This window comes from Cribrihabitans pelagius (assembly GCF_048820915.1).
In the GTDB taxonomy this organism is placed as follows: domain Bacteria; phylum Pseudomonadota; class Alphaproteobacteria; order Rhodobacterales; family Rhodobacteraceae; genus Cribrihabitans_A; species Cribrihabitans_A pelagius.
This window is the reverse complement of sequence record NZ_JBMERR010000003.1, coordinates 221,263-275,989: the sequence shown is the minus strand read 5'-3', so window position 1 is coordinate 275,989 and position 54,727 is coordinate 221,263. Positions and strand designations below refer to the sequence as shown.

Genomic DNA, 54,727 nt, shown 5'->3' with positions numbered 1-54,727 from the left:
GATGTGGATCACCCGATCAAAGGCGTCGAGCACCGATTCATGCATCATCTCGCTCAAAGTCGGATGCGGGAAGACGGTGTTCATCAGGTCTTCCTCGGTGGTTTCCAGCTGGCGGCCCACCACATAGCCCTGGATCAGCTCGGTCACCTCGGCGCCGACCATATGGGCGCCCAGGAGCTCGCCGGTCTTGGCGTCAAACACGGTCTTCACCATGCCCTCGGCCTCGCCCAGGGCGATCGCCTTGCCGTTGCCGATGAAGGGGAAGCGGCCGACCTTGACGTCATAGCCCAGCTCCTTCGCCTTCGCCTCGGTATAACCGACGGAGGCGACCTGCGGCTGGCAGTAGGTGCAGCCCGCGATGCTTTCGGGCTTCACCGGATGCGCGTGCTTGCCCGCGATCAGCTCGGCCACCATCACGCCCTCGTGGCTGGCCTTGTGGGCGAGCCAGGGCGCGCCGGCGATGTCGCCGATGGCATAGATCCCGTCGGCGCCGGTGCGGCAGAATTCGTCGGTGATCACATGGGTGCGGTCAATCTTGACGCCCAGATCCTCCAGCCCCAGCCCTTCGGTATTGCCGACGATGCCGACGGCGGAGATCACGGTGTCGAATTCCAGCTTCTCGGTCTTGCCGCCGGATTCGACATGGGCGGTCACCTTGCCCTTGGCCCGGTCGAGCTTCTTGACCGTGGATTTCTCCATGATCTTCATGCCCTGTTTGACAAAGGACTTCTTGGCAAAAGCCGAGATTTCCGCGTCTTCCACCGGCAGCAACCGGTCCATCACCTCGACCACCGTGGTGTCCGCGCCCAGCGTGTTGTAGAAGCTGGCAAATTCGATGCCGATGGCGCCGGAGCCGATCACCAGCAGCTTCTTGGGCATCCGCGGCGGCTTTAGAGCGTGCTTGTAGGTCCAGACCAGATCGCCGTCCGCCTCCAGCCCCGGCAGCTCGCGGGCACGGGCGCCGGTGGCGACGATGATGTTCTTCGCGCTGAGCTCCTCGCTGCCCTTGTCGGTCTTGACCGAGACCTTGCCCTTCGCCGGGATCGAAGCCTCGCCCATCTTCACGGTGATCTTGTTCTTCTTCATCAGGTGGCTCACGCCTGAAGACAGCTGCTTGGCAATCCCGCGCGAGCGCTTGACCACGGCGTCGAGGTCATAGCCGACGTTCTCCGCCTTCAGGCCGAAATCCTTGGCCCGCTCCATCAGGTGGAACACTTCCGAGGACCGCAGCATCGCCTTGGTCGGGATGCAGCCCCAGTTAAGACAGATGCCGCCCATGTGTTCGCGCTCCACGATGGCCGTTTTCAGCCCCAGCTGGGCGGCCCGGATGGCGGCGACATAGCCGCCCGGGCCGGCGCCGATTACGATCACGTCATAGGATTCTGCGGCCATGATGTTCCCTCGCCTCGAACAAGATCAATAAAACTAGTTTACCGTTAAACTAATCTGTGCTGCGCTGCAATCACCCTCTGCTGCGGCAAAGCGGCTGCGGCATTTTGCTGCCAGCGGCCGCCCCAAAGGGCTGCGGCCCGGCCAGCTTGGCAGATGTGCCCGGGCTGTGAAAGGGGGGATGCAGCGACGCCGCCTGCGCTCCCGGAGCCGCCAAAAAAGACGCCGCGCCCTTCAAGGGGGCGCGGCGCTGGGTCTCCGGTCCGTCTGGCGGGCTCAGCCGGCCGTTTGCAGCATCCGCACGGTTTCTCCGTAGCCGCCAGCCATCACGTAGTCGAGCTCGGGGCCGGTGCTGGCGCGATGCAGCGCCTCGTTGCGGTAGGGAAAGCGGCCGAACTGGCGGATCACCTCGCGGTGCGCGCGCGCGTGCAAGAGGTTGCTGGTGCCGCGCACCGGCATCCGTTCCATCATCAGCCGGATGCAGCGTTCCTGATCGCAGAGATTCTCGGAATGCATCATCGGCAGGTAGAAGAACTGCCGGGCCGGCTCGTCGATGCGCAGATCCCATTTCTTGTTGATCGCCACCTTGGCCGCGGCCAGCGCCGCCGGGTCGGAGGCGAAGGCCTGGGCCGTGCCGCGGAACATGTTGCGCGGGAACTGGTCCATCAGGATGATGTAGGCCAGCGTGCCGCTCGGGTAGGTCAGCCAGAAGGAAAACTTGCCCTCGCAAGCGGCCTCCCAGGTTTTCTCGAAACGGGTGCGGATGGTGTCATCCAGCGCATCATCCTGCAGATACCACCCTTTCTCCCCGACCTCGTCGAGCCAGAATTCCAGTATCTCTTCGGGACCAGCCATCGGTCTTACTCCACGTGTTTTCCTGCGTCCATCTTCAGACGTTTTTACATTGCCTTTACAAGTGACGATGGGTCACATTTTGCGACAGACAAGAGGTTTGCTGAAATATTCCTCACAATTCCGGCTGGTTAGCGCAATCACTTCGCATCCTGAGCGGCTTCTTGCTCTTCAAGCTCGGTGTCGATGGCATATTCCTGGGCAAATTCGACCGCAACAGGGGTGGAGCTGGGATAGACCGGCGCATAGCTCGCGGTGTCGCCGACCGGCACCGAGGCCCGCTGAGTCGCGCGGTAAGCCGCATAAAGCGCCATCAGGAACATCAGCGCTGCGATGAAGGCGAAGAAGCCGCGCGGGCCCATCACCGAATCCGCCATCAGCCAGCCGGTGATCATCGGCCCGGCAATCGCGCCCAGCCCGTTGATGAACACCAGCCCGCCCGAAGCGGCCGCCATGTCGTCATGCTCCAGGTAGTCGTTGGTATAGGCGATGAGCAGCGAATAGAGCGGGTTCGACAGGCCGCCGATGACAAAGGCCGCAACCAGCAGCATTTGGAAGCTGGCGCCATAGAAGAAGCCCAGCACGCCGCCGCAGCCGCCTGCCGCCGCCACGATCAGGATCAGCACCCGGCGGTCCATCCGGTCCGAGATCCAGCCCAGCGGGTATTGCAGGAACAGCGCGCCCACATAGAAGGCGGCGACAAACAGCGACAGGCTGGTAAGGCTCAGCCCCGCAGCGGAGCCATAGACGGCGCTCATGCCGAACTGGGCGGAGAACACGCCGCCGAGGATGAACATGCCGACACAGCCCAGCGGCGAGATGCGCATGATCTCGCGCAGCGTCATCGGCTTGGCGGTGTCAAAGGCGGGGGTCGGCGAGATCGACAGCAGAATCGGCGCAAAGGAGACCGAGACCAGGATCGAGGCGATGATGAAGGCCTCATAGCCCGCCGGATCGCCGATCTGGATCAGCCCCTGCGCGGTGATGATGCCGATCATCATCACGATCATGTAGAGCGACAGCGCCTTGCCGCGGTTGCTGTTGTCAGCGGCGTTGTTGAGCCAGCTTTCCGCAGTCACATACACGCCCGAGAAACAGAAGCCGATCACCATCCGCCCCAGCCCCCAGGCAACGGTGTTGGGCAGCAGCGGATATAGGATCATCACCGCCGAAATGAAGGAGGCCAGCGCCGCAAACACCCGCACGTGGCCGACCCGGCGGATCATCTCCGGCGCCAGCCGCGAGCCGCCCAGGAAGCCCACGAAGTAGGCCGCCATCACGATCGACATCTCGAAGGTCGAAAACCCCTCCAGCTCGCCGCGCACGCCCAGCATCGTGCCCTGAAGGCCGTTGCCGACCATCAGCAGCATCATTCCCAACAGCAGCGCCCATGCGCTCGACAGCACCTGCAGCATGACCAGGCCTCCTTTGACGGCAAAACAGCCCTGCCGCGCGGCGGGCTGCCCTTGCGTTTTTTGCGTTTTGTCCGGGCAAAGCCTGCGCGGACCGCCAGTTTCGGTGATTCAGTTTGCGGTTTCGTGACTCTGATGCCGCATCAGAGCCGATCGTCGCGGCGCTTGTCCACGGATTCGCGCCGCATTACTGCGGCGGATCCGCCTTGCCGGGGATCAAAAGCGACGCATCCCCATAGGAAAAGAACCGGTATTTTTCTTGCACCGCATGGGCATAGATGCGGCGGACCTGCTCCTGCCCCATCAGCGCGGAGACCAGCATCAGGAGCGTCGACTTCGGCAAGTGGAAGTTGGTCATCAGCGCGTCGGTGACCTGAAATTCGAAGCCCGGGTAGATGAAGATGTCGGTATCGCCTTCCCAGGGCCGGATCTGCCCTTCCCGGGCCGCGCTTTCAATCAGCCGCAGCGCGGTGGTGCCCACCGGGATCACCCGGCCGCCCGCCGCCTTGGTGGCGGCGATCTCCGCCGCGGCGCCGGCGCTGACCCGGCCCCATTCGGCGTGCATCCGGTGGGTGGTCACATCCTCGACCTTGACCGGCAGGAAAGTGCCCGCGCCCACGTGCAGAGTGACATAGGAGATCTCCACGCCGTATTCCTTCAACGCCGCCAGCAGCGGCTCGTCGAAATGCAAGGAGGCGGTGGGCGCCGCCACGGCGCCGGAATTGCGCGCCCAGACGGTCTGATAGTCGGTCTTGTCCCGCTCGTCCGCGGGCCGCTTGGCGGCGATGTAAGGCGGCAGCGGCATCGCGCCGGCCTCGGCCAGGGCGGCATCGAAATCAGTGCCTTCGAGGTTGAAGCGCAAGTGGCCCTGGCCCTCGGCGATCTCCTCCAGCTCGGCGCTCAGCGCGCCGGAGAAGACGATGACCTCACCGGCTTTGACCTTCTTCAACGGTTTCAGCAGCGCCGCCCAGGTGCCATCGGAGCGCGGCTCCAGCAGCGTCGCCTCGATCCGGGCGCTGACCGGGCCTTGCGCGCTGTCGCGGTGGCGCTGCCCGCTGAGCCGCGCCGGGATTACCTTGGTGTCGTTCAGCACCAGACGGTCCCCCGGGCGCAGCCAGTCCGCCAGGCCGCGCACGCGGGCGTCATGCAGGCTGCCGCCCTCGGCGACCAGAAGCCGCGCCGAAGAGCGCGGGCTGGCGGGCCGCGTGGCAATCAGATCGTCGGGCAGGTCGAAGTCGAAATCGCTGAGTTTCATGACTGGCGCTATATGATGAGATTTGACCAGAAGCTATGGCATTTTTTCTGTTTTGCTAGCGTTCCTTGCCGTGCAGCCTCTCCTTTCTGCGCTTTGCCGCCTCCGCCTCCGCCGCGCTCTGCTCTTCGGCACTCTGGCCGTCCGGGAGCACGGGCTTGGGGCCGCGGAACAATTCCCGGAACATCCCCGGGGCCAGACCGGACAGCGGGTTGACGCTAACCTTCGGGTCATCGGCGGTGCCGCGCACCCGGAAGGCAATGCCGATCAGCCCCTCGCCCTTGCGCGTCAGCACACTGCCAATCGCGTTCAGAAGGTAAAGCGGCGAGATCACGCCGCGCATATTCAGCCGCTTGCTGGAAAGGTCATAATTGCCATCCAGAGACAGCCCCATCGAAGGCCCCACCGCGCTGCTTTCATGCAGGATCAGGTAGCCGGGCGCGAGGCGGAAGCGCGCCTCCATGCTGGTGAAGAGGATGCCTTGGCCGGTCATCTCGTCGATCAGGCCGACCAGGCTGATCGCGTTCAGGAGCGCCGCCATCGCGGGCGCATTCTGGATTCGCGCGTTGCGCACCTCGATGCGGCCCTCGTATTCGCCCGGCTTGCCCGCGGGCAGAAGGGTCATCTCGAAACTGCCGCCGCGGCCATGGCGCAATACGCCAGCAGCCCGGAACACGCCGCCTGCGTCGCTGGCGCGGATGCGGGCCGCGGTGCCGCCGTCCTGCGGCACCACGATGCCGCTGACCGGGGTCTGGCCGTTGAGCCGCCCGGTAAACTCACCGTTCATGCCGCCGCGGGTGGAGAACCGCCCCTGGAAGCCGGTGAGCGCGATCTCGTCGGTGACCTGCAATTCCTGCAGGCGCAGGGTGATCGGGCCGGAGGCGCCGCCGCTTCCGCCGCCGCTGCCCGCGGCGCCCTCCCCTGCCGAGAAAGGCGAGCGGTTGAGGGCCAGGCGCCCCGCCGTCACCGCTATGGCCGGTGCTGCGCCCGCACCGCGGCCCTGCAGCTCCACCGCGCCGTCGAACCAGTTGCCCACCCGGGCCTGGCTGAACACTGCCCGCTCCAGCCCGCCGCCCGCGCGGGTGGTGAGGCTGCCGCGCGCGCTCAGCCCCGGGGCGTCCAGTTCCAGCTCCGGCACCCGGGCCGCTTCGCCCAGCTCCGCCGTCAGCGCCAGCCGGCCCGCCGCTTCCGCGCCCTTGCGCCAGCCCAGCTGCGGAATGCTGAGGCCGAGCCCCGCCAAGTTCGAGCTCAGCTCCAGCCGCGGACGCTCACCAGGTCGCAAGTCAACCACATAGCGCCCCTGCCCCTGCCCCGAGACCGAGCCCCGCGGCAGTCCGAGGCTGAAGGCCTCGATGGCCTCGGGCGACAGTTCCACCGTGCCAGTCACCTGGCTGGCCTTGTCCAAGTCCTTGCCAATGCGCTGCGACCATGCGGCGCTGAGCGGCACACCGGACAGCGTGCCGCGCCCGCTAAGGCGCACCTCGCCCTGATCGCCCTCCAGCTGCAGCACCGGTGCCGCCACGCGGCGGCCCGGCACCAGCCGGCTGCTCGCCACATCGCGCACCTCGCCGCGGTAGTGGTAGGTGATCTCCTCCGGCTGCACGCCCTTCTTAAGCGGCAGCGCCAGCGTGCCCGTGACCCGCACGCCGCCCTCGGCCAGGTCCACCGGCAGGCTGGCCTTGTCCATGACCGACAGCGGCTCCCGGTTCAGCAGCGACAGCGCCGCCGTCACTGCGCCTTGCGCCTTGATGCGGGCAATACCGGGAGTGCCGTCGCGCACCGTGGTGTCGGGGATGATGAAGGAGGTTCCCGCCACATCCACCTCTCCGCCCTGATCCGCCGTCACCGTTCCCTTGGAGGCGGTGGTGACAAAGCGGGTGCCGTAGAGGCTCAGCTGCCCGGCCGCGTCGCGCAGCGGCGGCAGGTGCTTCTGAAACCGCAGCGCCGCGTCCGAGAAGGCAAGGTTCAGGCTCACGAAAGGCTTGCCGCTGCCGCGGCCGCGCAGGTGCAGCCCGGCATCGCGGATCTCGGCCTGATAGAGGTTTTCCATCACCCAGGCGCGCGGTTTCGGTGCCAGCGCCGCGGGCCAGAGTTCCTTGACACGGGCGGCGCTGACCTGGTCGGCACGGCCGTTGAGGTCATAGTCCCAGCCCGATGGCCCCGCACTGAAGCTGCCGTCGAACAGCAGGCGGCTCTCGCCGTCCTGGACCAGCATCTCGCCCAGGCGGAAGCGGAACGGCGCCAGCGACAGCTCGAAATCCGCCGCCACGCCGGAAACGCTCACCGGCTGCGCGAAAAGCTGCGCCGGGTTCAGCCTCAGATCGGTGAAGCTCAGCTGCCCGGCCAGACCGGCAAGGCGGCCATTTTCCGTCCCGCTCAACTGCGCCTTGCCCTGCATCACCCCCGAGCCCCAGCCGCTGTCGATCCTGAGTTCGGAGAAGTCGAGGCTCTGCGCCGCCGGATCATAGGTGAAATAACTGCGCGCGCCGGTGATCGGCACCGGTCTGGTCTGCGCCTCAGGCTGGATCACGCCCTCGCCGATCTGCAGGCTGGCCGACAGCGGCTTGAAGGCACCGTCCCGGGTGATGCCGCCGCGCAAGGCCCCCGAGATCGGCGCCCGCAGCACCCCGAGCCAGCCAAGTGCCGGGGTCTGCACGGCGATATCCTCGCTGGCGATCTGGCTCACCACGACGCCGAAATCCGCCGCCGGGCTGCCGATGCCGGAGGCATAGCTCGCTTCCACCGTGCCGACGTCCTCGCGCCCGCTCAGCAGCGAGAAGCTGGCCGCAAGCGATACCGCCTGCTCCTTGCGGTGCAGCAGAATACGGCCGCCATCCAGCGTCCACTCCCGCCCCAGCCGCTCGTCGCGGTAACGCAGGGTCAGCGCGCTGGTCTCCACCGAGGTGAGCGCCGCCATCACCGGCTTCTCCAGCTGGCTGTCCCACTGCTCGATCAGCTCGGCCAGTGTCTCCGCCTCGCGGGCAGCAAGCTTCTCTCCCGAGAAGCTGAGCGCAAAGGCCCCGTCGGGCCCGCGGCGCAGGGTGGCAAACAGCCCGCTTAGCGCGATCTTCTTGGGCTGCAGACGGCCGCGCAGCAGCGGCCGCATGGCGAGGCTCGCGCGGGCATCGGCCAGCTGCGCGAAAGGCGTGCCGTCGGGGTGGCGCAGCACCACGTCGCGCAGGCTCACACGCGGGCGGAAGCCCTGGTTGACCACAAGATGGATCTCGCCGAACTCGATCTGCAGCCCGTTCAGGTGGCGCTCGATCCGCTCTTCGACCCGCGCGCGCAGCCACTGCGGCGCATCGAGCCGGGTGCCGATCCCGAAATAGACCGCGCCCGCGCCCAGGAAGCTGAGGCAAGCGAGCAGCCAGACCATCGCGCGCAAGAGCCGCCAGCGCCTGCGGCGGCGCGACCGCGGCTCAGGCTCCCGCCCTGAGCCTGAGCCTGGCACTGGCCCCGGCACTGGCACCGCTTCCGGCCGGCCGCCCTTGATGTCGCCCCCAGGTCTGATCTCGGCTTTTCCTTTGCTGCGTATTGGTTATGGTGCCGCGCAGGATGCGCATAGATACCGGAGACAGGACCATGCTGACCCCTTCCGACCCCGCCCCTGGCTTCCGTCTGCCACAGAGCGGCGGCGGCGAAATCGACCTCTCCGCCCTTCAGGGATCAGCCGTGGTGCTGTTTTTCTACCCCCGCGATGATACCCCGGGCTGCACCAAAGAATCCATCGGCTTTTCCGAGCATTTGCAAGCCTTTGCCGACGCGGGCGCGCAGGTTTTCGGGATCTCCAGGGACAGCCTCGCGAAACATGAAAAATTTGCCGCCAAACATGGGCTGGCGGTGCCGCTCCTGTCGGATGCCGAAGGCCCAGTCTGCGAGGACTACGGCGTCTGGAAGGAAAAGAAGATGTACGGCAAAACCTTCTGGGGCATCGAGCGCAGCACCTTCCTGATCGGAGCGGACGGCCGCATCGCGCGCATCTGGCGCAAGGTCAAAGTGGACGGCCACGCCGAAGAGGTGCTGCAGGCGGTCAAGGCGCTCTGATCCGGCAGGCGGGCAGCTCCCGCCCGCTCGACGCCCCGCCTTTCAGGCCCGGCGCTCCCGGTTGGGCCCGGCGCCGCCCTCACGGGCGGCGCACGCCGCGCCCCTGGCGCGGCGCCCGGCCCAAGGCTGCCAGGGCGATCAGCCCGCTGATCGCCCGCAGGCGCGGGAGCACTCCGGCTGTTGCCCAGGCTGCAGCGGACCGCGCTCGACCCGGTTTCCGTCTCTGGACATTTGCCGCAAATCGGGTGAACCCGGCCCCGCAAACCACTGCCCCGCAATTCCAAAGGACATCTGCCATGGCCGATCAGCAGCTTTCCCTTGCCGCACGCGCCGCCGAGGTGCTGACCACCGCGGACGGGCGCGCAAAAACGGCGCTGTCGCGCCGCCATGCCGCGGCGTGGTTTGCCGCCCGCCGCGGTGAGGCGTCCGCGATCCCGATCGGCACCGCCCGCCCGCCGCTGCATCCCGCGCGGCCTGAGCGTCCCGCGCTGCTCGATCCGCGCGAGGTGCCCAAGCGCAAGCCCGGCTCCGAAGCGGGGCGCCGGGCGCTTCTGCATGCAGTGGCGCATATCGAGCTCAACGCCGTCGACTTGCACTGGGATATCATTGCACGCTTCTCCCATGTGCCGATGCCGATGGGCTTCTTTGACGACTGGGTCAAGGCAGCGGATGAGGAAGCCAAGCATTTCAACCTGATGTGCGACTGCCTTGAAGCGCTCGGCAGCGCTTATGGCGAGCTGCCCGCCCATGCCGGGATGTGGCGCGCGGCCGAAGATACGGCGGAGGACCTGATGGGCCGCCTGGCCGTGGTGCCGATGGTGCTGGAGGCGCGCGGGCTCGACGTGACGCCGGGCATGATCGGGATCTTCCGCAAGGCAGGCATCATGCAGGCGGTGGAGGCGCTGGAGGTGATCTATGCCGAGGAGGTCGGCCATGTCGCTTATGGCTCGAAGTGGTTCCACTTCCTCTGCGGGCGGGAGAACCTCGACCCGAAGGACGTGTTCCACGGGCTGGTGCGCAAATATTTCCACGGCCTGCTGAAGCCGCCCTTCAACGAGGAGAAGCGCGCCGAGGCCGGGCTGCCGCCGGATTTCTACTGGCCGCTGACCGAGGCGGAGCCGGGCTTGCCCGGCGGCTGAGTCCGCCGCCATTCCCTTGGCCCCGGTCAACGGCCTGGACTTTACCCAAGGCAAATCCCGGCGTAAGCTTTTAAGCCTGTGACACTGGTGGCCTGTTGTTATGTTTGAAGACGACTACCCGCTCCTGAGCATGCCCAGCCTCGTTGCCCTGATCCTGCACCGCGCGGCGGAGGGTCCGGTCACGCTGAAGGGCTGCGAGACCGCGCTGGCGGCGCTGTTCCGGCAGGCCCAGGAAACACCTGCCTTGCCGCCGGAGGAGCTGCGGGAACGGCTCGCCTCTCACCTCGACGCGCTGGAAACCGCGCGGCTTCTGCGCAGGGACGGAGACTCCGGCTGGCAACTCACGGAACGCGGCCGCCAGACGCTCGAGCGCCATCCAGAGGGGCTGGACCAGACTGACCTGATGAAATTCCCGGAATACGCAGACCACCTGCGCCAAACCGCGCATCACCCCTGCGGCATGGATCCGCGCGGCAACACCTTTGAGGCCGGCTACCAGGCGCAGCGCGACGGCCGCTCCTTCACCACCAACCCGCATGCCTTCGACAGCGCCGACCACCTCGCCTGGGGCAACGGCTGGATGCAGGCGCAGGAGGACGCGCGCAGCCATTAACCCGCCCTGGCCGGCTGGTGGTGTTCTACGCCTCCGGCGGCCGCCCGCTACAGCCCAAGACGGCATTTTCGGCAGTTTTCCGCCCATCTGGCGGTCCTCCGCTCCGGTTCCGGGCGTGACGGGTCAACAGGCTTGCCCAATGGCCCCGGCCTGTCTATTCACTTCGCCCATGCAGTTTGCCCCTGCCTCCGCCAGGACCGGCGCGGGCTTTTGCCCGCCGCCTGCTGCGCGGCGGCACAGGCAGCAAACGGGCAGCACAGAGGGACGGGACAGGAATACGGCAATTGCGCACACCGCTCGCAATCAGAATTCACGCATTTTTGGAACGCTGCTTGCCCGAGCGGCGGGTGTTCCTGAAATCGGACAGTGACACCCGGTTCATCCGGCTGCGCTCGGAAACCCAGCTGATCGCGCTCACCGGCATCGTGCTGTTTGCCGCCTGGGCCTGGGTCGCCACCGCGATCCTCTTGATGGACAGCATCGGCGCCGGCAACTTCCGCGAAGCCGCCAAGCGCGACCAGGAAACCTACCGCGCGCGGCTGAATGCGATCTCGGCCGAGCGCGATGCCCGCGCCGAGGAAGCCCTCGCGGCGCAGGAGCGTTTCAATGCGGCCTTGGTGCAGATCTCGCGGATGCAGTCGGAGCTGCTTGCCTCCGAGACCCGCCGCCGCGAGCTGGAAACCGGCATCGAGGTGATCCAGTCCAACCTGCGCGACACGCTGACCCAGCGGGACGAGGCGCGCAAGGCGCTGGCGCAGCTCGAAGCCGATACCGAGGCCGACGGCGCCGTGCAGACCACGCTGGCCAGCGCCTCGGCGCAGACGGACATGCTGGCGGGCGCGCTGTCCGAAACCGCCGAGCAGCGCGACCGGATCGAGGCCGATGCCCGCACCGCCCTCCTGGAACGCGACGAGCTGGAGCTGGAACTGAAGCTGATGGACGAGCGCAACGACCAGATCTTCCGGCAGCTGGAGGAAGCGGTAGAGGTCTCGGTGGCGCCGCTCGACAAGATGTTCCGCAGCGCGGGCATGCCCACCGACCGCATCCTGGAGCAGGTGCGGCGCGGCTACAGCGGCCAGGGCGGTCCGCTTGGCCCTTTAGCGCTGTCGACCCGCGGTGAGGAAGCCACCGCGGAGGAGCTGCGGGCGGCCCGGATCCTGGACAGCCTGGACGAACTGAACCTCTACCGGCTGGCGGCGCAGCGGGCGCCCTTTGCCAGCCCGGTGAACCTCAGCCTGGTGCGGCGCAGCTCGGGCTTCGGCTACCGGCGCGACCCCAAGACCGGCGGCCGCCGCATGCACAAGGGTTCGGACTTTGCCGGCCGGACCGGTACCGACATCTTTGCCACCGCCGACGGCGTGGTGACCTTCGCGGGCTGGCAATCGGGCTATGGCAAGCTGGTCTCCATCCGCCATGCCTTTGGCATTGAAACGAAATATGCCCATAACTCCAAGATCCGCGTGAAGGTGGGCCAAAGGGTCTCGCGCGGGGATCACATTGCTGATATGGGTAACACTGGACGGTCCACCGGGACCCACCTCCATTACGAGGTCAAGGTCAACGGCCAACCCGTAAACCCCATGATCTACATCAAGGCTGCGAGAAATGTTTTCTAAGAGCAAAATCAACGAGCCCGGGCCGAAGCAGGCCGACACGCCCCAGGCCGCTCCGGCGGCCGCCGCCCCGGCATCCCCCGCTTCGGACTACACCGCCAGCGCCCCCAAGGCGAAGCCGGCCGCGTCGCTGCTGAGCTCGGATCTGCATATCAGCGGCAACGTCAAGACCTCCGGCGACATCCAGGTGGAAGGCACCGTCGAAGGCGACATCCGCGCGCATCTGCTGACGGTGGGTGAGACCGCCACCATCAAGGGCGAAGTCACTGCCGACGACGTGGTCGTCAACGGCCGTATCGTGGGCCGCGTGCGCGGCCTGAAAGTGCGCCTTACCTCCACCGCGCGGGTCGAGGGTGACATCATCCACAAGACCATCGCGATCGAGAGCGGCGCCCATTTCGAAGGCTCCGTGCAGCGCCAGGACGACCCGCTGAACCCCGGCGGCAAGAAGTCCGCCCCGGCCTCCGCACCGGCTCCCTCGGCCGCAGTGAATGCCGCCACCGCCGCACAGAAAGCGGGCAGCTAAGCCGCAGGCATAGTCCGGCCCGCTCAGGAAAACGGAAACGCCGCAGCCATCTGGTTGCGGCGTTTTTGCATGCGTGGCGTTACGCTTTCTAAAGCAACAACTCTCTCTCTTTACCGGGCAAAGAAATCGTCTCATACCTGACGTGAAACAACCGCAAGGCCACAAGCCCAATCAGAGGAAGAATAATGGCAAACGTCATTGTCACCGACGCCGCGAATTACGTCCCGTCTTATAATCTCAATAACTTTAATCCAGCTTCCGCAGATGTCCTGTTTGCAAACAGTTCCGCAATTACCGTGAGCTTCGGCAGTTTCACGATTTCATTTCGCGGCTCTTTCCAATATGACGCTTACGGAAACCTCGCATCGTCAAGCACCGCCACCGGCTTCAGCTTGAATTACGGTTCTTCTCCCGTTGTGTCGGTTACCGGCATCCAGCTCGATTTCAGCGACTACCTTCAATGGGATTTCTCTGAGCTTCGGCGCACCGAGCTGGCTGGGGACGACACGTATACCTCCGCTTGGAAAGGCGGAGAGTATATCCGGACCTTTGGGGGAGACGACCGCATTGAGGCCGGGACCGGGAATGACACCGTTGACGGTGGTGCGGGCAACGACACATTCCTCTTTGAGCCGGGAAATGCAGGCTGGGGAATCTCCTTCAAGGCTGATGGCGCTGTTGTAGTTAAAGCAGTCTGGGATGGTGACCATCGCTATGAAACTGCTGACCGGCTCTATAACATCGAGACTATCGTGTTCCAGGACGCGTATCAGGAATTTCAGGTTGCGGTCCAGCAGGGCGATGACGGCGACGACGTGATCTCCGGCCGTCACGAGGTTCCCGAAAGCGGCTTCGACTTCATCCATGGACGGGGCGGCAACGACACGATCACGGGCAGCGTTTCCGACGATTACGTTCTCGGCGGCAGCGGCGACGACCTCCTGTATGGTGGTGAGGGCTCGGACTACCTCGGCGGCGAAAGCGGGAAGGACAAACTGTGGGGCAGTAGCGGCGACGACAGCATTGACGGGGGCGGCGGCCGGGATCTGCTGTCCGGCGGCAGCGGCGACGACAGTCTGGACGGCAGCAACGGCAAGGACCGTTTGGCTGGCGGCGCGGGCAATGACGAACTGCGCGGCGGTAACGGCGACGACCGGCTGATCGGCGGCGGCGGGTCCGACACGCTTGTTGGCGGCGGCCAGGCAGATGTGCTCCTGGGCGGCAAGGACCGCGATGTGCTGCTGGGCCACGCGGGCGACGACCGGCTGGCGGGCGGCGCGCATCAGGATGTCTTCAAGTTCCACCGCGGCCACGGCAATGACACGATCACCGATTTCCAGACCGGCACCGACCTGATCGAGATCGGCCGCGGCGCCTCGCGCCTGCGCCAGCTGGAGTTCGAACAACAAGGCGAGGACGTGCTGCTCTCCTTTGCGGACGTCACCGTGCTGGTCGAGGACATTAGCGTGGCGCAGCTGCAGGACGCGGACAATTTCCTGTTCTGAGCGGCCAGCCCGAGTGCAGGACTTCTAGGCGCGCCCAGCCCGGCGCGCCTTTTTCATTTCAGCATCCACTTGCCCTCGGGCCAGAAGGCGTGGAAGGCGAAGGCGAACATCACGTCGTGCGGCAGATCGCGGCCCTCCCTGCCGCGCACCCGCACGCTGCCGATATCGCGGCCCGCAGCCAGGGTGCTGCTGTCCAGAGCCGAGGCCTGCCCCGCCCGCCAGCTCAGCACCACTCCCGCTTCGCGGATCTCGCCTTCGCGCGCCAGGCGGCTCAGCGGCCAGGCCCGGTTCCCCACGCGCACCACCCGCTCCAGCGGCCCCAGCCCATGCGGTGGCGGCGCACCGTCATAAAGGAACGGCCAGTTGGCGCTGTCGTAGCCGCGGTAGGGATTGCGCCCGTAGGCGCGGTTGTAGCCGGGCTGGGCCATCACCAGCCCATCGGGGTTACGGCTCTGGAACTCCTGCCAGCTCTCGACCCAGCTCGGCAGCGCCTTCAGCTTCTGACCGCTCATCCGCCCGACGATGGCGGCGCCAAGCGCCTGCTGCCACCAGCTCTGGGTTTCGCGGTCGTACATCACCAGGTCGGAATGGCGCAGCTTGCCGGTGACCCCGAAGCTCAAGGTTCCTGCCGGGGTGCGCCGGTCGAAACTCATCGCCGAGTTGCACAAGGGGCAATAGGTCACCGCCACCGGCACGCCGCCGACAACATCGTTGACGATCTCGTGCCAGGTCAGGTAGCGCAGCGGATAGGCGCGCGGGGCGGCGCCCGGAAGCTCCAGCGTGATCACCGGCTCGCGCGGGTCGAGCTGCCGGACCTTCGCGGCCTTGTGGAACTTCGGCGCATCCAGCGCCGGAATGCCATCTTTCGGCACCCCGCCCGAGCGGATCTCCTTCCAGTCCCGCACTTCCGTGCGGCTGAAATCGGTCTTGGGCCACTCGCGCACCCAGATTTTCGGCTCGGCCAGCGCCGCCAAGGGCCAGAGCAGCGCAAGTGCGATCAACAGAAGTTTTTGCATGAGACATCTCCCCCTGCCTCCTGTCTAGAAAGGCACGGGAAGCCTGAACAGGGGGCCGCACGGCGTTGTGACCCGCCGCGAGAGGAGCGGCCCGCAAGGAAAAACCCGCGCCCCCAAAGCGGGGACGCGGGCTGAAATGCCGCAAAGCCCGAGACGGCTCACTCGGTGACGGTCACCTTTGCCATCGCATCGGGCTCGCCAACCACCGCGCCGTTGGGACCGGCGCCGCGCTTGATCTGGTCGACCACCTCCATGCCCTCGGTCACTTCGCCCACCACGGTGTACTGGCCGTTCAGGAAATGCCCCGGCTCGAACATGATGAAGAACTGCGAATTGGCGCTGTCGGGGCTCTGCGCCCGGGCCATGCCGACCACGCCGCGGTCGAAGGGCTTGTCCGAGAACTCGGCCGCCAGGTCCGCCCGTTCCGAGCCGCCCTGCCCCGCGCGCCGCATGTCGCCGCCCTTGACGCCGAATTCAACATCGCCGGTCTGCGCCATGAAGCCGTCGATCACCCGGTGGAACACCACCCCGTCATACTTGCCTTCCTCGGCCAGTGCGGTGATCTGCTCCACATGCTGGGGCGCGACATCCTCGAACAGGTCGATCCTGACGGTGCCATTGGCCTCGCCAGCGACCTCGATCTCCAGCCCGGTGGCCAGCGCAGGGCCGGCCATCAGGGCAAAGACTGCTGCCAGCTTATACATCGGCCGCCACCTTGACCGAGATCATCCGGTCCGGGTTCGCGGGCGGCTCGCCGCGGGTGATGGCATCGACATGCTCCATGCCTTCGATGACGCGGCCATAGACGGTGTATTGATTGTTCAGGAAGTGGTTGTCCTTGAAGTTGATGAAGAACTGCGAGTTTGCCGAATCCGGGCTGGCCGAACGCGCCGCCCCGATGGTGCCGCGGTCGTGTGGAAGCTTGGAAAACTCGGCCGGCAGGTTCGGCTTGCTGGAGCCGCCGGTGCCCGCCATGCGGATGTTGAAGCCGTCTTCCATGTCGCCATTGGCAACGTCGCCGGTCTGCGCCATGAAGCCGTCGATCACCCGGTGGAAGGCCACGTTGTCATATTCGCCGCCGCGGGCCAGTTCCTTCATCCGCTCGCAATGCTTGGGCGCCACGTCCGGCAGCAGCTCGATCACCACCTTGCCGTCCTTCAGTTCCATGATGATGGTGTTTTCGGGATCCTTGATCTCGGCCATGCGGCCCTCCTGTCAGCGTTATTTGCCCCGATAATTAAGCCGCGCGCCCGCAAATGCCAAGGGAGCATTGACTGATGCGCAAAAACCCCCGAAACAGCCGGGGGTTTGACCGGAATTTCGCTGAAGGGAGCTGGCACATGGGCTGGAAAACGCTCGACGACATGGATCTGAACGGCAAGCGCGTGCTGGTGCGCGTCGACATCAACGTGCCGGTGGAAGACGGCCGTGTGACCGATGACACCCGCATCCGGCGTGTCGCGCCGACGGTGAAAGACATCCTGACAGGCGGCGGCAAGCCGGTGCTGCTGGCGCATTTCGGCCGCCCCAAGGGCAAGGTCGCGCCGGAGATGTCGCTGCGCCCGCTGGTGCCCGCGCTGGAAGCTGCCTTCGGCGCGCCGGTGGTGTTCTGCGCCGACAGCCGCGGCCCGGCCGCGGGCGCCGCGGCAGAAGCGCTGAAGGCGGGCGAGGTGCTGCTGCTGGAGAACACCCGCTTCCATCCGGGCGAAGAGAAGAACGACGCCGAACTCGCCGCGGAAATGGCTGCGCTTGGCGAAATCTACTGCAACGACGCCTTCTCCGCCGCGCATCGCGCCCATGCCTCGACCGAGGCTCTGGCCCGGCTGCTGCCCGCCTGCGCGGGCCGGCTGATGCAGGCTGAACTGGAAGCGCTGGAAAGCGCGCTTGGCACCCCAGAGCGCCCGGTGACGGCGGTTGTCGGCGGCGCCAAGGTCTCCAGCAAGCTGGAGCTGCTGGGCAACCTGGTGGAGAAAGTCGACACGCTGGTGATCGGCGGCGGCATGGCAAACACCTTCCTCGCGGCCAAGGGTGTCGACGTGGGCAAGTCGCTTTGCGAGCACGACATGGCCGGCACCGCCCGCGAGATCCTCGCCAAGGCCGATGCCCAGGGCTGCTCCATCCTGCTGCCCGAGGACGTGGTGGTCGCGCGCGAGTTCAAGGCGGGGGCGGAGAACGAGACCGTCGCCGCCGACGCCTGCCCGCCGGATGCGATGATCCTGGATGCAGGGCCTGCGACGGTGGCTGCGGTGGCAAAGACGCTCGAGGCTTCCAAGACGCTGATCTGGAACGGCCCGATGGGTGCCTTCGAGATCGCGCCTTTTGATGCGGCCACCAATGCCGCCGCACAAAAGGCGGCAGAGCTGACCAAGGCCGGCCAGCTGATCAGCGTGGCCGGCGGCGGCGACACCGTGGCGGCGCTGAATCAGGCGGGGGCTGCTGAGGCCTTCACCTATATCTCCACCGCCGGCGGTGCGTTTCTGGAGTGGATGGAAGGCAAGACCCTGCCCGGCGTCGCGGCGCTGGAGGGGTAAGACCCAATCGCTGTAATTCGAACGCCCCCGTTTATCACGGGGGCGTTTTTTTTGGCGATTTGCTCATTGGCAGGCGAATGAGATCACCAAGCGCGGGACAAGGCCGAAGGCCGCCGCGCATCGCCGGCGCGCCCCCACGCGGCGGCGATTTGGTTGAGGCTGGGCTTGACCTTGAGAAGTTTTCCGGGTTTTGCCAGCATAAACTGCCAGTCATTGCCGTAGGGATCGCCCCCGCGCGCGCCGGAGATGCCCGGCTTTCCCCGTAAGCGCGGGCCGGATCGCTCGTTTGCGTACGCGTAGTGCCAAGCGCCGCGGCTACCCCATGAACCGCGCCAGAATGCCCTCCACATCCAACCCCGCAACCGAACCCGGAAGCGACCCGCGCGCACCCGCCACGCGGCTCGCGACAAAACCGTCCGCGACCGCCGCAGGCGCGGCTTCGATCAGGCAGGCGGCACTCATCAGGGTGGCAAGGCTTTCCACGAACCAGCGCGCCTCCGCCTCGGGCGGCAGCGCGGACCAGCGCTGCCGGTGCGCCGCAAGCGCCGCATCATAGCGCCGGTCGGTGCCGCGGGCGGCATCCAGCAGGGCGTTCAGCGCCGCAGCCGCGCGCGGCTCCCGCGCGAGCGTGCGCAGGATGTCGAGGCAGATCACGTTGCCGGAGCCCTCCCAGATCCCGTTCAGGGGTGCTTCCCGGTAGAGCATCGGCATCGGCGTTTCCTCGATGTAGCCCATGCCGCCCAACACCTCCATCGCCTCGCCGATGACCGGTATGCAGCGCTTGTTGTTCAGGTACTTGGCCAGCGCCACGCCGATACGCGCCAAGGCCCGGCTGTCCACATCTTCGCGGTCGAAAGCCGCCGCCATCGCCATGCCCGCCGCCAGCGCGCCTTCGGCATCGAGCGCGAGGTCGGCCAGCACGGCGCGCATCAGGGGCTGGTCGATCAGGTGTTTCTGGAAGGCGCTGCGCCCCTCCGCCCACCACAAGGCCTCCGCCAGCGCGGCCCGCATTAGCCCCGCGGGCGCCAGCGCGGTGTCGAGCCGCGTGTGATGCACCATCTCGATAATCGTGCGCACCCCCGCCCCCTCCTCGCCGAGCCGGCAGGCGAGCGCGTCCTCATACTCAATCTCGGCGCTCGCATTGGCACGGTTGCCCAGCTTGTCCTTCAGCCGCATCAGCCGGATCGCATTGCGCCCGCCGTCGAGCCAGCGCGGCACCAGGAAGCAGGTGAGACCGCCTTCGGCATAGGCCAGCGTCAGGAACCCGTCCGACATCGGCGCCGAGCAGAACCACTTGTGCCCGCGCAGCCGATAGTGTTCGCCGTCCCTTTCGGCGCGCGTGGTATTGGCGCGCACGTCCGAGCCGCCCTGCTTCTCGGTCATCGCCATGCCCAGAGTCGCGCCGCGTTTCTGCGCCACCGGGCGCGGGGACGGATCATACTCCGCGCTCAGCAGCTTTGGCAGCCATTGCGCGGACAGCGCCGCGTCCTGGCGCAGCGCCGGGATCGCGGCGTAGGTCATGGTCATCGGGCAGCACACACCCGGCTCTACCTGATTCAGCATGTAGACATGGGCGGCATGGGTGACATGGCCGCCCGCCTGCCCGTCCCAGGCGCAACGGGCATAGCCCAGACGCTGCGCCGCCTCCATCACCGCGTGATAGCCCGGGTTGAAGCGCACCTCGTCCAGCCGGTGGCCGGAGCGGTCAAAGGCCTTGAGACGGGGCGGATCGCGGCGGGCCTCTTCTGCAGCCTCGATTAACGCCGCCGCGCCATAAGCGGCCCCGGCTGCCGCGGCCTCTCCCGGGCGCCCCCCGTAGAGGGCGGCGTACTCGCGCAAGGCGCGGTCTTCCTCCCAGAGATCCCGCCCGCCGCGCGGTTCCGGCTGATTGAGAACCTGATGGGTGCGCAAGCCATGGCCCGGGGCGCTGTCCTTATCTTGTGTCATCGCTGCTCCTCCTGTGGCCGCAAGCTTAGGCGCGGAGAGCCGCCGGGCCAGCAGGCCGTGGCGTCACGGGCGCGGACGCCGCCGCGAAATTTCGGGATCGCTTGCGGAAGATTAAGTTTCACAAGCAATGCGCGATGTGGCATAGTTGATGCAGACGCCGGAAAACGGTGCAAAAAAACAACTCAAGCAGTACGATACAGGCAACCTCCCGTGACCCGAAGCCCCCGGCCCTCCTTGGGCGCTATCGCTTTTTTTGCAACTGCCTTCGCGCTCAGCGCGTATTTCACCTTTGCCGCGGTGCAGGGCGATTTCGGGCTGTTCCGGCGCGTCGAAATCCAGGCCGAAGCGGAAGAACTGCGCCAGGATCTCGCCCGCCTCCAGTCCAGCATCGGCGGGATGGAAAACCTGACCCGGCGGCTGTCGGACGACTACCTCGACCTCGACCTGCTGGACGAACAGGCGCGCTCGGTGCTTGGCCTGTTGCGCGCTGACGAACTGGTCATCCACTAACGTCCCCCTTTTCATGTTCCGCCCGGCCTTCAATCGGCCGGGTATCCGGCGTCCTGCAGCGCGGTTCCGCGCGCTGTCACGGGACGGATTGTCACGTGCGCGCCGTCGCGTCACAATAGCACTACCCATGCGCGCAAGAATCCGATATCAGTTTGTTTAATGCTAAACTATCTAGCCTACAGGGGAAGCACACAACCATGGCCGCTAGAAGATCGACCAAAAAATCAAACGTTTCTGCCGAGGAGCTCACCAACTACTACCGGGAGATGCTGCTCATCCGCCGATTCGAGGAAAAGGCGGGCCAGCTTTACGGCATGGGCCTGATCGGCGGTTTCTGCCACCTCTATATCGGCCAGGAAGCCGTTGTCGTGGGGCTTGAGGCCGCGGCCGAGGAAGGCGACAAGCGGGTGACATCCTACCGTGACCACGGCCATATGCTGGCTTGCGGCATGGACCCGGACGGGGTGATGGCCGAGCTCACGGGCCGCGAGGGCGGCTATTCCAAGGGCAAGGGCGGCTCGATGCACATGTTCAGCCGCGAAAAGCATTTCTATGGCGGCCACGGCATCGTCGGCGCCCAGGTGCCGCTGGGCGCGGGCCTCGCCTTTGCCGACAAGTACAAGGAAAACGGCCGCGTCACCTTCACCTATTTCGGCGATGGCGCTGCCAACCAGGGCCAGGTCTACGAGACCTTCAACATGGCCGCCTTGTGGAAGCTGCCGGTGATCTTCGTGATCGAGAACAACCAATACGCCATGGGCACCTCGCAGCAGCGCTCCACCTCCAGCGCCGAGATCTGGGAGCGCGGCAAGGCGTTCGGCATCCCGGGCGAAGCGGTGGACGGCATGAACGTGCTGTCGGTGAAGGAAGCGGGCGAGCGCGCCGTGGCGCACTGCCGCGAAGGCAAGGGCCCCTACATCCTCGAAGTGAAGACCTACCGCTACCGCGGCCACTCGATGTCCGACCCGGCCAAGTACCGCACCCGCGAAGAAGTGCAGAAGATGCGCGAGGAGCGCGACCCGATCGAGCAGGTCCGCGACATGCTGCTGACCGGTGAGCACGCCAGCGAAGAGGATCTGAAGGCGATCGACAAGGAGATCAAGGAGATCGTCTCCAAATCCGCCGAGTTCGCCAAGGACAGCCCGGAGCCCGCGCTCGACGAGCTGTGGACCGACATTTACGCGGACGAAGTCCCGCAAGAGACCGCCTGAGGGGAAGAACAGACATGGCAACCGAAATTCTCATGCCCGCCCTGTCTCCGACCATGGAGGAAGGCACCCTGGCCAAATGGCTGGTCAAGGAAGGCGACACCGTGAACTCCGGCGACATCCTGGCCGAGATCGAAACCGACAAGGCGACGATGGAATTCGAAGCCGTCGATGAAGGCACCGTCGGCAAGATCCTGATCGGCGAAGGCACCGAAGGCGTGAAGGTGAACACGCCCATCGCGGTGCTGGTTGAAGACGGCGAAAGCGTGGACGATTACGAGGCCTCCTCTGGCGGCGGCAATGGCGAAGACAAGCAGGAAGCCAAGGCCCCTGCCCGTGACGAGCCCGCCGCAGCCGCACCGCAGAAAGCGCCCGAGACGGTTCTCCCGGATGCGGAGCCAGACTATCCCGAAGGCACCGAGATGGTGCAGACCACCGTGCGCGAAGCGCTGCGCGACGCCATGGCCGAAGAGATGCGCCGCGACGAGGATGTCTTCCTGATGGGCGAGGAGGTCGCCGAATATCAGGGCGCCTACAAGGTCTCCCAGGGCCTTCTGGACGAGTTCGGCGCCAAGCGGGTGATCGACACTCCCATCACCGAGCACGGCTTTGCCGGCATCGCCACCGGCGCGGCCTTTGGCGGCCTGCGCCCGATTGTCGAGTTCATGACCTTCAACTTCGCCATGCAGGCGATTGACCAGATCATCAACTCGGCAGCCAAGACGCTTTACATGTCCGGCGGCCAGATGGGGGCGCCGATGGTGTTCCGCGGCCCCAATGGCGCAGCGGCCCGCGTTGGCGCCCAGCACAGCCAGGACTATGCCGCCTGGTACATGCAGATCCCCGGCCTGAAAGTGGCGATGCCCTACTCCGCCGCCGACGCCAAGGGCCTGATGAAAACCGCCATCCGTGACCCCAACCCGGTGATCTTCCTGGAGAACGAGATCCTCTACGGCCGCGCCTTCGACGTGCCCAAGCTGGACGACTACACCGTGCCTTTCGGCAAGGCCCGGATCTGGCGCGAGGGCGAGGACGTGACCATCGTCTCCTTCGGCATCGGCATGCAATACGCGCTGGAAGCCGCTGAAAAGCTGGCCGAAGACGGCACCTCGGCCGAGGTCATCGACCTGCGCACCCTGCGCCCGATGGACACCCCCGCGATCATCAAGTCGGTGATGAAGACCAATCGCCTGGTGACCGTCGAAGAAGGCTGGCCGCAGGGCTCGGTCGGCAGCTACATCTCCTCGGTGGTGATGCAGGAGGCCTTCGACTACCTCGACGCGCCGGTCATCAACTGCACCGGCAAGGACGTGCCGATGCCCTATGCCGCCAACCTGGAAAAACACGCGCTGGTCACCACCGATGAGGTGATAGAAGCGGTGAAACAAGTGACCTACCGGTAAGGAGCCTCAAGATGCCCACTGAAATCCTGATGCCCGCCCTCTCTCCCACGATGGAGGAAGGCACCCTTGCCAAATGGCTGGTCAAGGAAGGCGACACCGTCTCCTCCGGCGACCTGCTGGCGGAGATCGAGACCGACAAGGCGACGATGGAATTCGAAGCCGTCGACGAAGGCACCGTCGGCAAGATCCTGATCGGCGAAGGCACCGAAGGCGTGAAGGTGAACACGCCCATCGCGGTGCTGCTGGAGGATGGCGAAAGCGCCGATGACATCGACACATCCGGTGCCTCCGGCGGGGAAGCCGCACCCGCGGCTGACGCGGGCAAGGAGGCGGCCCCCGACGGGGGCTCCGAGGCGCCCGCTGCCGCGAAAGGCAACGGCAAGGCGGAAGTGAAACCCGCCCCTGCCGCGCCTGAGGCCGCCGATGGCAGCCGCATCTTTGCATCGCCGCTGGCGCGCCGGATCGCTGCCGACAAGGGGTTGGACCTGAGCCAGCTCAAGGGCTCCGGCCCCAAGGGCCGCATCGTCAAGGCCGACGTCGAAAGCGCCAAGCCGCAGGCCGCCAAGGACGCCGCGCCGAAGGGTGAGGCCGCCAAGGCCCCGGCCGCCGCTGCTGCTCCCTCTGCCGGCCCCTCGGCCGATCAGGTCGCCCGCATGTACGAGGGCCGCACCTTTGAGGAAGTGAAGCTCGACGGCATGCGCAAGACCATCGCCGCGCGCCTCACGGAGGCCAAGCAGCAGGTGCCGCATTTCTACCTGCGCCGCGACATCCAGCTGGATGCGCTGCTGAAGTTCCGCGGCGATCTGAACAAGCAGCTCGACGGCCGCGGCGTGAAGCTCTCGGTCAACGACTTCATCATCAAGGCCTGCGCCCTGGCGCTGCAATCGGTGCCGGATGCCAATGCGGTTTGGGCCGGTGACCGGGTGCTGAAGATGCAGGCCTCGGATGTGGCAGTGGCGGTTGCCATTGAAGGCGGGCTGTTCACCCCGGTGCTGCAGGATGCGGAAATGAAGTCGCTGTCCGCGCTGTCGGCCGAGATGAAGGACCTCGCCGCCCGTGCCCGCGACCGCAAGCTCGCGCCGCATGAATACCAGGGCGGCAGCTTCGCGATCTCCAACCTCGGGATGTTCGGCATCGACAACTTCGACGCCGTCATCAACCCGCCGCATGGCGCCATCCTCGCGGTTGGCGCGGGCGTCAAGAAGCCCATCGTCGGCAAGGACGGTGAGCTGGCGGTGGCCACGGTGATGTCGGTGACCCTCTCGGTCGACCACCGGGTGATCGACGGCGCGCTGGGGGCGCAACTGCTGACCTCGATCAAGGACAACCTTGAAAACCCGATGGTGATGCTGGCCTGACCGGGCCGCACCCTGACACGCTGAAAGGCCGGGCCCGCGCCCGGCCTTTTTTATTGGCAAACGGGTCTGCAACTGGCCGCGCCGCGTGATTCTAATGTGACATCTGCCACCCCCGGGGAGGCCATTTACCCGACGTTAACCCGGACCATCCTGCTTTCGGGACATCCCCAGCCGCCAGATCAGGACCATGGTTAAGCCGCTGAAAACGCGTCTTTCTCCGAGCTTTCGCTCCCTCAACCTGCGCATTGTTCTGCGCTTGACGCTCTGCGCGCTCGCCGGCCTGGTCCGCGAGGCCGCGCAGGAGACCCAGGCGCAGGCGTTGGCCGAAGCGCTCGGCACGCTCACCGCCGCGCCCGGCGCCGCGGCGGCCGAGTTCCGCGCGGAGAACGGTCCGGCCTGCGGCGCGGCGGCCGGGGCCGAAGCCAGCAGCCGCGTGGCCGAAAGCGTCGTTGCGGCGATGACCGGCATCGAGCAGAGCGCGAGCCAGATCTGCACCATCACCGGGGTGATCGGCGACATCGCCTTCCAGACCGGTCAGCGCGCATTGAACGCCGGGGTGGGGCCGCGCGGGCGGGCCAAGCGGGCAAGGGTTTTGCCGTGGCGGCAATGGAGGTACGCGCGCAAGCGCCGCGCAGCTCGCAAGCAGCAGCCGAAAGCAAGGACCTGATCGCCAGCGCTGCCGGGAACATCGGCAACGGCGTTTCCGAAGTCAACAACACCGGCGCGGCGCTGGCGCAGATCATATCCCGCATGAGCGGGATCTCCGGCCGCGCCAGCCGCGCCGGACTGAGCCGGAGCCGCGGCTCGCAGGAGCTGGAGGGGCTGTCGCAGCCGCTCGGCAGGCTCGGCGGCACTGCCCGCGGCAATTCCTCCGCCGTCAAGACACCGTATCCTCCGCTGTTGGCCTGCGCATCCAGGCAGAGCGGCTCAGCGCTCAGGCTGCGGCCTTCCGCCTGCCGGCGGACGTGCGGGAAGAGGCCGGGGACTCCGTGGCCCCGGCTGCCGGACGGCCTCGGCGGGCCGCGCAGAGGCCGGGACTGGAGCGCGCAGCGCTGCGCCCGCCACCGGCCTGCGGTCTCAGGACCTGGCGCCGGCACAACAAAAAAGGGGCGGTCCGCCGCCCCTTCCTGACCTTCTGTCTGCCTTGGCCGGACGCCTAGTCCGCGCCGCTGCCGTTGGTAAAGCGCTGGTCCATGCTGACCGAGGGCTGGTCGCAGCCCGCCTCGCCCACGATGCGCGCAGGCACGCCCGCCACGGTCTTGCAGGGCGGCACTTCCGACAGTACCACCGAGCCGGCCGCGATCCGGCTGCAATGGCCGACCTTGATGTTGCCCAGCACCTTGGCCCCCGCCCCGATCAGCACGCCGTCGCCGATCTTGGGGTGACGGTCCTCTTCCTCCTTGCCGGTACCGCCGAGCGTTACCGAATGCAGCATGGAGACATTGTCGCCGACCACCGCGGTCTCGCCGATCACGATGGAATGGGCATGGTCGATCATGATCCCCTTGCCGATGCGGGCGCCGGGGTGGATGTCAATCCCGAAGATCTCCGAGGTGCGCATCTGGAAGAAATAGGCCAGATCCTTCTGCCCCTTCTTCCACAGCCAATGGCTGACCCGGTAGGCCTGCACCGCTTGGTAGCCCTTGAAGTAAAGGATCGGCTGCAGCAGCCGGTGGCACGCCGGGTCGCGCTCGTAAACCGCCATCAGGTCGGCGCGGGCCGCTTCCACGATGGCCGGGTCATCGGCATAAGCCTCGTCGACGATTTCCCGCAGAATGGTCATCGACATCTCGTTCGAGCAGAGCTTTGCGGAAATCCGGTAGGAGAGCGCCTTCTCGATTGACTTGTGGTGCAGGATACAGGCGTGGATCAGCCCGCCCAGCAGCGGCTGGAAGTCCACCGCCTCCTGCGCTTCCTTGGCGATCCGGTCCCAGACCGGGTCCATCTGCGTGACGGTTTTGTGCGCTTCGATCATGGCTCGGAATCCTTTCTCCGCTCAGGATATGCATCTAGGTAGATATTCCGCAAACGCAAACCTGTGATGACCGGTATTTCCAATTCCGATGGCCCGCAAGCCCCAAGGGGCGGCGGCGGCTCCGGGGCCTCGCCGCACGCGCCCGCGCCGCGGGCCGCAGGGCCGCGGCGCCCGGCCCAACGGCCGGCCCGGCAGCTTGCCTGCCGGGTCAGCGGGCGGGAGGGCTGACGGGATTATTGCCGATCCGCGCGGCCAGTGTGCTGAGCACCAGGCGGGTGCAGGCGAGATACTCCGGGTGATCCAGGAAGGGCTCGTCCGCCAGCGGAAACCGGCGCGCGGCGGCCGAGAGCGAACCGTCGCCCCAGCATGGATGCAGGGCTCGGCGGCGCGCCATATGGGCCGCGGCCGCGGCTGCGCCCGCAAAGATCCGGCGGCAGAGCGCCGGGCGCGCCGCCGCAGGCACCGCCAGCAGCGCCCGGGCCGCCGCGGCAGTGTCGCCGGGCAGCACCGGCCGCCTCACGCCAGCGGCACCGTGGCGGCCGACCCCGCGCCATAGCGCGCGGAGAGCTGCGCCACTTCCAGCACATCGCCCGCCACAGCGCCGTCGGCGGCCTGCGCCGCCGACGGATAGCTCCAGGCGGGCGTGGCACTCACCGCCTCCCGCAGCACCGATGTGCCGCGCAGCACCCGGATGCGGTAGGCCTCGCTCTCTTCGCCCAAGGGCACCTCGGGCAGGTCCCAGCTGTCGCCCTCGATCCGGGTGCGGCGGATCCAGGCCGCGGAGATGTCTCCGCCCAGCGCGCCCGTCAGTTCCAGATGCCCGGGCGCATAGGGGCGCAGCCCGTTGCCGTCAAAACTGGCTTCCACATGCACATAGGAGGGATCCTCCAGGCTGCGCCTTGCGGGACCGATCCGGTAGTGCCGCTGCCGCCGCCGCTGATCGGGCGCAAGATCCATCTGCACCATCGTGCCATCCAGCAGCACCACATAAGAGCCCGCGGGCCAGACATCCGGCATCAGCCCGTCGCTGCCTGCCTGGCCGCGCAAACGGCCCTTCAGCAGGTAGGTCTGCGGCGCAATCAGCTCGGCCTCGCGGAACTGGAACAGCTCCCAGTTGCCGGGGGAGCCGTCGCCGATGGCCGCAAGGTTCGCGCCGTCCAGCACGGCCGGAGCGCTGCGGCTTTCCAGCTCGCCCGCGATCAGCTTCACCTGCAAACCCGCGCCCAGATCCCAGCGCCCGGGCGGGGCCGCCAGAAGCGGCGTTTCCGTCACCCCCACCGTCTGACGCGCCGCGATCACCCGTTCCAGCGCGTAGTTTTCATCGCTGGCCGAGCCGTAGACGGCAACGCTGCCCGGCCAGGCTTCGGCGGTTGCCGCCAGATGCGGCGCGACCGGATTTTCGTCGCCGCGCATCAGCGGCAGGTCCATGAATAGGGGCAGCACCGGCACCGGGGCGGCAAATTCGTTCACGCCGGGCAGATCCTCGAGCACGTCGCCTGCACGGTAGACGCCGGGCTCGATGCGCACCGCCTCCACCAGCTGCGCCTCGGCCTGCTCGATCCGGTCAATGCGGTAGAGCTGGTCCTGCCCGTCCTCCCCCGGCAGCGCCACCACGTCGCCCGCCCCCAGGTGCAGGAGCGAGGGCGGCAGCTGAAAGCGGGCGCTGTCCCGGGAAATCCGCGCCTCAGCCAGCCAGCGGGCCGCCACCTGCCGCGCCTCGGCCCCGGTGAGGGCTATCGGCAGCTCGTTCTGGCTCACCGCGTGGGTGGCCTCATCCGGCAGCACGGCTTCGACGGAGGCCGCGTCATGATCGCCCCCCCATTCGGCAAAGCGCAGCCGCACGCGGCCCGCAAGTTCCCCTGCACTGCCGCGGGTGCGCTCGGTGGTGCCGTCCAGCTCTTCGCTGTCCACCAGCACCGCCGGGTTCAGCACCTCAGCGCCCTCTCCGTTGCGCATCAGGAATTCTACTTGCCCATTGCGCTCCACCGCGTCAAAGCCGTGGCGCAGCATCAGCGGCTGCAACAAGGCACGGGCGTCGCTCACGTCACTGTTTGCATAGCCGCGCACCACACCGTGGAGCTTGGAGACATCATACGCGCCAAGCCCCGCGTCTTCGCAGATCTCCGCCACCACCGAGGCAAGCGTGCGCTGCCCGGCGCGCCCGTTCAGCCAATGGCCGCGCAGGTAGTTCCCGCCGTCGTTCCAGACCTCCAGCGCATTGGGGAACACCGGAAAGGGCCGCGCGTCCCAGGCCCAGACATAGGCGTTGGCCATGTCGAGCATCCGCCCCTCGTACTCCTGAGAGAGGGGATTATTGGCCGCCTCCCCCCAGTAGCCCAGCACTGCCCGCAGGTAGTGGATCTGGATAAGGTCGTCGCGCTGTCCGTTGGAGTATTTCGGCAACTTCGATTCCGAACTCTTCGGATCGAGGAACTTGTTGGGCTGGTTGGTGCCCTTGTCGATGGCCGCACAGCCCAGTTCGGTGAACCAGACCGGCTTCGATTGCGGCACCCAGGCAGTCGGCTGTGCCTGCCGCACGCCGCCGATCCGCTCGTGATGGTCGTTGAGCCACCAGTTGCGGATATCCTTGTAGCGCCACACCCAGGGCTGATCATGCGCGCCATCGGTGATCGGCGTGCGGATCTGCGCCGCCTCGGCCTCGGGCGAATGGTAGTACCAGTCATAGCCCTCGCCGCCCTCCACATTGGCGCTGAGGTAGCCGAGGTCATAGATCGCAGGCACACCGGATTGCGCGTCCAGGTGATCCTCCCCCTCGCGCCAGTCGGAGAGCGGCATGTAGTTGTCGATGCCGATGAAATCGATCTCCGGATCGGCCCAGAGCGGGTCGAGGTGGAAGTAGCGGTCGCCTTCGGGCGATTGATACCCCCAGTACTCCGACCAGTCCGCTGCATAACCCAGCTTTGTCTCCGCCCCCAAGAGAAGCCGCGCCTCTGCCGCAAGGCTGCGCAAACGCTCCACCGCCGGAAAACCTGCAGCCCCGCGGATCTGCGTCAGCGCGCGCATTTCCGAGCTGATGCAGAAGGCCTCCACCCCGCCCGCAGCTGCGCAGAGCGCTGCGTAATGCAGAATGAACCGGCTGAGGCTCCATTCCTGCGGCCCGTGGTAGCTGACGGTCCCGTCCCCCACGGTGAAATCCGCCGCTGTCACCGTGCCGAAAAACGCCGCGGCCTCGGCATCGGCCGCAGCCGTGCCATCGGGGGAGCCCTCGCGTCCTGGCGCTTCCGACAGGGTGATACGGCCGCGCCAGGGCAGGTGCGGCTGGCCCTCAGAGCCGGTCCAGGGGTCGGGCAGCGTGTTGCCCTCGGCCTGATCCATCAGGATGAAGGGGTAGAACATCACCCGCAGACCGCGCGCCTGCATCTCGCGGATCGACTGCACCACCGCCGTATCGGCCGGGGTGCCGCCATAAAGCGCACTGCCGTCCTGTTTCAGAACCTCCTCTGCCGTGACACGGGTGAGCCCGCCTGCGCTCCAGGCCATATTGCCCTCGGCATCCTTGTGCTCCACCTTCGGCTTCAGCGTGCAGCTGCCGCAGCGCAGATCATCGCCGAACCACGACACGATCAGCGAAGCGGCCCCGCAGCCGGGCAGCTCCGCCTCCAGCGCGTCGAGCGAAGTCTTGAGGTCGCTCTGCCCCGAATGCGTATGGCTGTTGGCGGCGCGGGCCGCGCCCGGCCCGTGGCTGTAGTGCACCGGCGTGCTCGCCAGCGTGTACTCCCCGGTGCCCGGCATCAGCGCAACGCCCTGCACCAGCTGGCCCAGGTCTTCCGCGTAGGTGGCGCTTTCAGGCTGTTCCGGCCGCAGCACGTCGAAGGAGAACTGCGGCACCCGGTTGCCGAAACGTTCCAGCGGGATGTTCTCCATCACCACGTATGCCGTGCCGCGGTAGGCAGGCACCTGGCCCGCGCCTTCGATTGCCTCCATCACCGGGTCGGGGAGCTGATCCGCGGTGCCGCGGTAGACCGTCATGTTGAGATCCTTGGGGGCCATCTCCCCGCCATCTGCCCAGACGCGGGAGACGCTGGCAATCTCGCCCTCGCACAGCGCCACCGCCAGCGACACCGAGTAGCTGTAGCGGGTGACCTGCGGTTCCTTGGGCCGCCCCTTGCCGCCGCCCCCGCCAGTGGTGCTGGCGGTCTCCAGGAAGCGCGAGGCCCAGATCACCTGCCCGCCCAGCCGCATCCGGCCAAAGACCTTTGCCACCGGCTCGCCCGCGCCGGCTTGAGTAATGCGGAAGCGGTCGACGCGGCCGGTCTCCACCGGGCCGGAGCCCGCACCCAGCAGCCGCTCGTCGATCAGCCGCCCCAGGCTGGCCCCTACCGCACGGCCGATCACCGCCGAAGACAGCCCCGCCACGGTCCCGCCAATCGCGCCGCCAATGGCCGAGCCTGCGGCCGCAAGAAGAATGGTTGCCATCAGATCTGCTCCTTCGGGAAGTGAAACCGCGCCACGATGCGGCGCTGCCAGGGCGGGGTGAGCGGGCTTTCGACAACGCCATGGCCCGCGTAGGCGTGGATGAAGGCGGCGCCGCGGTTAACCCGCTCCGCCTGGCCGACGGGACAGGAACCGCCGGCAATCGCCGACTGCACCCCCAGATGCTTGGCCACCGCGCCTTCGCGCATCCGGAACAGGATCACATCCCCCGGCGCGGCCTCAACGAGCGGCTTCGCCACCAGATGCCGCCGCGCCGCCTGCCACAGCCGCTCCAGCCGCTGCGGCTCGTCCCAGTCCATCGTGTAGGGCGGCGCGGTCTCGGGCTCAGCCCCGTGGAGCTCGCGCCAGAGTCCGCGGATCAGCCCCAGGCAATCACAGCCCGCGCCCCGGCAGGAGGCCTGATGCACGTAGGGCGTCCCGATCCAAACGCGCGCCAGCGCGACCACACGCGCACTCATCGGCGGCTGCCGCCGCTGTTGCGGCCCGACTGGTGCGGCACCGCCATCACCCAGTCTTCGCCGGGAATATCGGGGAAGCCCTGGAAGTTCAGCAGGTTGTTGAACTTCAACCGGCAGGTCTCCATCCGCTTGTCGCAGCCCGCGTCCAGCCGCAGCAGATCGCCCGGCGCCACCGGCGCGCGGACCGGCTGCCACAGGGCGAGGCTGCGGCCCGAAGCATCGCTGCGGTCGGTCTTGACCATACTCCAGAGGCCCTCTGCCGCGCCGCTCAGCACCGAAAGCCGCCCGCCGGCGAACCAGCCTGGCTCGAAGCCGGCAAGCGCGTCCCACTGGAACCGCTCCGAACCCTCGGCCACCTCTGCTGCAAGCTCCACCGCATAGCCCGGCGTCTCCAGATCAAACCGGCAGCCGGCATCTCCCAGGACGGCAGTACAAGGTTTCTGGTAAATCCGCCCCAGGGGCCGGTTCAGCGCTTCGGTCAGCCCGCGCAATTCGGCCTCAAAAGCGCCGCCCGCACGGCGGATCTCGCCGATCGTGCCGCGGAATTGCAGCCAGCGCTGCGACACATCCTGCCAATTGACAAGCCAGCAGCGCACATCCGCATTGTCAAAGCGGCCGGCATCGATGTCCTCCTCCCGCACCGCGGCGGCAGAGAGCACCCCGAGTGCCTCGCTGTTGTCGACCGAGAGGCCCGTGGCCTGCTGCAATGCCCGCGCAGTGAGGCCGCTGCCGGGCTCGAACGTGACGCCTTCGAAGGCCAGCGGGCAGTCGTGGTCGGTGAAACCGAAGACCACCCCGTCCGCGCGGGAGACCGCCCAGGCCCGGCACAGGGTGGTGAGCCCGGAGCCGGCATGGGCGCGGAACTCTGCCGAAGGTCCGCTCATACCCGCACCTCCACCACCGGCACGGCGGGAACTTCGCCCGCCTGGAAGGAGGCAACGCTGGTCTGGATCTGCCCGGTGTCGAACCGCACCGGCACGTCGAACTGGAAGCCTGCATGGATGCTCAGCCCCTGCTCCGGCGGATAGGAGAGCACCACCTGGCCGGTCGTGGAGTCGAGCGTGAAGTCCACGCCTTCGCGCAGCTCGTCCTGCTCGATCCCGAGCCGCACCGTGCCCGCCACCGGCTTCGCGATCGGACGCTGGTAGCTGTGATCGCCGGAGCGGTAGCTCTTGCTCAGCTGAAAGGTGACGGTGGCGCCGTCGCCGGTTCCGATGCGCTGGTCGAGGAAGTCGACATCGGCGGTGGCGCGGGCGGACTTGTAGTCGCTCCAGTCCTTCCAGCGAAAGCCGTACATCTGGCCGCGCCGGGCCTCGAAAAAGGCGATCAGCGTTTCTATGTCTTCCAGCGCGCGCAGCCCCACACCCGCGTCATAGCGGCGGCGGGAGTGTGCCCAAGGGGTGTTGCGCTCCTCGAATCCATTGGCGAGTGTCACCACGTCGGTGCGCCGCTCAGGCCCCCCGATGGAGCCGAAGCTGAGCGAGGCAGGAAAGCGGACTTCGTGAAAATTCATGCAGTTACCTTCCGCAGTTAACGGTTTCGGCTGCCGCGGGCCAGGGCCCGGGAGACCTGTGCGGCGATCTGGCCGCGGCTGCGTTCAAAGCCTTTGACGTCGGGAGTCGTGATATTCATCACAACATTCACGCCGCCGCCCTGGCTGCGCACGCCAAGGCTGCCATCGGCGCCGCGGGTAAGGGGCAGGATCGCCTCCGGCCCGGCTTCCCCCATCAGGCCGGTGGCGCCGCGCATCGGGAAGGCCACCGGCCCGCTGACCACGCCGCCGCGGGCAAAGGGCATCACCCGTCCCTGGCTGAAGGCTCCGCCCGCGGCAAAGGGCAAGAGTCCCTCCACCAGCTTGCCCAAGCCATCCGCGAGGCTGCCGCCGATCCGGTCGGTCGCCGGTTTCATCGCGCTGTTATAGGTGGTGCGGATCATCGTCCGGGCGAGGGTTTCCAGCGCCTCCGACAGGCTCTGCCCGTCGTAGGCGAGATCTTCAAAAGCCCGCCGCAAGCCCTTGGAAATGCCGCGTTCCAGACTGCGGGCGTCCTTGCCGGCCTCGGCAAAGCCCGCCTTTACCTGCGCCAGTTCCGCCGAGAAGGCCGCCGCCATGCCCGCGGCGCCGCCAAGCGCGTCGCCAAGCGCCTCGCCCTGCAGTTCCAGCTCTGCCATCTCTAGTTCAGCCATGGATCAGTCCTCCTGTTGCTCCGGGGGCGGCATGTCGGGAAAGGCACGCATCATCTCGGCCAGGCGGCTGCGGCTCACCGGCGGCGCGCCGCGGGCCTGGCCCAGCATCAGCTGCAGCTCGGCCGGGGTCAGCTGCCAGAAATCCCGCGGCTGCAGCCGCAGCCCCGCGATCCCTGCGCGCATCAGCCCGGGCCAGTCAAAGCCGCTCACGGCGCCTCCGGCAGGGCAAAGCTGCGCGCAAGCAGCGTCGCCGCCACCCGCGCCGCCTGCACCGGACCGCCTGTGATCTCGGCCGTCGCCAGGGCCTCCCGGCTGGTGGCATGGCCGCCGCCCTGCAGGCCCGCTGCCAGCAGCGCCAGCACATCGCTGGCGGAAAACCGGCCCTGTTCGAACCGCCGCACCAGCTCCACCAGCGTCTCCGCCTCCAGCGCGGCCTCCAGCCCTGCCAGGGCGCCAAGCGTGAGCTTCAGCGTGTAGGCACGCCCGCCTATGACCAATTCCGCTTCGCCAGCGTGAGGATTCACCATCGCTCATACCGCCGTGAAGCTGAGCGCACCGGCGCTGGCGAGCGACAGCTCATAAGTCGCCTCGCCATTATGGCTGCCCGCATATTCCAGCGCGGTAACCTGGAACGGACCTTCGACAATGCCGAAATCCGGGATCACCACCTGGAAGGCCGGCGTCACCCCGTCAAAGAACAGCTGCCGCGCGCGCTCGTCCGTCGCCGCGTCGCGAAACACGCCCGAGCCCGAGATATTGGCCGAACGCACGCCCGCCCCGGCCAGCAGCTCGCGCCAGCCGCCCTGGCTTTCCAGGCTGGTCACGTCGACGCTTTCGGCGTTGAAGCTGATCCGCGTGGCGCGCAGCCCCGCGACGGTCTCAAACAGGCCCGCGCCATTCATGTCCACCTTGACCAAGAGGTCCTTGCCGTTCTGGGCTGTCATCGCTTTTTCTCCAGTATTTCAACTTGTTTCATCTGGCTTCTCAGGCAGCGCGGCTAGGCGTCGTCGACCCTGGCGCGGAAGCGCAGCGTGATGCTGCGGCCGCCGTCCTTCAGCGCCTCCGCCCGGGCGCGGTCGAACCAGAGGCCGGTCAGGTGGCCGCGCGCCAGCGCAAGCGGAGCGTCCTCCAGCGCATCGCAGACCGCACCCGCGACTGTTTTGGCGGCGGAAAACCCGGCCGTGCCGGTCACCACGGTGACGGTGAACCGGTGCTCGGCGCCGCCGGCGCTGCGATCACCCTGCGCACGCGCCTCCTCCGGCCCCAGCGCGACGTAGGTCTGCGGCAAGCTCCCGGCAGGCAGCGCGTCATAGACGGCAGTGCCGACCAGCGCCGCGAGTCCGGTATCTGCCAGCAGGTGCTGATAGACAGCCGCCTGCAGGGCCTGGGCAAGGGCATAGGTCATCCGCTCACCTCCTCGGTTGCAAAACATGTGAGATAGCGCCCGTCCGGGTCCGACTCCGCCACCGCGTCAATGCGGAAGACACGGCTGCCGTCGCGAAAACGCTGATCGGGCCGCGGCCGCGCCGCCGAGCCCGCGGGCGCCGCGCGCAAGGTGATCCGGTAGCGTTGCAGCGAGACACTCGCACCCTCGCGCGCGCCTGTGCGGCCGCTGAGCGCTTTCACCCCGGCCCAGAGCGTGCCGCGCGCAACCCAGGCCTCGGTAAAGCCGCCCGCGCCATCGCTGCTGCGCTGCGGGTCCTCCAGCACCAGGCGGCGCGTCAGCCTGGTTTGCGTCCGACCGCTCATGACACCCTCCCGAGGCTCAGGCGCAGAGCGCGGTAGCGTTCGATCAGGCTGGTCACGCCAAAAGGCATGCAGCCGCCGTGCAGCCCGGTGTCGCTGCGGTATTCGTAATAATGCGACGCCAGCAGCATCACCGCCTGGCCCAGATCGGCAGGCAGCCCGCCCCAGTCCGCGGCCATGCCTGCCTCCAGGGTAATCCGCAGCAACCCGCCCGATGGCACCTCGGGCAGGGGTCCGCCAACGGCATGCAGCCGCGGGTAGTGGCTGTCCTCTTCCAGCCGGTAGCGGCTGGCCGCTACGGTAGTCTCGCCGCCCGCCGCGTCCCGGATCACCACCGAGTGCACCGCTTTGACCGGCGCGATCGGCAGCACCTGCAGGCTGCGGTCGCGCCACTTCAGGAGCTGCCAGGAAAACGTGCGCGCAATCAGTGCCTTGCCGGTCCTTCCTTCCACCGCCGCCACCGCCGCGCGCAGGAAACCCGCCAGCACCTCGTCCTGGAGGCTGTCCTCGCCAAAGCCGGTGCCCAGCCGCAGATGCGCCTTGAACGCCTCCAGCGGCAGAGCGGCCTGGGGCACCGGTGTCACTTCGCTCAGCATCATCATTTCACTCCGTAAGCCCGGCCCCCGTTCCTGGCCCTGTTCTGATGTTGACGAGAGTGCGGCAGGCACACGCCGCCTGCTGCCGCTCGGACGGAGGGGGAGCAGCTGGACGGCAGCAGGATAGGTGGCGCGTGCCCGCCGGCGGAACCGGGCTGCCGGTCCCGCCATCGGTCCCGGGGTTAGCTGAGACCGAATTTCAGAAGCTTGATCGCGGCAAAATCGCTGACCCCGCCGCCGATGCGCTTGGTGGCGTAGAACAGCACATGCGGCTTGGCGCTGAACGGGTCGCGCAGCACACGGAGGTCCGGCCGCTCGGCGATGGTGTAACCCGCACGGAAGTCGCCGAAGGCCACGGAATAACTGTTGGTGGCCGGGTCCGGCATGTCTTCGGCGATCAGTACCGGGTAGCCCATCAGCCGGGCAGGCTCACCGGCTGCCAGCCCGTCGGACCACAAGAAGCGGCCGTCAGCGTCCTTCAGCTTGCGCACCTGGCCCGCGGTCTTGGAATTCATCACGAAGGTCGCATTGGCGCGGTACTGCGCCCCCAGCGCATAAACCAGGTCGATGATGGCATCACCGTTGCCGACCGCGCCGTCGCTGCCGGAGGCGACATAGCCGAGGCTGCCCCAGGTCCAGATGTCATCGTCCACCGCGGTGTGGTTCAGGATGCCAGTCGGCTTGTCGGCGCCATCGCCGGAGATGAAGGCGGCGGCCTCGGCGCGGGCGAATTTGTCTGCGATCCGGCCCGCCAGCCAGCCTTCGATATCGAAGGCGCTGTCATCGAGCAGCCGCTGCGAGGCCTTGGGCAGCGCCGACAGCTCGTGCAGCGGGATGGTGATACGGTCGATCGACGGCGTGCCGCTCTCCGCCGCCGGGCCAGCTTCTGCCGCCCAGCCGGCCCCGACATCGGTATGATCGATCAGCACATCGAAGGAGGAGGCCTCCACATGCACCACCGAGGCCACCGCCCGGATCGAGGCCGAGGATTGCAGCACCGATTTCACCGTCTCCGCGGTCTGCGGGTCGACCAGGTAGCCGCCGTCGCTGTTCACCGCCGCGGACATCGCCTTGGTGTCCAGCTCCAGCCCGCGCATCCCATCGTCGTCACCGGTTCGCAGATAGGCGTCGAACGCCTTCTGATGCGGGGCGCCCAGGTCCTGGGCGGCGGCCAGAGGGGGGCGGCCAGCGGGGAGGGTTTTTCTGTCCAGCATGTTCATACGCTCTTCTGCCTGTTTCAGTTTCGCCGTAATGTCGTTCCGGAAGCCCTTGAATTCGTGAAGGAAGCCGGAGACCGCCTCCTGCATTTCCTGGGCCAGGGCGGGGCCGGTCCCGGGGTCCGCCGGGCGGGGGGCCGTGTTCATGGGGCCCTTACTCATGGAGCCCTTAATCATGGGGTCTGTACTCATGGGGTCTGTCCTGCCTTGAGATCATGGGTGAGTTGGCGCAAGCCCCGGGCCAGCGCCCGGAGCGCCTGCGCCTCACTTTCGCGGGGCGCGGACTTGGCGGCGACGCGCGCGGCCGGCAGCATCGGGAAGGTGACCAGCGACACCTCCCAAAGATCCACCTGCAACAGCTGCCGGGTGCCGCTTTGGCTGCGGGCGGATTTCACCGTGCGGTAGCCGATCGACAGCCCGTCGATGGCGCCCGCCGCGATCAGCGCCGCGGCCTCGGCGCCCTTAGGCGTCGCCGTCAGCAGCCGCCCCTTGACCCAGAGCCCGCGGTTGTCTTCGCGCAGCTCGTCCCAGACGCCGATCGGCTGCGCCGGGTCGTGCTGCCACAGCATCTTGACCGTGCGCCCCTCGGCAGCGAGCGCCTTGAGCGAGGCCGCATAGGCGCCGGGCATCACCGCATCACCGCCCTGGTCGGTCTCGCCGAAAAGGCTGGCATAGCCCGAAATCACCCGCGCCTCGGCCGCGCTGCCTTCTGCGCCCTCGACCGAGAGCCCCTCGCCGAAGCGCGCAAATTTATGCTCCAGCCGGGCCTCGGCCCATTCGTCTTCCTGCATGAGAAATACCTCGCAACCTGCTGTAAAGGCGCCTATTGCACCGCCAGAAAAGATTGGAACGCCTGCGCCAGGATCCCCGCGGCCACGCCATAAACGGTGAGCCACAGCCGCCGTTCCAGCCGCTCCATCATCTGCTCGATCCGGTCCAGCCGCCGGTTCACCGCCTCGTTCTGGATCTGGGCCACCCGCTCATGCGCGCTCAGCCGCAGCCCGGGCGAGCAGTCGAAGGCGTGTATCGGATGTTCACTCATCGCCGCCGCTCCCGGTTTCCGGCGGCAGGCCCAACAGCTGGCGCTTCTCGGCCCGGCTCAGGAAATCCGCCTCCGCCACCCGGCGCCACTGCGCATCGCGTTCGGCCGCCAGCGCGGGCAGCTGATCGGGGTCGGGCTTCAGCACCAGCGCCTCGCCGGTAAAGCCGGTGAGCCAGCCCGCCAGCGCCGCCGTCACCTTGGAGACCAGCGGCAGCACCGTCAGCCGGTAGAACGCCCGGTTGGCCTCCTGGTAGTTGGCATAGGTGGCATCGCCCGGAATGCCGAGCAGCATCGGCGGCACCCCAAAGGCCAGCGCGATCTCACGCGCAGCGGTGTCCTTGGTCTTCTGAAACTCCATGTCCGAGGGCGAAAACCCCATCGGCTTCCAGTCCAGCCCGCCTTCCAGCACCATCGGCCGCCCGGCATTGCAGGCGCCCTGAAAGTTGGCCTGGATCTCCTCGCTCAGCCGCCGGAACTGGTCGTCGGCCATCTGGCCCTGCCCGTCCGAGCCGCTCCAGACCAGCGCGCCGGAGGGGCGTGCGGCATTGTCCAGAAGGGCCTTGGACCAGCGCGAGGCCGCGTTATGCACATCCACCGCCATCGCCGCCGCCTGAAAGGGCGAGAGACCATAATGGTCGTCCTGCGGGTGGAAGCTCTTGATGTGACAAATGGGGCTATGGCTGCCCTCCACCGCAAAGCGGTGCTTGCGCCCGCCCACGGCGTATTCAAATCCGGCAGGCCAGCCATCCGGCCCCGGCACCACCGACATCCGGTCCGGCCGCAGCACGTGCAGCTCGACCGGCAGGCCGGTTTCCGACGGCACCGCTTCGACATAGGCGTTGCCCGCAAGCAGCAGATGGCCGCAGACCGCCTCCATCAGACCGGCCTGCGCCAGACCCGGGTTCGGCCGCGCCAGAAGGCTCAGCAGCGGGTGGCTGTCAAAGCGTTGCTGGCGGTCCTGCAGCACCAGCGGCACCGCCGCCGCCGCTTCCGAGATCAGCCGGATCACGCGATGACCGACCGGATTGCCGGCAAAGCCGCTGCGGGTCAGCGAAACACTGTCGCGCGGGCTCCAGGCCACCCGGCCCGCCCCCTGCCAGGACACCACGCGGGCGGCGGCGCTGGCTTTGGTCTGGAGAGGGTCAGCGCCGGTCTGCTGTCTGCGCCGCAGGAGGTCGAGGACCATGCTTCACTCCTTGTTGTTCGGGTTCCGGCGTTCCGGCCGTGTCAGGGCGGGGTGCGCCTTTTGCTGGAAACATTGATGCCTGAGCAGCTTGAAGATTCGCCCCCAGCCCCGTGCGCAGGCGGCGCAACACCCGCCATCAAACTATTGATAATTAATCATTATCCATAGAAGCCACTTGATTCCAAACCGGATCGGCCGGTCTGCTGCTGAGTGAATAGTCGCGCGTCGGCGGCGCGCGCGGGGGCGATCCAAACGAGGGTTGCCGGCAGTTTATACCCGCCAAGTCTGTAAACCCTATCGAGGGAACCGCCCTGCCGCAGCCAAATTGCCGCCGCGTGGGGGCGCGCCGGCGATGCGCGGCGGCCTTGCACCCTTGTTCCGCGCTGGACCTGATCTTGAAGCGTAGAAACTGGAAAACCGCCCGCGATATGCGGGCGGCTTCCTTGACTGCTATATTCCAGCCAGGCGCTACAACATCCGCGCCCGCGGCATCTTCTGATGGGCAGCGGGCGCGATGATCAGCTCATGCAGCGCCCAGACCAGCGCATCGAGCCGGTCGGGCGAGCCCTGCCCGCGGTAGCCCTGCGGTGTCATCTGGCACATCTGGTCCTCCAGATCGCCCAGCCCCGGCAGATGCCGCACCCGCCCCTGCTCGTACAGCGCCGCGACGGGCTCCGCCCGCGCCGCCTTGCCGCGGGACGCATGCAGCGCCCGGAACGGCACCAGCGGATCAGCCTGGCGCAGCACGCTCTCCACCAGCGCGCCGCCCTGGTTGACCTCGGCCACCAGCCGGTCGGCGCCAAAGTCGTCCCGCGCCGTAATCGCCGCCCGGGCCCAGGTGAGCGGCCCCACGCCTTGCACGGTGCGGTCGGCAAGCACATAGGCGCGCCACTCCTGCGGCGGCCCCGTGGTCACTGCCCCAGCCGCGATGATCCCGCAGGCATCCGACGCCTTGCCCGCGCTCACCGCCGGATCCACAGCCACCACCACCCGGTCCATGGGCGGCGCCTCCGCCGCCTGCAGAGCGGCGAGCTGCGCCGACGACCACAGCGCGCCCTCCACATCGGCGAGAAGCACCCCGTCCAGCTCCTGCCGCCCCAGCCGCGAGCCCGCATAGCGCGCCCGCACCTCAGCAATGAAAGACGCCGCGAGGTTGGCCCGGTTGGCCTCGGTCGGCGCGTGACTCTGCACGGTGGAGGGCGCCGCCAGCAAGTCCTTCAGAACCTGCACGTTGCGCGGTGTGGTGGTGACGCAGACCCGCGGGTCCTGCCCCAGCCGCAGCGCGAATTGCAGCATGTCCCAGGTCTCCTGCCCCTTCTTCCACTTGGCCAGCTCGTCCACCCAGGCGGCGTCGAACTGCGGCCCGCGCAGCGCCTCGGGATCATGCGCCGAAAAGGCCTGCGCCGTGGCGCCATTGGGCCAGATCAGCCGCCGCTCGCCCGCCTTCCAGACCGGTCGGCGGTCGGGCGGCGCGCAGGCCAGGATGCCGCTGTCGCCTTGCACCATCACATCACGCACCTGGTCATAGGTCTCCCCCACCAGCGCCACCCGGCGCGCCCGGCCTGCATCATTCGGCCGCGGCCCCTCGGCCTGCGCCCGCACCCATTCCGCCCCGGCCCGCGTCTTGCCTGCGCCGCGCCCGCCCAGGATCACCCAAGCGCGCCAGTCGCCACCCGGCGGCGCCTGATGCGGCAGCGCCCAGAACCCGAACAGGTAGGGCAGCGCGGCCAGCGCCTGCTGCGGCAGCTCACTCAGGAAGCTGTCCTGCAGGGAGCGCGGCGCGGAGGCGAGCCAGGCGGCTTTCGATCTCCCGTCTTGCGGCGGTGAGGTCCAGCTCATGACCGGCGTTTTGCAGGCGGGCGAAGTCGGCGCTTTGTTCGGCAAGGAGTTTCTCCACTTTCTGGCAATCACGGATCAGCGGGTCGAGCTTGGCGACCTGGTTCTTAACGGCGGGAGAGTCTGCGTCCTCTTCCGCGCGAAGCTGCTTGCGCAAGGCTTCCGCGTCATTGCGCAGCAAGTGAATCGACTCCTGCAAGGAGCGCAGGAGATCGGCGGTATACTGGACCTGTCCCTTGCGGGAGGTTCCGGTGTCTTGATCTGTCATGGAGTGATGTCTGCCTCATGCGTCTATCCCGCACGAGAGAAAGAAAAGCGGCTGGCAGGCCAAGGCCCGCAACCGCCCGTATTTCTTCCAGCTGCCCGGACATCTCAGCACAAAAGGCGGGAAAAATCAAACCAGCCAGAGAGATGACCGCACGCGCTCCGCGCAACAGCCACGGGCGCCAAGGGCACCGTTTCCCGGCGCGGAATACCGGCCGGGGCCGTCACAGAAAAAAGGGCGCCAAAGCGCCCTTTCTCAAACCCGTTTCCAACGGCAGATCAGTTGTTGGCCTGTTCCGCCTCAATCTGGCGCCATTTCGCCACGTTGCGGTTGTGCTCTTCCAGCGTCTCGGCAAAGGCATGGCCGCCGGTGCCGTCCGCGACGAAGAAGACGTAATCGCTCTCCACCGGGTTCACCGCCGCTTCCAGGCTGGCCATGCCGGGATTGGCGATCGGAGTCGGCGGCAGACCTTCGATCACATAGGTATTCCAAGGCGTCGCCTTGCGCAGCTCGCTCTGGCGCAATCCGCGCCCCAGCACACCCTCGCCGCGTGTCACGCCATAGATCACCGTCGGGTCGGTCTGCAGCCGCATGCCGCGGTTGAGCCGGTTGGTGAAGACCGAGGCCACCAGCCCGCGTTCCTCGGAAACACCGGTTTCCTTCTCGATGATCGAGGCCAGGATCAGCATATCCTCCGGCGACTGCACCACGGCATCCGGCGACCGGCTTTCCCAGGCCGCGTTGATACGCAGTTTCTGGCGCGCCTGCATTTCGGCCAGCACCGCAGCACGCTCGGTCCCCGGAGTTACCTCGTAGCTGTCGGGCGCAAGCAACCCTTCGGCCGGACGCTCGCCGGGCTCACCCGCCAGCACGTCCATCGCCTTCAGCGCCTCGACCACCTGCCAGCTGGTCACGCCTTCGGCCAGCGCGATGCGGAAGCGGGTGTCGGGATCCTGGCGGGTCTCGGTGTATTCCGCCGGGGGCTCCTCCTCGCCCATTTGGAACTCCGCCGTCTTCTCGAACTGGTTCGTGGCCGGGTCCAGCGTGCGCACAACCGCCTGTGTCCGGGTCACGCCCACCTGATAGACCACTTCGGTGCCGCAGGTGGAAGCGCCGGCTTCAGTGATCCGGCCGACGATCTCCTCCATCGAGGCGCCGGCCTCCAGCAGGTAGCTGCCCGCCTTCAGCTGGCCGGTCTTCTCGCTGTAGCGGGCGCCCAGCCGGAACAGCGTGCCCGAAGTGACCGCGTCCTGGGCTTCCAGGTCGCGGCTCACCCGTGTCATGTTGGAACCCCGCTCCACCCGCAGGCAGATCGCCGTCTCAAGCGGCCCTTCGGAGGTATACTGCGACTTGCCCCACAGAATGACGCCGCCCAGCAGGAACAGTGCCACCACAAGGACGGTCAGCATATTGGAGGCGAGGCTGCGCCACATCAGCCGGCCTTCCCGAAGATCACCGACGCATTGGTGCCGCCAAAGCCGAAGGAATTGGACAGCGCCACATCGATCTTGCGTTCCCGTTTCTGGTTCGGCGCCAGGTCAACCGCGGTTTCAACCGCCGGATTGTCCAGGTTGATGGTCGGCGGGGCAACCTGATCGCGGATCGCCAGGATCGAGAAGATCGCCTCGATCGCGCCGGCCGCGCCCAGCAGGTGCCCGGTCGCCGATTTGGTCGAGGACATGGTGACATTAGCCGCGTGATTGCCCAGCAGCTGCTCCACCGCACCCAGCTCAATGGTGTCGGCCATGGTCGAAGTGCCATGCGCGTTGATATAGTCGATGGCCGAAGGCTCCAGCCCCGCGTTGTTCAGCGCCGCCCGCATCGAGCGCGCAGCCCCGTCGCCATCCTCGGAGGGGGCGGTGATGTGATAGGCATCACCCGACAGGCCGTAGCCCAGAACCTCGGCGTAGATCTTGGCACCGCGCGCCTTGGCGTGCTCGTAGTCTTCCAGCACCACGATGCCCGCGCCTTCGCCCATCACGAAGCCGTCACGGCCGGCATCATAGGGGCGCGAGGCTTTCGTCGGATCGTCGGAATATTTGGTCGACAGCGCCTTGCAGGCGTTGAAGCCCGCGATGCCGATCTCGCAGATCGCCGCCTCGGCGCCGCCCGCGATCATCACGTCGGCGTCGCCGGACTTGATCAGCCGCGCCGCATCGCCAATCGCATGAGCGCCGGTCGAGCAGGCGGTCACCACCGAGTGGTTCGGCCCCTTGAATCCGAAGCGGATCGAAACCTGGCCCGAGATCAGGTTGATCAGCGCGCCAGGGATGAAGAAGGGGGACACGCGGCGCGGCCCCTTTTCCTTTATCATCACTGCGGTGTCGGCAATGGAGCTGAGTCCGCCAATGCCGGAGCCGATCATCACGCCGGTGCGCAGGCGGCTTGCTTCATCCTCAGGCGTCCAGCCCGCATCCCGCACCGCCATGTCGGCGGCGGCGATGCCATAGAGGATGAAGTCGTCAATTTTCTTCTGATCCTTTTTGGCAACCCAATCGTCGGCATTGAAGGTGCCGCCGCTGCCATCGCCACGCGGAACCTCGCAGGCATAGGTCGTGCTGACGCCGCTGGCCGCTGCGTCAAACCGGGTTATTGGCCCGGCGCCCGACTGGCCGTCCAGAATCCGGGACCAGGATTCCTCGACACCGCTGGCCAGAGGGGTGACCAGGCCCAGTCCGGTGACAACTACTCGCCGCATTCCTTGCTCTCCTTCGCCTCGGCAATCCGTCTGACCAAATAGCTTGGAATGCCCGGAAGGTGCAAGAGCGGGCCGCATTGCGCGAGGGAAAGCGCGGCCGCCGCCGGGTTTTGCGGGAATATTGCAAAACGGGAGCACTTCATTAATACATCTCCCTCAAGTTGAAGTCACTCCGTTCAATGGATTAGGCGGCTTTTCCTCACAAGGCGCCGTCGCGGGCTGGGGTTCTGGGCCAATGATTTCCCCAGCCCGCATTTTTCTTCGCAAACACCCCGCCGGAAACCCGCGGCACACCTGGGCAGCCGCCTTCCTGTTGCGGAAAATTGCGCAGCGCTCCCGCGGCAGCGGCAACACTCCGCGCATACCTGCCGGCACGCCCTCCTGCCGCAAGAGTTTTGCGCCGCCAGACACAGAAGGAGCCGCGCGGCACTTGGCGCGGCCATCCTCTGCTCCGGCCTCCTTCGCCGCTCCGGCAGGGTGGAATATTTTTTCGGCGCAGCGCAGCGTTAGCAGCATGTAGACGCAAACCAGCCACAAACCTCCGCGCAGGGCTGATGCGCCGTTAACCACCCATTTGCACCTCTGCGCCATACTCCGCCTCAACGGAAACAAGGGACGATCCGCGTCATGCGCCGATGGTTTGCAATTGCTGCTGTTCTGCTGATGGCTGCCCTTTCTGCCGGGCGGGCCGCCGCGGGCTGCGAGCTGCATCAGGACCTGTCACTGCTGCACCGCACCGCCAAGGGCTATATCCACTATCTGGAAACCGGCGAGAATGCGGTGATGGCGCAGCGGCTGCAGCGCTGGATCAGCCGCAACCCGGCGGCGGAGCTGAAGCCGCGCATGCGGGCGGCAGGGCTCGAGTCGGTACTGGCGGATACGCTGGCTCTGATGCGGCAGCAGGCGCAGATCCTGCAAGTGCATCAGGCCCAAGGGCGCACCGCCGCGCTGAAAGCCGTGAACCGCGCCAACGGCCATGCCTCGGCCGAGAAATTCGGCAAGCGGGTGGAGCATCTCGCCTGCGACCCGGACGAACGGACCACCATGCGCAGCAAGCTGGTGGCTGTCGCCGCGGCCGAAGCGCAGCAGCGCCGCCAGATGATCAACGTGGGCATTGCCTGGGTCTCGTTCATCGTGCTGGGCGGCAGCATCCTCTATTTCCTGGACCGGCTCGGCATCCGCCGCATCCGCCGCACCAAGCGGCACACCTGCTCACTGCCGGTGGTGGTCAACACCGGCAGCAGCGTGATTTCGGCGCGGTTTGTCGACATCAGCCGGGCCGGCGCCAAGGTCCGCCCGGACGGCCCCTTTACCGTTGGCGGAAAAGTTGCGCTGACCTTCAGCATCTACCATAAGGAGGCGCATGTGATGTGGCACACGCAGGACTATTTCGGCGTCAGGTTCGCCGAGGAGTTCAACCCGTTGCAGCTGCACAAGCTGCTGGAGGACTACCCGGCTGAGGCCGCCGCCGCCAGCGCTGCCGTAAAGCCCACCCCCGGACTAAGCTAGACACAGCCTTGGGCCGGGCCCACCCCGTGCGAAGGGGAATTGCCGTCCCGGCAGGCGCGGGGCTGACAGCCGGGAAACGCTTCGGACGGTCAGGCTGCAAGTCAGCTCCTCTGCCCCCTCAAGAATGAAAGAAACCCGGCGGGGCGCGCCACCGGGTCTGTTTATATTGCTGCACCGGCGCCCGCTCCGAAGCCGCGCCGGTCCACGCCTCGGCCTTACTGGAACTCGGCCATATGCTCCGGTTCCGGCCGCGCCACCCCCAGCGCCTTTTCCAGCGACAGCGTCTTGCGGTATAGCGCCCGGCCCACCAGCGCGCCTGAGATGTTGTAGACATATTTCAGCCGCGAGATGTCATCGGCGGTGCGCACCACACCGCTGGCGATCACCGGCGTGCGCGCGTGGCTCGCGAGGCCCGAAATCAGGCCAAGCTGCGCTTCCACATTAGTCATGTCGCTGTCGATATCGGTCACAATGATGCCCGCCAGGGGCAGCGTGTCGAAGGCAGCAATGAAATCCTCGGGCGTGATCGCGCCGGAGTGGCGCCAGCCGTCGGTCATCACTTGACCCTGGTAGACGTCCACCGCCAGCACGATCTGATCCGGATGATGGTTGATCAGATCCTTGACCATATGCGGATCGCGTGCCGCCAGCGTACTGACCACGATCCGGCCCGCGCCCTTGTCGATCCAATGCTCGATATGCTCGCGCGAGCGCATGCCGCCGCCCAGCTGCACCGGAATGCCGGCGCCGCGGATGATGCGGGTGATCAGCTCCTCGTTGCCGTAGTCGCCCTCGATGGCGCTGAAATCGGTCAGATGCATCCATTCCGCGCCGGCCGCGGCAAAGCCCTTCGCGGTTTCGACCGGATCCACATGCCAAATCATCGGCTCATCCAGACGGCCCTTGTCCAGCGTCACGCAGCGGCCGTTCTGAAGTTCCATTGTGGGGTAGATCATCATGGCGGGGGTCTCTCCTGATTGCTCCAGGTGCAGGATACCACATCCTGCCGCCTGTCACTCAGAATGCGCGGCTTTGGCCCCGCCCCCTCGACGCAAAACGGCGCTTCCCCGCAGGAAAACGCCGTTCAGGAATTCACGTTTCCGTGACTGGTTCAGGACGCTTCGTTGATGAACTTCACTGCGTCGCCGAAGGTCTGGATGGTTTCGGCTGCATCGTCCGGGATCTCGATGCCGAACTCTTCTTCGAAGGCCATGACCAGCTCAACGGTGTCCAGGCTGTCGGCGCCGAGATCGTCGATGAAGGACGCGTTTTCGGTCACTTTTTCTTCTTCGACACCCAGGTGCTCAACAACGATCTTCTTAACGCGATCTGCGACGTCGCTCATGTCTCTTCCTCGTTTTTCAGGGCACTCTGCCCGGTTCTGCCCTTGCCCATGCGGGCGGCGTGGTTGTGCCCGTGCGGGCGGTGTTATCCCCGCAGGCGGGAATGGGACCGGCGCTTCCCGCAAAGGAATGCCGGCGTCGATACGGGCCGCCTATAGCATAGACCGCAGCCGAGGCAAACGGTTTCGCACCGGCGGCGCAGGACAGGCTGCCCGCTTGCTGCCGCCATCAAGCGCGCAGATGGCGACTCAATCAAGCGGTTGCAAGCGGAAGCGCCGGAATTATTTTCAAAGTGGCGCCTTTTCAACCGCTTGCCCGACTGTACAGGCCGGTCCGCAGGCGCCGCCTGTGCGCATTGCGCGCAGCGCGGGCGGACCCGCCGCCCGGCACTGCAACGCGGCTTACAGCATCGCCATGCCGCCGTTCACATGCAGGGTTGTGCCGGTCACATAGGCGGCCTCTCCGCTGGCCAGATACAGCACAGCCGAGGCGATTTCCTTCGAATCCCCCATGCGGCCTGCCGGAATTTGGCTCAGGATCGCGTTTTTCTGGTCGTCGTTCAGCTTGCCGGTCATCGCCGTGGCAATGAATCCCGGCGCCACAGCATTCACGGTGATGCCGCGGTTGGCGACCTCATAGGCCAGCGATTTCGACATGCCGATCATGCCCGCCTTGGAGGCCGCGTAGTTGCCTTGGCCCGGGTTGCCGGTGGCGCCCACAACCGAGGAGATGTTGATGATCCGGCCCCAGCGTTTCTTCATCATGCCGCGCAGCACGCCGCGGCAGAGCCGCATAGTGGAGGTGAGATTCACGTTCAGCACGCTGTCCCATTCCTCGTCCTTCATGCGCATGAACAGGTTGTCGCGGGTGATGCCTGCGTTGTTAACGAGGATGTCCACCCCGCCCATCGCCTCGGCGGCCTGTTTCGGCAGCGCTTCGACGGCTTCCGCATCGGAGAGGTTGCACGGCAGCACATGGGCGCGCTCGCCCAGCTCTTCGGCCAGCGCCTTCAGCGGCTCTTCACGGGTGCCCGAAAGCGCCACGGTGGCGCCGGCGGCGTGCAGCGCGCGGGCAATATCGCCGCCAATGCCGCCCGACGCGCCGGTGATGAGGGCAGTCTTGCCTGTCAGATCAAACATGTCGTTTCCTTTATCAAAGCTCCGGCCCGCCACGGGGACCGTTTTCCGCACCGGAAAACGGGCCGGAATTTTTTTAAAATTCCGGTTACCCGGCGGCCGCCTCCTGGACCTCTTCCGGCGTGCCCGCCTGGCGGCAAACCAGGGCTCGGTCGATCTTGCGGATCATGCCCGACAGCGCCTTGCCCGCGCCGATCTCCCAGAATTCGGTCACACCCTTGGCCGCCATCGCCTGCACGCTCTCGCGCCAGCGCACCGAACCGGTGACCTGCTCGACCAGCAGGGCGCGAATCTCGTCCGGGTCCGTCACCGCATCCGCGCGCACATTGGCAATCAGCGGCACCGCGGGCGCCTTGATCTCCACGCCCGCCAGCGCCTCGGCCATCGCATCGGCCGCGGGCTGCATAAGGGCGCAGTGGAAGGGGGCGGAGACCGGCAGCATCACCGCGCGCTTGGCGCCCTTTTCCTTGGCGATCACCGCCGCCCGCTCCACCGCTGCCTTGGCGCCGGAGACCACCACCTGAGTGGGGTCGTTGTCATTGGCGGCCTGGCAGACCTCGCCCTGCGCGGCCTCCTCGGCCACTGCACGCACGGCGTCCAGATCCAGGCCCAGGATCGCCGCCATCGCGCCCTCGCCCACCGGCACGGCGCTCTGCATCGCCAGACCCCGGGTGCGCAGCAGCCGCGCGGTATCGGCAACCGAAAGCGCCCCCGCCGCCGCCAGGGCGGAATATTCGCCTAGCGAATGCCCGGCCACGAAAGCCGCCTTCTCCAGCCCGGCGCCCTCGGCCTCCAGCGCCCGCACCGCGGCGAGCGAGGTGGCCATCAGCGCGGGCTGGGCGTTCTGCGTCAGGGTCAGCGTCTCGATATCGCCCTCCCAGATCAGCTGGCTCAGCTTTTCCCCCAGCGCCGCGTCGACCTCGTCGAACACGGCCCGCGCTGCGGGATAGGCCTCGGCCAGCGCCTTGCCCATGCCGATGGTTTGGGCGCCCTGCCCGGGAAACACGAATGCGATTGTCATGCGTGACCTCGTCTGATGAACCGTTTGGCCTGATGTAGCGGGCCTTTCCGTTGCGTACAAGCAAAGCCCGCGTTCCAGGCGCCGGCTCCGCGCCGGGCGCACCATGCCTGTGCGCCGGCGGACAGCTCTCTGCGTTGCAACCGGCCCGGCGGCGGCTAGACTTCCCGGCAAGTGAAATACTGACAAGGACCCGCGCCCATGTCCCGCGCCAATACGCCCTCCTCCTATGGCAGCGTCGCCAAGGGTTTCCACTGGCTGACCGCCCTCCTGATTTTCACCGTCCTCCCCTTGGGCTACTTCGCCAAGGAGCTGGCGGTGGCAATCCAGGGCCCCGGTTTTGACGGAAGCGAAGCTGTGATCGAACGTGCAACGCTTCTGTTCTCGCTGCACAAGACGCTTGGAGTTACGATCTTTTTTACCGCTCTGCTGCGCATCCTCTGGGCGCTGAGCCAGCCCAAGCCCGGCCTCTTGCATCCCGGCCGCAAGGCCGAGGCACTGGCGGCCGAGACCGTGCATTGGCTGCTCTACGGCTCTCTCGTGCTGGTGCCGCTCAGCGGCTGGGTGCATCACGCCGCCACCACCGGCTTTGCGCCGATCTGGTGGCCCTTTGGCCAGCGCCTGCCCTTCGTGCCGCTCTCCGAGCCGCTGGCCCATACCGCGGCGACCCTGCACTGGCTGCTGGTCTGGACCCTGGCCGCGGCGCTGACCCTGCATATCGCGGGCGCGCTGAAGCACCATGTGATCGACCGTGACGCAACCCTGCGGCGGATGCTGCCTGGCCGCGCCGCTCTGCCACGGCCGCCGGAGCAGGGTCACAGCCTCGCCCCGCTGGCAGTGGCGCTTGCGGTCTGGGCCGCGGTACTGGCGGGCGGTGCGGGTTTTGGCCTGTTCTCGACCCCCTCCGCCACCGGCACCGCCGCGCCAGTGGTGGCCTCCGGGCAGCCCGCCAGAGAAGATGCCAACTGGCGCATCGAGCAGGGACGGCTTGGCCTCGAAGTCACCCAGATGGGCAGCTCCGTCACCGGCAGCTTCAAGGACTGGTCCGCCCGCATCCGTTTTGACGAGCCCGCCGCCCCCGGCCCGGCCGGCAATGTGGAAGTCACCGTCGCGATCCCCTCGCTGGAACTGGGCAGCGTCACCGCACAGGCGATGGGCGCCGATTACTTCGACGCCGCCAGTCACCCAACCGCCATCTTCAAGGCCGGCATTCTCAAGCTTGAAGAGGGCTACCAGGCCGAGGGCACGCTCGAAATCAAAGGCCAGCCCGTGCCCGTCATCCTGCCCTTCACGCTGGAGCTGGAGGGGGAGCGCGCAAGGATGCAAGGCGCGATGGACCTGAACCGGCTCGACTTCGGCATTGGCGCCGGTCTTAAAGATGAAAGTTCGCTTGCCTTTGCAGTCACCGTCTCGGTGGAACTGGAGGCCACCCGGGCGCAGTAACCCCCCCGCGGAATTGGACAGCAAACGTCGCGCCCCCGCGCGACGTTTCGCATTTCTGACCTCAAACGGAAATTCTGTAACATCGCGCGGATTCGCGCGGCGAAACGCGCGGGTCCGGATGGTATAATAAGGCATGGCAGAAGTAAGGAGGCCGCCATGCCGCTCTCCGGCCACGATCTGAAGCTGCTGCAGGACAGCTACGCCCGCCTGCATGCGGAAATGGACCTGCATTCGCTGTATTTCTACGAGGCGCTGTTCCGCCGCGCACCGGAACTCAGGGGGATGTTCCGCGAAGACCTGGAAGCGCAGGGGATGAAGTTCATGTCCACCCTGGGCCGCATCCTGGCAGAGATGGACACGCCGCAGATGCTCAGCGCCAAGCTGGCGGAACTGGGTAAGATGCATGCCACCATAGGAGTCACCCGCGCCCAGTTCGCGCCAATGGAAGACGCGCTGATCGACACCATGCAGCACGTTTTGGGCGATGAGATGAATGCGGAGCTGGAGCGGGCCTGGCGCACGGGCTTCCAGGAGGTGAGCGCGGGCATGATCCGTCTCGGCGACATCCCCGAAGGATGAGCCGCAACCGGGCAGACCCGGCTGACCATCGTAGCCCAAACGGCGTTCGTCCGCTATCCCGGCGCCTCTGCCAGAACCCCATGCGATGAGCCGTGCCCCGCCTGCGCGCGGAGGCGAGCCGGAAGCGTGTGACTGGCAGCTTATCCCGGCAAAGCCCTTGGTGCCCGTCGAGGACGCGCCCGGCCTCGCCAAACCGCCGCCGCGTTGGGGCGCCGGCGGTGCGCGGCGGCCGCACGGCCTTGGTCCGTGGCCTTGTTCCGCGGTGGGGACCGGCGAAATCGGCTCAAGGGGGCTGCTTTGCTACAAGCGGAAGTTTACCGGCTTGGCACATGCCCCCGCCACAATGAAAAACCGCCGGCCCAGGCAGGACCGGCGATCAAATGCGCAGAGCGGATGCTCCGGACCTACTCGGCCTTCTTGGCCTCGACCGAGATCTTCACCTCGACCTCGTCGCTCACGAAGGGTGCGAACTTGCCCAGGTTATAGTCCGAGCGCAGCACGGTGGTGCTGGCATCGAACCCGGCCCAGAGCTTGTTCTCCATCGGATGCGGCTCGGCCTTGTTCAGCGTGGCGTCCAGCACCACCGGCTTGGTCACGCCGTTCAGCGTCAGATCGCCGGTGATCTTGGCAGTGGTGTCGCCGGTCACCTCGATGCCGGTGGACTGGAAGGTGACGGTCTCATCCTCCGTCGCGTCGAAGAAATCCTTGGTCATGAAGTGGTCGAAGCGGCCCTCCCAGCCGGTGAACATCGACTTCAGCGGCATCGATACCGCTACACTGGAAGCGGCGGGATCTTCCTGGTCAAACATCACCTCGCCCTCGAAGCCCGAGAACATGCCCCAGGTGGTCGAATAGCCAAGGTGGTTGTAGCTGAACAGGATCTGGCTGTGGCCGGAATCCAGCACGTATTTCTCAGGCGCGGCGGCGGCGCCGGTGGCGGCAGCAGCAGCCAGGGCGGCGCCAAGCAGGGTCTTCTTCATGGGGGATAGCTCCGTCGTTGTAATTCTCATGCCAACAGATGCGGCCTGGCCCTGCGAAAGGGAAGCCGGCAAAAACCAACAGTAACTGTGAGCGGACAAACACAAAACCCGCCCGGCCCGCGCCGGGCCGGTTCTCGCGCAGTTGTGAAGGCACGGCCCGCGCCCGCTCCAAGGCTGTCCGGCCCGGGCCGGTTTCGCCTTGCTCTTTCAGCGCCAGACTGTATAGGGAGACCCTGCTTCCGCGCATCTTTCGATCCGCGCAGACTCTCGTGACAGGGCAGCGGAAGTGCGACACGCCCCGTCTATGAAATGCGCCTAGACACAAACAGGAGTTCGCATGCCACTCTACGAGCATGTCATGATTGCGCGTCAGGACCTGTCCAACTCGCAAGCTGAAGGCCTCATCGAACATTTCGGTGCTGTTCTGTCCGACAACGGCGGCAAGCTGGTCGATCAGGAGTACTGGGGCGTGAAGACCATGGCCTACAAGATCAACAAGAACCGCAAGGGCCATTATGCCTTCCTGCGCACCGATGCTCCGGCAGCGGCTGTTCAGGAAATGGAGCGCCTGATGCGTCTGCACGACGACGTGATGCGCGTCCTGACCATCAAGGTCGACGAGCACGCCGAGGGCCCTTCGGTCCAGATGCAGAAGCGCGACGAACGCGACGGCCGTCGCGAGCGCCGCTGATCAACGCTTGAGAAAAGGACGCTAAATCATGGCAGCCAAACCGTTTTTCCGCCGCCGCAAAGTGTGCCCGTTCTCGGGCGACAACGCGCCGAAGATCGACTACAAGGACACACGTCTGCTGCAGCGCTACGTTTCCGAGCGCGGCAAAATCGTGCCCTCGCGCATCACCGCCGTGTCCGCCAAGAAGCAGCGTGAGCTGGCCCGTGCAATCAAGCGCGCCCGCTTCCTCGCCCTGCTGCCCTACGCTGTGAAGTAAGGAGACCTGACAGATGCAAGTTATCCTTCTCGAACGCGTGGCCAAGCTCGGCCAGATGGGCGAAGTCGTTGACGTGAAGCCCGGCTACGCGCGCAACTATCTGCTGCCGCAGGGCAAGGCAAAGACCGCCTCCGACGCCAACATCGCTGCCTTCGAAGGGCAGAAGGCCCAGCTGGAAGCCCGCAACCTGGAAACCAAGAAAGAAGCCGAAGCACTCGGCGAAAAGCTGGCTGGCCAGCAGTTCGTCCTGATTCGCCAGGCTTCCGACGGCGGCAACCTCTACGGCTCGGTCACCCCGCGTGACGCTGCCGAAGTGGCCACCGAAGAAGGTTTCTCGGTCGACCGCAAGCAGGTCATCATCCGCGAGCCGATCAAGGCTCTGGGCCTGCATGAAGCCGAAGTGCACCTGCACCCGGAAGTCATGGTCACCGTCGAGCTGAACGTCGCCCGCTCGCCCGAAGAGGCCGAGCTGCAGGCGTCCGGCAAGTCGATCCAGGAGCTGGCCGCCGAAGAGGAAGCCGCTGCTGAGTTCGAAATTTCCGAACTGTTCGACGACATCGGCTCGGCCGCGTCCGACGACGACGAAGCGCCCGCCGCAGCCGGCGAAGACGAAGAAAACGCCTGATCCGCTCCGGATTTGGCAAAGACGGAAAAGGCCGCCCGCTTTGGGCGGCCTTTTTCATTGCACCGGCAGCAGCTTGCAAAGCCGGCAAAAGTTTTAAGCAGAACGGGGCCGCGCGTTAACCCCCGCCTTCGCCAACTTCGGCGATACTGCCGGGCAGAGGAGAAAGGGAAAACCATGAGTGTTTCACTTGACCGCGAAGAATCCGCCCTGCGCCGCCGCCTGCTGTTCCGCCTGCTGCGCGGTTTTGATTTCGATGCGCCGCGGTACCACGGCGAAACCGTCTCCGACGCGGTGCCAGAGGCGCTGCTCACGCCGGAGTTCTCGCGTTTCGAAGGCCACTGCGGCCCGGCGCTCACCGCCGCCCCGCGCCGATTTGGCCGCGCCGCGGCCACCCGTTCCGGCGCCCCGTCCTGAACGGCCGGCAAGCGGCTGGCCCGTAAACAACTGGCCCGCAAGCAACTGGCCCGCAAGCAACTGGCCTGCCGGGTGCCGCTGCACTAGCCTCCGGGCAAGACCCGTTCACACCGATCCGGAAAAGGAGCCGCCTGTTGTCCCTGAAACGCCTCGCCCTCGCTCTCGCGGGCTGTACAGCCGTCGCAAGCTGCGACACCCGGCCGCTTTCCGAGCCGCCCAGCCTCAGCGGCCTGCCCGGCCCCTCTTACCAGGAGGATCTTACCCTCTGCCGCGCCCAGGCAGCGCAGATCGGCAAGGGCCACATCAGCAAGACAGCCGCGCTTGGCGCAGCCAGCGCCGGCATCGGCACCGCGGTTGCAGTCAACTCCGGCAACCGGGCGGAGAAAGCCGCGATCGGCGCAACGCTCGGCCTGATTGCCGGCGCCGCAGCGGGCGATACCCAGGTCAAGCTGGCGCAGCGCCGCCACTTGGTGAATTGCCTGCAAAGCCGCGGCCACCCCTTGACCGGCTGAGGCAGGTCAGAAAAGGACCTGAAAGGGGCCGCGAAAAATTGGGAAACAGCCGCGGCCCCTTCTGCCCGACGGTGCCGCATCTTCCCACGCGGGAGGGCATGCGGCCCTGAGGGTTGTTCTGCCTCAATGCGCATACCCAACATGTAGCGGTCGACCACAATAAACAATTGCTTAACACCTAAGGTTTTAAGAAAATCCGCGCTAAGGCGGCCAGCCGCCCAAATCCCGCCGTTAAGGCGGGCAAA

At 66.8% G+C, this 54,727-nt stretch carries 56 protein-coding genes (1 of these 56 cut by a window edge); 21 read left to right on the top strand and 35 right to left on the bottom strand.

The features are described from left to right. From lpdA to ACOHX0_RS04555, 5 genes are all read right to left on the bottom strand, one after another. Positions 1–1,392 carry the 5' portion of a dihydrolipoyl dehydrogenase gene (lpdA, locus tag ACOHX0_RS04575; RefSeq protein ID WP_420675495.1) on the bottom strand. Its footprint begins 3 nt before the window's first position, so the window shows 1,392 of its 1,395 coding nt (coding positions 1–1,392); it begins with the start codon at positions 1,390–1,392; its stop codon lies beyond the left edge, outside the window. 273 nt (positions 1,393–1,665) lie between these two features. Further along, on the bottom strand, positions 1,666–2,244 hold the full coding sequence (locus ACOHX0_RS04570) for a DUF924 family protein (protein ID WP_420675494.1): 579 nt from the start codon (positions 2,242–2,244) through the stop codon (positions 1,666–1,668). 137 nt (positions 2,245–2,381) lie between these two features. Then, positions 2,382–3,656 carry an MFS transporter gene (locus tag ACOHX0_RS04565; RefSeq protein WP_420675493.1) on the bottom strand — a complete coding sequence of 425 codons (1,275 nt, stop codon included), beginning with the start codon at positions 3,654–3,656 and terminating at the stop codon, positions 2,382–2,384. 184 nt (positions 3,657–3,840) lie between these two features. Further along, positions 3,841–4,908 (bottom strand): tRNA preQ1(34) S-adenosylmethionine ribosyltransferase-isomerase QueA, encoded by a 1,068-nt coding sequence (queA, locus tag ACOHX0_RS04560; RefSeq protein WP_420675492.1) that lies wholly within the window; start codon positions 4,906–4,908, stop codon positions 3,841–3,843. A 55-nt stretch (positions 4,909–4,963) separates the two neighbouring features. Further along, positions 4,964–8,281 (bottom strand): YhdP family protein, encoded by a 3,318-nt coding sequence (locus ACOHX0_RS04555; protein WP_420675512.1) that lies wholly within the window; start codon positions 8,279–8,281, stop codon positions 4,964–4,966. Positions 8,282–8,487: 206 nt separating this feature from the next. On the opposite strand from ACOHX0_RS04555, the gene ACOHX0_RS04550 reads away from it, so the two are divergent. The 6 genes from ACOHX0_RS04550 (at position 8,488) to ACOHX0_RS04525 (ending at position 14,345) form a co-directional block, all read left to right on the top strand. Next, positions 8,488–8,949, top strand: coding sequence for a peroxiredoxin (locus ACOHX0_RS04550; protein ID WP_420675491.1), 462 nt, complete (start codon positions 8,488–8,490; stop codon positions 8,947–8,949). A 296-nt stretch (positions 8,950–9,245) separates the two neighbouring features. Further along, positions 9,246–10,088: a ferritin-like domain-containing protein gene (locus ACOHX0_RS04545; RefSeq protein ID WP_420675490.1), complete on the top strand. Its 843-nt coding sequence runs from the start codon at positions 9,246–9,248 to the stop codon at positions 10,086–10,088. 100 nt (positions 10,089–10,188) lie between these two features. Further along, positions 10,189–10,701: a hypothetical protein gene (locus ACOHX0_RS04540; protein ID WP_420675489.1), complete on the top strand. Its 513-nt coding sequence runs from the start codon at positions 10,189–10,191 to the stop codon at positions 10,699–10,701. A gap of 284 nt (positions 10,702–10,985) precedes the next feature. Beyond that, positions 10,986–12,317, top strand: coding sequence for a DUF5930 domain-containing protein (locus ACOHX0_RS04535; RefSeq protein ID WP_420675488.1), 1,332 nt, complete (start codon positions 10,986–10,988; stop codon positions 12,315–12,317). After that, on the top strand, positions 12,307–12,840 hold the full coding sequence (locus tag ACOHX0_RS04530; RefSeq protein ID WP_420675487.1) for a bactofilin family protein: 534 nt from the start codon (positions 12,307–12,309) through the stop codon (positions 12,838–12,840). Before ACOHX0_RS04535 ends, ACOHX0_RS04530 begins: the two co-directional genes overlap by 11 nt. 185 nt (positions 12,841–13,025) lie before the next feature. Beyond that, positions 13,026–14,345 carry a calcium-binding protein gene (locus tag ACOHX0_RS04525; RefSeq protein ID WP_420675486.1) on the top strand — a complete coding sequence of 440 codons (1,320 nt, stop codon included), beginning with the start codon at positions 13,026–13,028 and terminating at the stop codon, positions 14,343–14,345. Between the two features lie 53 nt (positions 14,346–14,398). Here the strand turns inward: ACOHX0_RS04525 and ACOHX0_RS04520 are convergent, their stop codons facing one another. The 3 genes from ACOHX0_RS04520 to ACOHX0_RS04510 all read right to left on the bottom strand — a co-directional run bounded on the left by ACOHX0_RS04520 (position 14,399) and on the right by ACOHX0_RS04510 (position 16,564). Next, a complete protein-coding gene (locus ACOHX0_RS04520) occupies positions 14,399–15,361 on the bottom strand; it encodes a DUF3179 domain-containing protein (RefSeq protein ID WP_420675485.1) in 963 nt (320 codons plus the stop codon). Positions 15,362–15,519: 158 nt separating this feature from the next. Beyond that, on the bottom strand, positions 15,520–16,065 hold the full coding sequence (locus ACOHX0_RS04515) for a peptidylprolyl isomerase (protein WP_420675484.1): 546 nt from the start codon (positions 16,063–16,065) through the stop codon (positions 15,520–15,522). Next, the gene (locus tag ACOHX0_RS04510) at positions 16,058–16,564 is read right to left on the bottom strand and encodes a peptidylprolyl isomerase (RefSeq protein WP_420675483.1); all 507 of its coding nucleotides are present in this window, start codon (positions 16,562–16,564) and stop codon (positions 16,058–16,060) included. Before ACOHX0_RS04510 ends, ACOHX0_RS04515 begins: the two co-directional genes overlap by 8 nt. A gap of 137 nt (positions 16,565–16,701) precedes the next feature. On the opposite strand from ACOHX0_RS04510, the gene ACOHX0_RS04505 reads away from it, so the two are divergent. Then, a complete protein-coding gene (locus tag ACOHX0_RS04505; protein ID WP_420675481.1) occupies positions 16,702–17,892 on the top strand; it encodes a phosphoglycerate kinase in 1,191 nt (396 codons plus the stop codon). A gap of 315 nt (positions 17,893–18,207) precedes the next feature. Here ACOHX0_RS04505 and ACOHX0_RS04500 read toward each other — a convergent pair whose 3' ends face one another. Next, positions 18,208–19,839 (bottom strand): acyl-CoA dehydrogenase family protein, encoded by a 1,632-nt coding sequence (locus ACOHX0_RS04500; protein ID WP_420675480.1) that lies wholly within the window; start codon positions 19,837–19,839, stop codon positions 18,208–18,210. 210 nt (positions 19,840–20,049) lie between these two features. Between ACOHX0_RS04500 and ACOHX0_RS04495 the strand changes: the two genes are divergently transcribed. From ACOHX0_RS04495 to ACOHX0_RS04470, 6 genes are all read left to right on the top strand, one after another. Then, entirely contained in the window at positions 20,050–20,349 is a 300-nt protein-coding gene (locus tag ACOHX0_RS04495) for an FtsB family cell division protein (protein WP_420675479.1), read from the top strand. Positions 20,350–20,546: 197 nt separating this feature from the next. After that, positions 20,547–21,560 (top strand): pyruvate dehydrogenase (acetyl-transferring) E1 component subunit alpha, encoded by a 1,014-nt coding sequence (pdhA, locus tag ACOHX0_RS04490; protein ID WP_420675478.1) that lies wholly within the window; start codon positions 20,547–20,549, stop codon positions 21,558–21,560. 14 nt (positions 21,561–21,574) lie between these two features. Further along, positions 21,575–22,960 carry a pyruvate dehydrogenase complex E1 component subunit beta gene (locus ACOHX0_RS04485; protein WP_420675477.1) on the top strand — a complete coding sequence of 462 codons (1,386 nt, stop codon included), beginning with the start codon at positions 21,575–21,577 and terminating at the stop codon, positions 22,958–22,960. A gap of 11 nt (positions 22,961–22,971) precedes the next feature. Then, positions 22,972–24,318: a pyruvate dehydrogenase complex dihydrolipoamide acetyltransferase gene (locus ACOHX0_RS04480; protein ID WP_420675476.1), complete on the top strand. Its 1,347-nt coding sequence runs from the start codon at positions 22,972–22,974 to the stop codon at positions 24,316–24,318. A 187-nt stretch (positions 24,319–24,505) separates the two neighbouring features. After that, a complete protein-coding gene (locus tag ACOHX0_RS04475) occupies positions 24,506–24,985 on the top strand; it encodes a methyl-accepting chemotaxis protein (protein ID WP_420675475.1) in 480 nt (159 codons plus the stop codon). Further along, positions 24,925–25,449, top strand: coding sequence for a hypothetical protein (locus tag ACOHX0_RS04470; protein WP_420675511.1), 525 nt, complete (start codon positions 24,925–24,927; stop codon positions 25,447–25,449). Before ACOHX0_RS04475 ends, ACOHX0_RS04470 begins: the two co-directional genes overlap by 61 nt. A 25-nt stretch (positions 25,450–25,474) precedes the next feature. On the opposite strand, the gene cysE is transcribed toward ACOHX0_RS04470, so the two are convergent. From cysE to fabF, 21 genes are all read right to left on the bottom strand, one after another. Then, the gene (gene cysE, locus ACOHX0_RS04465; protein WP_420675474.1) at positions 25,475–26,293 is read right to left on the bottom strand and encodes a serine O-acetyltransferase; all 819 of its coding nucleotides are present in this window, start codon (positions 26,291–26,293) and stop codon (positions 25,475–25,477) included. 208 nt (positions 26,294–26,501) lie between these two features. Further along, positions 26,502–26,801: a DUF7742 family protein gene (locus ACOHX0_RS04460; protein ID WP_420675473.1), complete on the bottom strand. Its 300-nt coding sequence runs from the start codon at positions 26,799–26,801 to the stop codon at positions 26,502–26,504. Between the two features lie 8 nt (positions 26,802–26,809). After that, on the bottom strand, positions 26,810–30,730 hold the full coding sequence (locus ACOHX0_RS04455) for a baseplate multidomain protein megatron (RefSeq protein WP_420675472.1): 3,921 nt from the start codon (positions 30,728–30,730) through the stop codon (positions 26,810–26,812). Beyond that, entirely contained in the window at positions 30,730–31,206 is a 477-nt protein-coding gene (locus tag ACOHX0_RS04450; protein ID WP_420675471.1) for an NlpC/P60 family protein, read from the bottom strand. The genes ACOHX0_RS04455 and ACOHX0_RS04450 overlap by 1 nt, the downstream gene beginning before the upstream one ends. Continuing rightward, positions 31,203–32,090: a DUF2163 domain-containing protein gene (locus tag ACOHX0_RS04445; protein WP_420675470.1), complete on the bottom strand. Its 888-nt coding sequence runs from the start codon at positions 32,088–32,090 to the stop codon at positions 31,203–31,205. Before ACOHX0_RS04445 ends, ACOHX0_RS04450 begins: the two co-directional genes overlap by 4 nt. Further along, complete coding sequence (locus ACOHX0_RS04440; protein WP_420675469.1) at positions 32,087–32,719, bottom strand: phage distal tail protein, Rcc01695 family; 633 nt, start codon at positions 32,717–32,719, stop codon at positions 32,087–32,089. The genes ACOHX0_RS04445 and ACOHX0_RS04440 overlap by 4 nt, the downstream gene beginning before the upstream one ends. Before the next feature lie 17 nt (positions 32,720–32,736). Continuing rightward, entirely contained in the window at positions 32,737–33,390 is a 654-nt protein-coding gene (locus tag ACOHX0_RS04435; RefSeq protein WP_420675468.1) for a phage tail tape measure protein, read from the bottom strand. A gap of 3 nt (positions 33,391–33,393) precedes the next feature. Continuing rightward, positions 33,394–33,600, bottom strand: coding sequence for a rcc01693 family protein (locus tag ACOHX0_RS04430; protein ID WP_420675466.1), 207 nt, complete (start codon positions 33,598–33,600; stop codon positions 33,394–33,396). After that, a complete protein-coding gene (locus ACOHX0_RS04425; protein ID WP_420675465.1) occupies positions 33,597–33,917 on the bottom strand; it encodes a gene transfer agent family protein in 321 nt (106 codons plus the stop codon). The genes ACOHX0_RS04430 and ACOHX0_RS04425 overlap by 4 nt, the downstream gene beginning before the upstream one ends. 3 nt (positions 33,918–33,920) lie before the next feature. Next, positions 33,921–34,334, bottom strand: a complete 414-nt coding sequence (locus ACOHX0_RS04420; RefSeq protein ID WP_420675464.1) for a phage major tail protein, TP901-1 family — start codon at positions 34,332–34,334, stop codon at positions 33,921–33,923. Between the two features lie 53 nt (positions 34,335–34,387). After that, positions 34,388–34,795 (bottom strand): DUF3168 domain-containing protein, encoded by a 408-nt coding sequence (locus ACOHX0_RS04415; RefSeq protein ID WP_420675462.1) that lies wholly within the window; start codon positions 34,793–34,795, stop codon positions 34,388–34,390. Then, positions 34,792–35,139: a head-tail adaptor protein gene (locus ACOHX0_RS04410; protein ID WP_420675461.1), complete on the bottom strand. Its 348-nt coding sequence runs from the start codon at positions 35,137–35,139 to the stop codon at positions 34,792–34,794. Before ACOHX0_RS04410 ends, ACOHX0_RS04415 begins: the two co-directional genes overlap by 4 nt. Then, a complete protein-coding gene (locus ACOHX0_RS04405; RefSeq protein WP_420675460.1) occupies positions 35,136–35,735 on the bottom strand; it encodes a head-tail connector protein in 600 nt (199 codons plus the stop codon). The genes ACOHX0_RS04410 and ACOHX0_RS04405 overlap by 4 nt, the downstream gene beginning before the upstream one ends. A 179-nt stretch (positions 35,736–35,914) precedes the next feature. Beyond that, positions 35,915–37,096, bottom strand: a complete 1,182-nt coding sequence (locus ACOHX0_RS04400; RefSeq protein WP_420675459.1) for a phage major capsid protein — start codon at positions 37,094–37,096, stop codon at positions 35,915–35,917. A 41-nt stretch (positions 37,097–37,137) separates the two neighbouring features. Next, positions 37,138–37,740, bottom strand: coding sequence for an HK97 family phage prohead protease (locus ACOHX0_RS04395; protein WP_420675458.1), 603 nt, complete (start codon positions 37,738–37,740; stop codon positions 37,138–37,140). A gap of 32 nt (positions 37,741–37,772) precedes the next feature. Beyond that, the gene (locus ACOHX0_RS04390) at positions 37,773–37,991 is read right to left on the bottom strand and encodes a GTA head formation protein, RCAP_rcc01685 family (protein WP_420675457.1); all 219 of its coding nucleotides are present in this window, start codon (positions 37,989–37,991) and stop codon (positions 37,773–37,775) included. Then, positions 37,984–39,177 (bottom strand): phage portal protein, encoded by a 1,194-nt coding sequence (locus ACOHX0_RS04385; RefSeq protein ID WP_420675456.1) that lies wholly within the window; start codon positions 39,175–39,177, stop codon positions 37,984–37,986. Before ACOHX0_RS04385 ends, ACOHX0_RS04390 begins: the two co-directional genes overlap by 8 nt. A 468-nt stretch (positions 39,178–39,645) precedes the next feature. Further along, positions 39,646–41,016, bottom strand: coding sequence for a DNA-packaging protein (locus ACOHX0_RS04380; RefSeq protein ID WP_420675454.1), 1,371 nt, complete (start codon positions 41,014–41,016; stop codon positions 39,646–39,648). Beyond that, a complete protein-coding gene (locus ACOHX0_RS04375; RefSeq protein ID WP_420675453.1) occupies positions 40,925–41,194 on the bottom strand; it encodes a hypothetical protein in 270 nt (89 codons plus the stop codon). Before ACOHX0_RS04375 ends, ACOHX0_RS04380 begins: the two co-directional genes overlap by 92 nt. 362 nt (positions 41,195–41,556) lie before the next feature. Next, positions 41,557–42,711 carry an endolytic transglycosylase MltG gene (gene mltG / locus ACOHX0_RS04370; RefSeq protein ID WP_420675452.1) on the bottom strand — a complete coding sequence of 385 codons (1,155 nt, stop codon included), beginning with the start codon at positions 42,709–42,711 and terminating at the stop codon, positions 41,557–41,559. Continuing rightward, entirely contained in the window at positions 42,711–43,976 is a 1,266-nt protein-coding gene (gene fabF / locus ACOHX0_RS04365) for a beta-ketoacyl-ACP synthase II (RefSeq protein ID WP_420675451.1), read from the bottom strand. Before fabF ends, mltG begins: the two co-directional genes overlap by 1 nt. A gap of 627 nt (positions 43,977–44,603) precedes the next feature. Here fabF and ACOHX0_RS04360 point away from each other — a divergent pair. Then, a complete protein-coding gene (locus ACOHX0_RS04360; protein WP_420675450.1) occupies positions 44,604–45,485 on the top strand; it encodes a PilZ domain-containing protein in 882 nt (293 codons plus the stop codon). Between the two features lie 215 nt (positions 45,486–45,700). On the opposite strand, the gene ACOHX0_RS04355 is transcribed toward ACOHX0_RS04360, so the two are convergent. The 4 genes from ACOHX0_RS04355 to fabD all read right to left on the bottom strand — a co-directional run bounded on the left by ACOHX0_RS04355 (position 45,701) and on the right by fabD (position 48,985). Next, on the bottom strand, positions 45,701–46,444 hold the full coding sequence (locus tag ACOHX0_RS04355) for a 1-(5-phosphoribosyl)-5-[(5-phosphoribosylamino)methylideneamino]imidazole-4-carboxamide isomerase (protein ID WP_420675449.1): 744 nt from the start codon (positions 46,442–46,444) through the stop codon (positions 45,701–45,703). Between the two features lie 152 nt (positions 46,445–46,596). Continuing rightward, a complete protein-coding gene (locus ACOHX0_RS04350; protein ID WP_420675448.1) occupies positions 46,597–46,830 on the bottom strand; it encodes an acyl carrier protein in 234 nt (77 codons plus the stop codon). 399 nt (positions 46,831–47,229) lie between these two features. Further along, positions 47,230–47,967 (bottom strand): 3-oxoacyl-[acyl-carrier-protein] reductase, encoded by a 738-nt coding sequence (gene fabG, locus ACOHX0_RS04345; protein WP_420675447.1) that lies wholly within the window; start codon positions 47,965–47,967, stop codon positions 47,230–47,232. An 85-nt stretch (positions 47,968–48,052) separates the two neighbouring features. Beyond that, the gene (gene fabD / locus ACOHX0_RS04340; protein WP_420675446.1) at positions 48,053–48,985 is read right to left on the bottom strand and encodes an ACP S-malonyltransferase; all 933 of its coding nucleotides are present in this window, start codon (positions 48,983–48,985) and stop codon (positions 48,053–48,055) included. 198 nt (positions 48,986–49,183) lie between these two features. On the opposite strand from fabD, the gene ACOHX0_RS04335 reads away from it, so the two are divergent. Then, positions 49,184–50,425, top strand: coding sequence for a cytochrome b/b6 domain-containing protein (locus tag ACOHX0_RS04335; protein ID WP_420675445.1), 1,242 nt, complete (start codon positions 49,184–49,186; stop codon positions 50,423–50,425). Positions 50,426–50,581: 156 nt separating this feature from the next. Beyond that, positions 50,582–51,004, top strand: a complete 423-nt coding sequence (locus ACOHX0_RS04330) for a globin domain-containing protein (RefSeq protein WP_420675444.1) — start codon at positions 50,582–50,584, stop codon at positions 51,002–51,004. Positions 51,005–51,408: 404 nt separating this feature from the next. Here ACOHX0_RS04330 and ACOHX0_RS04325 read toward each other — a convergent pair whose 3' ends face one another. Continuing rightward, positions 51,409–51,984 (bottom strand): YceI family protein, encoded by a 576-nt coding sequence (locus ACOHX0_RS04325; RefSeq protein WP_420675443.1) that lies wholly within the window; start codon positions 51,982–51,984, stop codon positions 51,409–51,411. A 337-nt stretch (positions 51,985–52,321) separates the two neighbouring features. Between ACOHX0_RS04325 and rpsF the strand changes: the two genes are divergently transcribed. The 5 genes from rpsF (at position 52,322) to ACOHX0_RS04300 (ending at position 54,482) form a co-directional block, all read left to right on the top strand. Continuing rightward, a complete protein-coding gene (gene rpsF, locus ACOHX0_RS04320) occupies positions 52,322–52,675 on the top strand; it encodes a 30S ribosomal protein S6 (RefSeq protein ID WP_420675442.1) in 354 nt (117 codons plus the stop codon). Positions 52,676–52,703: 28 nt separating this feature from the next. Beyond that, positions 52,704–52,931 (top strand): 30S ribosomal protein S18, encoded by a 228-nt coding sequence (gene rpsR, locus ACOHX0_RS04315; RefSeq protein WP_058310770.1) that lies wholly within the window; start codon positions 52,704–52,706, stop codon positions 52,929–52,931. A 13-nt stretch (positions 52,932–52,944) separates the two neighbouring features. Continuing rightward, on the top strand, positions 52,945–53,556 hold the full coding sequence (gene rplI, locus ACOHX0_RS04310; RefSeq protein WP_420675440.1) for a 50S ribosomal protein L9: 612 nt from the start codon (positions 52,945–52,947) through the stop codon (positions 53,554–53,556). A gap of 174 nt (positions 53,557–53,730) precedes the next feature. Beyond that, positions 53,731–53,970 carry a hypothetical protein gene (locus tag ACOHX0_RS04305; RefSeq protein WP_420675439.1) on the top strand — a complete coding sequence of 80 codons (240 nt, stop codon included), beginning with the start codon at positions 53,731–53,733 and terminating at the stop codon, positions 53,968–53,970. A gap of 134 nt (positions 53,971–54,104) precedes the next feature. Then, positions 54,105–54,482, top strand: coding sequence for a hypothetical protein (locus ACOHX0_RS04300; protein WP_420675438.1), 378 nt, complete (start codon positions 54,105–54,107; stop codon positions 54,480–54,482). Positions 54,483–54,727: the final 245 nt, after the last annotated feature.

What these genes read in the sequence shown, in the direction of transcription:
- ACOHX0_RS04570 (WP_420675494.1), bottom strand. Translation starts at nt 2,244, where the DNA reads ATGGCTGGTCCCGAAGAGATACTGGAATTCTGGCTCGACGAGGTCGGG.
- ACOHX0_RS04565 (WP_420675493.1), bottom strand. Translation starts at nt 3,656, where the DNA reads ATGCTGCAGGTGCTGTCGAGCGCATGGGCGCTGCTGTTGGGAATGATG.
- queA (WP_420675492.1), bottom strand. Translation starts at nt 4,908, where the DNA reads ATGAAACTCAGCGATTTCGACTTCGACCTGCCCGACGATCTGATTGCC.
- ACOHX0_RS04555 (WP_420675512.1), bottom strand. Translation starts at nt 8,281, where the DNA reads ATGGTCTGGCTGCTCGCTTGCCTCAGCTTCCTGGGCGCGGGCGCGGTC.
- ACOHX0_RS04550 (WP_420675491.1), top strand. Translation starts at nt 8,488, where the DNA reads ATGCTGACCCCTTCCGACCCCGCCCCTGGCTTCCGTCTGCCACAGAGC.
- ACOHX0_RS04545 (WP_420675490.1), top strand. Translation starts at nt 9,246, where the DNA reads ATGGCCGATCAGCAGCTTTCCCTTGCCGCACGCGCCGCCGAGGTGCTG.
- ACOHX0_RS04540 (WP_420675489.1), top strand. Translation starts at nt 10,189, where the DNA reads ATGTTTGAAGACGACTACCCGCTCCTGAGCATGCCCAGCCTCGTTGCC.
- ACOHX0_RS04530 (WP_420675487.1), top strand. Translation starts at nt 12,307, where the DNA reads ATGTTTTCTAAGAGCAAAATCAACGAGCCCGGGCCGAAGCAGGCCGAC.
- ACOHX0_RS04525 (WP_420675486.1), top strand. Translation starts at nt 13,026, where the DNA reads ATGGCAAACGTCATTGTCACCGACGCCGCGAATTACGTCCCGTCTTAT.
- ACOHX0_RS04520 (WP_420675485.1), bottom strand. Translation starts at nt 15,361, where the DNA reads ATGCAAAAACTTCTGTTGATCGCACTTGCGCTGCTCTGGCCCTTGGCG.
- ACOHX0_RS04515 (WP_420675484.1), bottom strand. Translation starts at nt 16,065, where the DNA reads ATGTATAAGCTGGCAGCAGTCTTTGCCCTGATGGCCGGCCCTGCGCTG.
- ACOHX0_RS04510 (WP_420675483.1), bottom strand. Translation starts at nt 16,564, where the DNA reads ATGGCCGAGATCAAGGATCCCGAAAACACCATCATCATGGAACTGAAG.
- ACOHX0_RS04505 (WP_420675481.1), top strand. Translation starts at nt 16,702, where the DNA reads ATGGGCTGGAAAACGCTCGACGACATGGATCTGAACGGCAAGCGCGTG.
- ACOHX0_RS04500 (WP_420675480.1), bottom strand. Translation starts at nt 19,839, where the DNA reads ATGACACAAGATAAGGACAGCGCCCCGGGCCATGGCTTGCGCACCCAT.
- pdhA (WP_420675478.1), top strand. Translation starts at nt 20,547, where the DNA reads ATGGCCGCTAGAAGATCGACCAAAAAATCAAACGTTTCTGCCGAGGAG.
- ACOHX0_RS04485 (WP_420675477.1), top strand. Translation starts at nt 21,575, where the DNA reads ATGGCAACCGAAATTCTCATGCCCGCCCTGTCTCCGACCATGGAGGAA.
- ACOHX0_RS04480 (WP_420675476.1), top strand. Translation starts at nt 22,972, where the DNA reads ATGCCCACTGAAATCCTGATGCCCGCCCTCTCTCCCACGATGGAGGAA.
- ACOHX0_RS04475 (WP_420675475.1), top strand. Translation starts at nt 24,506, where the DNA reads ATGGTTAAGCCGCTGAAAACGCGTCTTTCTCCGAGCTTTCGCTCCCTC.
- ACOHX0_RS04470 (WP_420675511.1), top strand. Translation starts at nt 24,925, where the DNA reads ATGGAGGTACGCGCGCAAGCGCCGCGCAGCTCGCAAGCAGCAGCCGAA.
- cysE (WP_420675474.1), bottom strand. Translation starts at nt 26,293, where the DNA reads ATGATCGAAGCGCACAAAACCGTCACGCAGATGGACCCGGTCTGGGAC.
- ACOHX0_RS04455 (WP_420675472.1), bottom strand. Translation starts at nt 30,730, where the DNA reads ATGGCAACCATTCTTCTTGCGGCCGCAGGCTCGGCCATTGGCGGCGCG.
- ACOHX0_RS04450 (WP_420675471.1), bottom strand. Translation starts at nt 31,206, where the DNA reads ATGAGTGCGCGTGTGGTCGCGCTGGCGCGCGTTTGGATCGGGACGCCC.
- ACOHX0_RS04445 (WP_420675470.1), bottom strand. Translation starts at nt 32,090, where the DNA reads ATGAGCGGACCTTCGGCAGAGTTCCGCGCCCATGCCGGCTCCGGGCTC.
- ACOHX0_RS04440 (WP_420675469.1), bottom strand. Translation starts at nt 32,719, where the DNA reads ATGAATTTTCACGAAGTCCGCTTTCCTGCCTCGCTCAGCTTCGGCTCC.
- ACOHX0_RS04435 (WP_420675468.1), bottom strand. Translation starts at nt 33,390, where the DNA reads ATGGCTGAACTAGAGATGGCAGAGCTGGAACTGCAGGGCGAGGCGCTT.
- ACOHX0_RS04425 (WP_420675465.1), bottom strand. Translation starts at nt 33,917, where the DNA reads ATGGTGAATCCTCACGCTGGCGAAGCGGAATTGGTCATAGGCGGGCGT.
- ACOHX0_RS04420 (WP_420675464.1), bottom strand. Translation starts at nt 34,334, where the DNA reads ATGACAGCCCAGAACGGCAAGGACCTCTTGGTCAAGGTGGACATGAAT.
- ACOHX0_RS04415 (WP_420675462.1), bottom strand. Translation starts at nt 34,795, where the DNA reads ATGACCTATGCCCTTGCCCAGGCCCTGCAGGCGGCTGTCTATCAGCAC.
- ACOHX0_RS04410 (WP_420675461.1), bottom strand. Translation starts at nt 35,139, where the DNA reads ATGAGCGGTCGGACGCAAACCAGGCTGACGCGCCGCCTGGTGCTGGAG.
- ACOHX0_RS04405 (WP_420675460.1), bottom strand. Translation starts at nt 35,735, where the DNA reads ATGATGCTGAGCGAAGTGACACCGGTGCCCCAGGCCGCTCTGCCGCTG.
- ACOHX0_RS04400 (WP_420675459.1), bottom strand. Translation starts at nt 37,096, where the DNA reads ATGAACACGGCCCCCCGCCCGGCGGACCCCGGGACCGGCCCCGCCCTG.
- ACOHX0_RS04395 (WP_420675458.1), bottom strand. Translation starts at nt 37,740, where the DNA reads ATGCAGGAAGACGAATGGGCCGAGGCCCGGCTGGAGCATAAATTTGCG.
- ACOHX0_RS04390 (WP_420675457.1), bottom strand. Translation starts at nt 37,991, where the DNA reads ATGAGTGAACATCCGATACACGCCTTCGACTGCTCGCCCGGGCTGCGG.
- ACOHX0_RS04385 (WP_420675456.1), bottom strand. Translation starts at nt 39,177, where the DNA reads ATGGTCCTCGACCTCCTGCGGCGCAGACAGCAGACCGGCGCTGACCCT.
- ACOHX0_RS04380 (WP_420675454.1), bottom strand. Translation starts at nt 41,016, where the DNA reads ATGAGCTGGACCTCACCGCCGCAAGACGGGAGATCGAAAGCCGCCTGG.
- mltG (WP_420675452.1), bottom strand. Translation starts at nt 42,711, where the DNA reads ATGTGGCGCAGCCTCGCCTCCAATATGCTGACCGTCCTTGTGGTGGCA.
- fabF (WP_420675451.1), bottom strand. Translation starts at nt 43,976, where the DNA reads ATGCGGCGAGTAGTTGTCACCGGACTGGGCCTGGTCACCCCTCTGGCC.
- ACOHX0_RS04360 (WP_420675450.1), top strand. Translation starts at nt 44,604, where the DNA reads ATGCGCCGATGGTTTGCAATTGCTGCTGTTCTGCTGATGGCTGCCCTT.
- ACOHX0_RS04355 (WP_420675449.1), bottom strand. Translation starts at nt 46,444, where the DNA reads ATGATGATCTACCCCACAATGGAACTTCAGAACGGCCGCTGCGTGACG.
- ACOHX0_RS04350 (WP_420675448.1), bottom strand. Translation starts at nt 46,830, where the DNA reads ATGAGCGACGTCGCAGATCGCGTTAAGAAGATCGTTGTTGAGCACCTG.
- fabG (WP_420675447.1), bottom strand. Translation starts at nt 47,967, where the DNA reads ATGTTTGATCTGACAGGCAAGACTGCCCTCATCACCGGCGCGTCGGGC.
- fabD (WP_420675446.1), bottom strand. Translation starts at nt 48,985, where the DNA reads ATGACAATCGCATTCGTGTTTCCCGGGCAGGGCGCCCAAACCATCGGC.
- ACOHX0_RS04335 (WP_420675445.1), top strand. Translation starts at nt 49,184, where the DNA reads ATGTCCCGCGCCAATACGCCCTCCTCCTATGGCAGCGTCGCCAAGGGT.
- ACOHX0_RS04330 (WP_420675444.1), top strand. Translation starts at nt 50,582, where the DNA reads ATGCCGCTCTCCGGCCACGATCTGAAGCTGCTGCAGGACAGCTACGCC.
- ACOHX0_RS04325 (WP_420675443.1), bottom strand. Translation starts at nt 51,984, where the DNA reads ATGAAGAAGACCCTGCTTGGCGCCGCCCTGGCTGCTGCTGCCGCCACC.
- rpsF (WP_420675442.1), top strand. Translation starts at nt 52,322, where the DNA reads ATGCCACTCTACGAGCATGTCATGATTGCGCGTCAGGACCTGTCCAAC.
- rpsR (WP_058310770.1), top strand. Translation starts at nt 52,704, where the DNA reads ATGGCAGCCAAACCGTTTTTCCGCCGCCGCAAAGTGTGCCCGTTCTCG.
- rplI (WP_420675440.1), top strand. Translation starts at nt 52,945, where the DNA reads ATGCAAGTTATCCTTCTCGAACGCGTGGCCAAGCTCGGCCAGATGGGC.
- ACOHX0_RS04305 (WP_420675439.1), top strand. Translation starts at nt 53,731, where the DNA reads ATGAGTGTTTCACTTGACCGCGAAGAATCCGCCCTGCGCCGCCGCCTG.